This is a genomic window from Duganella sp. Dugasp78, assembly GCF_059491455.1.
In genome coordinates this window covers 2,213,860-2,271,407 of record NZ_CP168506.1, presented here as the reverse complement: position 1 = coordinate 2,271,407, position 57,548 = coordinate 2,213,860, and the positions used below count along the sequence as shown (strand labels likewise).

The window sequence follows — 57,548 nt, the reverse complement described above, 5'->3', positions numbered from 1 at the left end:
ACCTAGCATGAGGCGCTTTGATACCCACCCACAAGGCAAGAAGATGAAACTGAACCCGATGCGCCCGCTGCCCCTGATGCTGATGTCGATCGGCCTGGGCGCCGGCCTGATCGCCTGCGGCAGCTCCTCCGACAACGTGCCCGCGATCAAGGGCCAGGTGGTCGGCAGCTATTATGAAAACGCCGTAGTCTGCCTGGAAAGCACCACCGCCAAGCTGACCTGCGACAGCGGCTCGTCGACCGTGCGCACCGGCGCCGACGGCAGCTTCGCCGTCACCGGCACCAGCAGCGGCGCGCTCCTGGTCACGGTCGGCACCGACGCCATCCGCCACGACGCCGTCGGCGACGCCGGCACCAAGGTCACGCAGAAGCTGCTGCTGCGCGCGCCGAACGGCCACACCGGCGTGGTCAGCGCCATCACCACCGAACTGGTCGCGCTGATGGACGCCAACGGCGGCGACTTCGCCGCCGCCAGCAGCAAGCTGGCCGCCAAGCTGGGCGTGGCCGAGGCCAACCTGATCGCCGACATCAACAAGGTCGGCGGCGACGACCAGGCCAGGCTCAAGGCCGAGAACGCCGGCGTGACCGACGTCATCGCCGCGGCCAGCGCTCTGGCCGCGCCGGCCGACGTGGCCGCCGCGCTCAACGCCGGCCTGGCGCTCAACAACATCAAGAACATCGTCGTGATCTACGCGGAAAACCGCGGCTTCGACAACCTGTACGGCCTGTTCCCCGGCGCCAACGGCGTGCCGGACGTGAACCCGAGCTCGACCAGCGCCTACGTGCCGCAGAAGGACTACGACAACAGCACCCTGCCGACCCTGCCGCCAACCTGGGGCGGCATGACAGCCGCCGGCCAGAGCGTGGTGATCACGCAGGCGCAGACCATGGGCATGGCCAACAAGCCGTTCCAGATCGACGACGCCAACAGCCCGCTGTACCTGGCGCAATCGACCATCACGCGCGACCTGGTGCACCGCTTCTACAACGACCAGATGCAGATCAACGGCGGCGCCAACGACAAGTTCGCGGCCTATTCCGACGCCGGCGGCCTGACCATGGGCTACTACGACGGCAGCAAGATGAAGATGTGGGACATCGCCAAGCAGTACGCGCTGGCCGACAACCTGTACATCGGCGCCTTCGGCGGCTCCTTCCTGACCCACCAGTACCTGATCTGCGCCTGCGCGCCGCAGTACCCGAACGCCGACACCTCGGTGGCCAAGGGCTCGATCGCCAAGATCGACGTCGACGCCAAGGGCAACTTCGTGCGCCTGACGCCGTCGGCCACGGCGCCCACCAGCGTGTTGAATGGCGCGCCGGCCTACGCCAACGACGGCGCCATCACGCCGGCCGACGCCAGCGGCATGTTCTACGCGGTCAACACCATGCAGCCGCCGTACCAGCCGAGCAGCAACAGCTACGCGGCCGACGACAGCACCCACCTGTACGCCGACACCAGCAAGGCCAGCACGCTGCCGCCGCAGACGCAGAAGAACATCGGCGATCTGCTGACCGGCAAGAACATCGACTGGGCCTGGTACGCCGGCGCCTGGAAGGACACCACCGCCGCCACCACCGGCGCGCCGCGCGGCGCGATCACCAATCCGCCCAACTTCCAGTTCCACCACCAGCCGTTCAACTACTACGCCAACATGGACCCGGTGAAGAACCCGGCCTATCGCGCGGCCCACCTGAAGGACTACGACAGCCAGTTCGTGGCCGACGTCGCCAACGGCACCTTGCCGCCGGTGGCCTTCTACAAGCCGCAGGGTAACCTGAACCAGCACCCCGGCTACGCCAGCGTGGCCGACGGCGACGCCCACATCGCCGACGTCATCGCCAAGCTGAAAAAGAGCCCGCAGTGGAAGAACATGCTGGTGATCGTCACCTACGACGAGAACGGCGGCTTCTACGACCACGCCAGCCCGCCGAAGGGCGACCAGTGGGGTCCGGGCACGCGCGTGCCGGCCATCATCGTCTCGCCCTACGTGAAGAAGGGCGTGGACCACACGCAGTACGACTCGGCCTCGATCCTGCGCGCCATCACCCGCCGCTTCAACCTGCCGGTGCTCGATGGCCTGAACACCCGCGACAAGGCGCTGGCCGCCAACGGCGCCAAGCCGATGGGCGACTTCAGCTCCGCACTGGCGCTGACGCCGCAAGAGTAAGCACCATCCCCTGTCGCGACTACGAACGCCAGCCCTTGCGGCTGGCGTTTTTCATTTTCTGGCGTGGTGGATGGTTCCGGATCTAAGCTGGCGGTCTACATTTGCGCGCAAGCTTCCATGTCGAATCACCGGGAAATCGCAGCCAGATATTTTGCCAGGCATTGCGCGTGCCGCAGCCGTTGGCATTGGCTAGCCGCGATGGCGTGGTCGGCGCGCCGGGCTTGTGGGCGACAAAGTCGCGAATTAGCTTGCACAGCACGGCCTCGGTCTTCGGGCCGAACCAGCCTTCGCCCACATGATCCGTCAGGCTGTGGAATACGTCGTCCGGCAGATGGAGGGGGATAGGGTGGGTCATTTTTTTCTCCGGCTCTAAAAGCTCTAAATCGTTATAGATCAATCTAATTCGCTAGATTTCGCGCTAATTTTTCTAATTTCGGCTCTAAAAACTCTAAAAAAAAGCGCGGCGGGCTCTAATTCCTCTATTTTTTCTATGCCGCGCTCCTTTTTTAGAGCGATTTCTAGCGATTTAGTTCAATCTCTATCGAATTAGAGCGTTTAGAGCTTTTAGAGCCTCGCCGCAAATACCCACCCTATATAGGTGCGTGAGGATTGGCGCATTTTGAGCCAGCTTTAAAATGTTATGCTCGGTGGAAATTAAATAAATCTCAAGATTGATTTTCTCGCTGACTACCATGCGCCTCTCGACTTATGCTTTAACAGCCGGCTTTATCCTTTCCGGCGCAAATGCCTACGCCACCAATATCAGTTTGGTGGGCGTGGTCCGCGATCGCGCGCTGATGACGGTGGACGGCGGCGAACCCATAGCCTACGCAATCGGCAACACCATCGCGCCGGGCTACCAACTGCTGGCGGTACACAACGACGGCGCCACCATCAGCGAGCATGGCAAGTCGGTGACGATCGCCGTGGGCCGTTATCCGGCGCCGAACGGCGCGAACCAATCGCTGGTTTTGCGTGCGGATTCCTCCGGCCAGTTTTACACCAATGGCAGCATCAACGGCATGAGCGCGCGGATGCTGGTCGATACCGGCGCCACCGTCATCGCGATGCCCGCGGCAGACGCCATCCGCTTCGGCATCGACTACCGCAAAGGCCGGCCCGGCGCCGCATCCACGGCCAATGGCATCACCAACGTCTATCGTGTGAATGTAGACAGGATGCGCATCGGCGAGGTGGAACTCCGGAATCTTGAGGCCATCGTCCAGGAACGCGGCTTGCCCGTCATCCTGCTGGGCACCAATTTCCTGGACCGCTACACCATGCGGCGCGAGCTGCAGGAAATGATATTGACCCCAAGGTAAAAACCGCAGCCGGGTCTTATCGGCTGCGGAGTTCTCGCCAATACGCCAGCCGGTACAGCAGCGGCAGCACCAGCAGCGTCAGCGCGGTGGACGACAGGATGCCGCCGATGACCACCGTCGCCAGCGGCCGCTGGACTTCGGCGCCGGTGCCGGTGGCGATCGCCATCGGGATGAAGCCCAGCGATGCCACCAGGGCCGTCATCAGCACCGGCCGCAGACGGCCCAGCGAACCCTCGCGGATCGCCTGCTCCACCGTGCGCCCTTCTTCGCGCAGGCTGCGGATGAAGGAGATCAGCACCAGGCCATTGAGCACCGCCACGCCCGACAGCGCGATGAAGCCCACCGCCGCCGATATCGACAACGGTATGCCGCGCAAGGCCAGCGCCGCGACGCCGCCGGTCAGCGCGAACGGTATGCCGCTGAACACCAGCAGCCCGTCCTTCAGATTGCCGAACATCGCGAACAGCAGCACCATCACCAGCAGCAGCGCCACCGGCACCACGACCTGCAAGCGCCGCGACGCCGACTGCAGCTGCTCGAACTGTCCGCCCCAACTGGTCCAGTAGCCGGCAGGGACCCGCACCTGTTGCAGGCGCTCTTCAGCCTCCGCGACAAACGAACCGATATCCCGCCCGCGCACATTGGCGCTGATGACCACCCGCCGCTTGCCGTCCTCGCGGCTGATCTGGTTCGGCCCTGGCGCGATGGCGAAGTTCGCCACCTCGCCCAGCGGGATGAAGTTGGCGCCGCCCGCCTCACCGCCTGCGCGAGGCAGCGGCACCGGCAGGCGCCGCATCGCATCCAGGTCGCCGCGCAGCGCATCGGGCAGCCGCACCACGATGTCGAAGCGGCGGTCGCCCTCGAACATCGTGCCGGCTTCCCTGCCGCCGATGGCGGTGGCGACGGTCTCCTGCACGTCGCCCACATTCAGGCCGTAGCGCGCCGTCTTGCCGCGGTCGATCTCCACCGTCAGCACCGGCAGGCCGCCGGCCTGCTCGATCTTGACCTCGGTCGCGCCGTCCACCTTGCCCAGCACGGCGGCGATGCGCGCGGCGGTCTCGCCCAGCACCGCCATGTCGTCGCCGAACAGCTTGACCGCGACATCGCTGCGCACGCCCGAAATCAGCTCGTTGAAGCGCAACTGGATGGGCTGCGAGAACTCGAAGGCATTGCCCGGCAAGCGCTCCGCCGCCTGCTGTATCGCCACCCGCAACTGATCATGCGACTTCTTCGGCGCCGGCCACTGCGACTCCGGCTTGAGCATGATGTAACCGTCCGAGACGTTGGGCGGCATCGGGTCCGACGCGATTTCGGCCGTGCCGGTGCGCGCAAAGATGCGCTCGATCTCCGGGAACTGCCGCTTCAGCGCCAGCTCCACCTGCTGCTGCATCGCCACCGATTGCGTCAGGCTGGTGCCGGGGATGCGCAGCGCCTGGATCGCGATGTCGCCCTCGTTCAGGCTGGGCACGAACTCGCTGCCCATGCGCGTGGCCAGCAGCACCGACAAGGCCACCGCGATGCCGGCAAACGTCAGTACCACCGGCGTGTTGGCCAGTGCGCGCTCCAGCACCGCCGCGTACCACGCACCGATCCGCCGGTGCTCCTTCCCGGCCACGCTGTCGCCGATGAACAGCGCCACGGCGGCGGGAATGAAGGTAACCGACAACAGCATCGCACCTACCAGCGCCATCACCACCGTCAGCGCCATCGGATGGAACATGCGGCCTTCCACGCCGGTCAGCGCGAAGATCGGCAGGTAGACCACCATGATGATCAGCTGTCCGAACAGCAGCGGCCTGCGGGCCTCGCGCGCGGCGGCGAACACTGCCTCATGGCGCTCCGCGCGCGTCAGCACGCGGCCGTGGCGCGCCTGCGCGTGCGCCAGCCGCCGCACGCAGTTCTCGACGATGACCACCGCGCCATCGACGATGATGCCGAAGTCCAGCGCGCCCAGGCTGAGCAGGTTGGCGCTGACCTTGTACGTCACCATGCCGGTGAAGGTGAACAGCATCGCCAGCGGGATCACCAGCGCCGTGATCACCGCCGCGCGGATGTTACCGAGGAAGAGGAACAGCACCACGATCACCAGCACCGCGCCTTCCAGCAGGTTCTTCTTCACCGTGTCGATCGCCCTGTCCACCAGCGTGGTGCGGTCGTACACGGTGACGGCCTGCACGCCGGCCGGCAGGCTGCGGTTGATGTCGACCATCTTGCGGTCCACCGCCTGCGACACCGCGCGGCTGTTCTGGCCGATCAGCATGAAGACGGTGCCCAGCACCACCTCGCGGCCGTTCTCGGTGGCGGCGCCGGTGCGCAGTTCGCGGCCCAGGCCCACCTGCGCCACGTCGCGCACGCGCAGCGGCACGCCGTCCACGTTGGCGAGGATGATGTCGCGCAGGTCGTCGAGCGAGCGCACCTGTCCCGGCGCGCGCACCAGCAGCTGTTCGCCGCGCCGCTCGATGTAGCCGGCGCTGGCGTTGCCGTTGTTGCGGTCGAGCGCCGCCACCACGTCGCGCAGGGTCAGGCCGTGGGAGGCCAGCCGCTGCGGATCGGGCGCCACCTGGTACTCCTTGGCGTAGCCGCCGATGGCGTTAATCTCCGTCACGCCGGGCACGTTGCGCAGCTGCGGCTTGATGATCCAGTCCTCGATCTCGCGCAGGTCGGTCGGCGTGTAGGGCGAGCCGTCGGCCTTCTTCGCGCCCGGCCTGGCCTCCACCGTCCACAGGTAGATTTCGCCGAGGCCCGTCGACACAGGGCCCATGGCCGGCGCGACGCCCGCCGGCAGCTGCGCGCGCGCTTCCTGTATGCGCTCGCCCACCATCTGCCGCGCGAAGAAGATGTCGGTGCCGTCCTTGAAGATGACGGTGATCTGCGATAGCCCGTAGCGCGACAGCGAGCGTGTCTGCTCCAGCCCGGGCAGGCCGGCCATCAGCGTCTCGATCGGAAAGGTGACGCGCTGCTCGGTCTCCAGCGGCGAGTAGCCGGGCGCCTGGGTGTTGACCTGCACCTGCACATTGGTGATGTCGGGCACGGCGTCGATCGGCAGCTGCTGGTAGTTGTAGACGCCGAGTGCGGCCATGCCGGCCACCGCCAGCAGCACCAGCCAGCGCTGGGCGATGGCGTATCGGATGATGCGTTCAAACATGGTGTCCTCCGTTTCAGTGCGCATGTTCGGCGCCGTCCTTGCCCAGTTCCGCCTTGAGCACGAAGCTGCCCGCCGCCGCATACCGCGCGCCGGCCGACAGGCCCTCGAGGATCTCGGTGCGCTGGCCGTCGCTGCGGCCAAGCGCCACCGGCTGCGCGCGGAAGCCGCCCGCCACCTGGACAAACACCACCGGCTTGTCGTCAACCGTTTGAACCGCGTCAGCCATCACGGTGACGGCGGCGTCGGCGGACTGGCCGGACAGCACGTCGACGCTGACAAACAGGCCGGGGCGCCAGGCGCGCTCGGGATTGGCCAGCGCCACGCGGGCCTTGGCTGTGCGGGTCTGCTCGCCCAGCAGCGAGCCGACGTAGGTGATCTTGCCGCTGGCCTGGGCGTCGAAGGCGGAGGCCTTGACCATCACCGTCTCGCCCACGCGCACCGACGCCAGGTCGCGTGGCGGCACGGCGATTTCCGCCCACACCGCGGACAGGTCGGAGATGGTGAAGACGGCGGCATCCTCCTTCACCGCCTCGCCCAGCGCCAGATGCTTCTCCATCACCACGCCGTCGAACGGCGCCCGCAGTTCCAGGCGGTTCAGGTCCGCGCCGGCCCCCGCCCCCGCCGCTGCGCCGGCGCCGATGGCGCTGAGCTTCTGGTGCGCGTTGCGCACCGCGATCTCCGCTTCGCTCAGCGCCTGCCTGGCTTGCAGGTAGTCCTGCTCGGCGGAGATCTTGTCCTGCCACAGGCGGCGTTCGCGCTCGAAGGTGGTGCCGGCCAGCGCCAGCCGCCGCTCCGCCGACAGCAGCTCGCTGCGCTGCTCGGACAGGGCGCTGCTGGCGATCACCGCCAGCACCTGTCCCTGCCGGACGTTCTGCCCCAGCTCCGCGCGCACACTGGTGACCACGCCGGCCAGCTTGGGCACGACGTGCGCGGTGCGGTCCTCGTTGAAGCGGATCTCGCCCGGCAGCGTGATGGCGGCGCCGATCCTGGCCGGCGCCGCCACGGCCAGCGTCACGCCGGCAGCCTTGGCCTGCGCATCGTCCAGCGCGACCTGTTCCGGCTGCGCGTCCGCGTGCCCGCCATGCTCAGGCGCCGCCTGCTCCGCCGGGCCGGCGCCGCGCCTGGGCATCAGCATCAGGGCCGCCAGCAACAGTCCGATAAGCGCCATGACGGCGATGGTGATTTTCTGCGTCTTATTCATGTTCTTCTCCGAGGATGCGGTCGATGGCGGCCAGCGCGCGGTGCGCGTCCGCCAGGGCGTTCAGATATTGGCTTTGCGCCTGCAGCAAGGTGCGCTGCGCGTCCAGCACGTCGAGGAAGCCGAACTTGCCGTATTCGAAGCCGGTGCTGGCGGCGTCGTAGGCGCTCTGCGCGCCGGGCACGATGTCGTCGCGCAGAGCCAGCGCGTGCTGGCGGGCGACGTCGAACTCGGCGCGCGCCTGCGCCAGTTCCGTCTCCAGCCGCAGCGCGGTGGCGGCCAGCTCGTCGCGCGCCTGGTCGACGCGGCGCGCCGACTCCAGCACGCTCCCCTGGTTGCGGTCGAACAGCGGCAGCGGCACCGAGATGCCGAACACCGCCTGCGTGCGCCCCAGCTCCTCCGAGCGCCTGCCGCCGACGTTGAAGGTCAGGTCCGGCGTGCGCTTGCTGAGCTCCACCTGCGCCAGGGCCCGGCGCCGCGCCAGCTCCGAGCGGGCCAGCGCCAGCGCCGGCGCCGGCGCGCGCTGCAGCCGGCCGCGCATGGCCTCGGCCGGTGCCAGCTCCGGCAGCGCCTCGATGGCGCCGTCGGCCCGCTCGAAACGCGGCGCCGGATTGCCCCACATGGCCGCCAGCCGCTGGCGCGCGACGGCCAGCACGCCGCCGGCGCGGATCAGCTCCAGCTGCACCGACGACGCGGCCACGCGGGCGCGCGTCTCCTCCACCGGCGACACCTTGCCGGCCACCACGCGGCGCGCTGTGGCGCCGGCCGCGCGCTGCGCCAGCTCGGCCGCCTGCTGCGCCAGGCGCACATGCTCCTGCGCGGCCAGTACGGCGAACCAGGCGTCGATCACGCCGGCGCGGATCTCCGCTTCGCGCAGCGCCAGTCCGGCCACGGCGCTGTCGCGGCCACGCTCGGCCGCCTGCACGCGGGCGGCGCGCTTGCCGCCCAGCTCCAGCGGCTGGCTCAGTTGGAAGGTGGTTTCACGCCTGTCACGCCGCGTGTCGAGGCGCTCGACCGACAGCGTGGGATTGAGCTGCAGGCCGGCCTGCAGCACAGCGCCGTCAACCGCGCCCAGTTCATGGCGGGCGGCCGCCAGTTCCGCGTTGGCGCCGCCGGCCAGGGCCAGCGTGAGCGCGGCCTTGAGCGTCAGCGGCGCGGACGGCTCGATTTCGGCCCGCGCACAGGCAGGCCACGCCGCTACGACGAGCGGCAACAGATACTTGAACATCGAATTCTCCAGACGATAGGAACAGGAATTCGACGAGACTCAGGCGTCTACAGAAAGGGGCGAGGGCCTCGTCGCGCTAGGCGACGAGCAGCCAATTGGGCCGCGCGGGCCCGTCGGCGATATGGGACAGGTATTGGAACGGCAAAGGCGGCGCGTGGCCGTCCACGGTGGCGGCCATCGCCAGCGCGACGCCGCCCGGCACCGAGGCCTGCAGCGCGTGGTGGCACACCTCGCAGTCGCTGTGGACCTTGGCCGGCTTGCCCTGGCCGGCGCCGTCGTCGGCCTGCGCCTGGTGCTGATGGCCGTGGTGGCCGAAGTGCGACACCTTGGCCGGCTCATGCTGGCAATACACCGCCGCCATCGACCAGGAATACTGGACGGGCAGGATGGTCAGCAGCAGGATGAGCAGGATTTTTTTCACGCGGCCATTGTATCAGCGCGCGTATTTCTCCGGCGTCGGCCTTGTGTAACAACCATGTCATACGACGTCACTACACTACGGCCTCCTTCACACCATCCCAGGAATGACCATGCATTCAGTCCCCGCCCGTCCCCTGCTGCTTGCCGTCAGCATCGCCCTCGCCCTCTCCGCCTGCGGTTCCAGCTCCGAAGACCAGGTGCTGGTGATCCCGCCGGCGCCGGCCGACCAGGGCGCGGCCGAGGTGGCGCCGGTGCCGGACGCCACCGCCTTTGTCGACACCGCCGCCAGCAACCAGCGCGGCGACGCCCGCTACGCCACCCTGGCCACCAACGCCGGCGTGCGCGTGCTGGGCGGCTTCCTGCAGGTGTGGAAGCCGCTCACCGAGATCGTCGACGCCGGCGTCAGCGCCGACGCCGCGGCCGGCTTCCCGGCCGTGGTGCCCTCGACCTGGACCGGCCTGCCCAACGACGGCAGCAACGGCGGCACCATCGTCAACGCCGCCGTGCACGCAGCCAATATCGACTACGTGGTGCAGGCCACCGCCAACCGCACCCCGGCACAGGCGCTGCAGGCCTACCTGGACGACCGCCGCAACAAGGGCTACAGCGTGTCCGACGGCATGGGCCCGCTGACCGCGGCCTGGCGCGCCGCCGCCCAGCAGAGCACCACCATCACCGCCATCGCCGACGACGCCACCAGCAAGTTGTACAACGACGGCGGCAACAACACCGGCGTCGGCGGCAGCGCCAACCCCGGCTTCGGCGCGGTGGTGGACTTCGTCAACCTGGTCGGCACCAACGGCTCGACCGAGCCGGCCAAGCGCTTCTACAAATACGCCCGCCCCTACCGCTGGAGCAGCGCGGTGCAGGTGCTGCCGGCGCTGGTGCCGGCCAAGAGCGCCACCCCGACCACCGACGGCGGCTTCACCAGCGGCCACTCGGCCGAGGCGGTGCGCGACACGCTGGCGATGGCCTACGCGCTGCCGGAGCGCTACCAGGAGCTGCTCAGCCGCGGCCTCGAGCTGGGCGAGGCACGCATCTGGGCCGGCATGCATTCGCCGCTGGACGTGCTGAGCGGCCGCATCCACGCCACCGCCGTGGTGGCCGCCAACCTGGCCGACCCGGCCAACGCCGCCAAGAAGAGCGCGGCCGTGGCCCAGGCCCACGCCACGCTGATGGCCGCCACCGCGACCACGCCCGACAGCTTCGCCGCCTACGCGCAATCGGGCGCGGCCAGCGGCGACCGCTTCGCCGACTACGCCCTCAACCGCGCCAACTACCTGCGCCGCAGCACCTACGGCATGCCGGCGATCGGCGCCGTGGGCGCGCCGGCCGTGGTGCCCAAGGGCGCCGAGGTGCTGCTGGAAACCCGCCTGCCCTACCTGAGCGAGGCCCAGCGCCGCGTGGTGCTCAAGACCACCGCGCTGGCCTCCGGCTACCCGGTGATGGACGACCCCGAGGGCTGGGGCCGGCTGAACCTGTTCGCGGCAGCCGACGGCTACGGCGCCTTCAAGGGCAACGTGGTGCTGGTGATGGACGCGGCCAGGGGCGGCTTTAACGCGGCCGACCGCTGGCGCAACGACATCGCCGGCACGGGCAAGCTGGTCAAGCAGGGCAGCGGCACGCTCAGGCTGGCCGGCAACAACAGCTGGTCCGGCGGCACCGAGCTGGCCGCCGGCGCGCTCGAGGGCGACAGCGCCAGCGCCTTCGGCAGCGGCGATGTCTACGTCAGCGGCGGCACCCTGATTGCCAACGCCCCGGCCGCGCTCAAGCTGGCCGGCCAGTACACCCAGCTGGCCGGCGCCACCACGCTGGAGCTGGACCTGGGCGGCGGCGCCCGGGGCAGCCTGGCGGTGGCCGGCAACGCCACCATCGGCGGCGGCACGCTGCACGTCAAGTTCGTCGGCGGCTACCAGCCCAAGGCCGGCGAGGTGCTCACCGTGCTGACGGCCGGCCGCCTGATGGGCCGCTACGCCGCCATCGTGGTCGACGGCTACGCCAGCGTCACGCCCAACTACGGCGCCACCGCGCTGACGCTGACCATCGGCGGCTGAGCGGGCGGCCGGGTTTCACGGCGGCGGCTCCCACAAGGCCGCCGCTTGAAACTACAATAGGGCTTCCCGTTATCGAGAGGCGCAGCGCATGAATCCAGACGAGCAGCCGGCGGCATCGCAAGGCGATTTCTTCAACACGCTCAACGACAAGGTCGACGCCCACGGCGTGCTGGTCGACCGTTTTCATGCCGACCTGCAGAATTTTTCCAAGCAAATCGCCGGCTGCGACAAGCTGGTGCGCATGGCGCATATCAGCCTCAACCAGATTGACGACCGCATCGCCGAGGCGGTGCGGATCGAGGCCCAGGCCGCGGCGCAGCTGGAGGCCACCGGGCGCGAGGCCGCGCGCGCCGCCACCGAGGCGGCCGACGCCGCCGTGGCCGGCCTGATCGGCCAGATGCGGGCCGCCACCCGCGAGGCCGACCAGGTGTGCCAGGCGCTGCACCGGGCGCGCGGCCAGACCGGCCTGTGGCTGGCCGCCTACGTGGCCGGCACGCTGGCGCTGTGCCTGCTGTCGGCGTGGATCGCCTACAAGCTGCACCCGGACACGCCGCTGCCGCCCGAGGTGGCCGGTTACGCCGAGCTGGGCCGGAAGCACGCGGCGCTGCTGGACAAGGCCAGCGACAAGGAACTCAAGCTGCTCAAGGAAATCCAGGCGCGCCGGACCAAGCCGAAATAAGCCGAAATAAGCGGAACACAGGCCGGACAGGCCGGGCCGCCTCAGTTGCCGCCTCAGTTGCCGGTCATGCCGTACTTGCGCTGGATGCGCGCCAGCGTGCCGTCGGCGCGCATGGCCTCGTGCGCGGCGCGCCACTTGCGGGCCTCGTCCTCGCTGAAGTCCAGCGAGCCGCCCAGCCAGATGTCGCCGCTGCGGACGATGGCGCTGAAATCGAAGTCGGCCTCGCGGTGGCCGTCCACATTGGCGGCATAGCGGTGGATGTCCTCGCCGCCATAGGTGGCGTCGGCCACGCCCTTGCTGACCATGCGCATGCACTCGCGGACGTTGGCGCACTCGGCGACCGAGCTGAAATGCATCGCCAGCAGCGCCTGCTTGTGCGGCGAGCCGCGCAACACCACCACATGGCGCCGCGCCAGCCCCGCCAGGTCGCGCAGGTCGACGCTGCCGTGGCGCGCGACAAACACGAAGTTCTGCAGCCGCAAGCGCACCAGCCAGCGGTAGTGCGGCTCGCGCTCCGGCGTGCGGGTCAGCGGCAGCACGGCGGTGTGCGGCAGCACGGCGGTCAGCGCCAGCGCCCGCTGCCACGGGTAGAACTCCATGGTGGCCGGCGTGCCCACGCGGCGCGCCAGCTCCTGGGCGATCTCCACCAGCGAGCCGGGGCTGTCGCCGCCGGCCGCGATCGCATACGGCGGCAGGTCGGCCGCCACCAGCCGCAGCGGCGCCGGCGCCGCGGCGCGCGCCGGCAACGCCGGCCACAAGGCCAGCAGCAGGGCCAGCCGCGGCAGCGCGCGCCAGCTCGGCCGCCAGGCCGACCGCCAGTCCCGCGGCCGCCTCATGGCGCCACCTCGCGCGGCAGGCGCAGCGACACCCGCGTGCCGCGCTGCGGCGCGCTGTCGAGCGTGACCTGGCCGCGCATCAGGCTGACCACCATGCTGTGCACGCTGGCCAGGCCAAGCCCGGCGCCGGTCAGGCCCAGCTGGGTGGTATAGAACGGCTCGAACACCTGCGCCAGGTGTGCCGGCGCGATGCCGCAGCCGTCGTCGCGCCAGTCGATGACGATGGCCTCGCCGTCGGCGCGCGCCTCGACCACGATGGCGCCGCCGCGCCCGGCGAAGGCGTGCAGCAGGCAGTTGTCCAGCAGGTGCTGGAACACCTGCTGGCAGGCGCCCGGATAGCCGTGCAGCCACAGCTGGTCCGGCAGCGTCAGCGTCAGGGTGACGGCGCGCGCCTGCAGCCCGGGCGCCCAGGCGCCGGCGCACAAGCGCAGCCGCTCGGCCAGGTCGAAGCGGCTGGCCGGCTCCTGGGTCGCCTGGCCGGACAAGCCCTTGAAGCGCTCGACCAGGCGCTTGATCTGGGCCAGCGCGCGGTCCACCAGCGCGCCGCCCTCGGTGACGCTGTCGAGCAGGGCGGCCACCTCGCTGCGGCGCAGCGCGCCGGCGTCCAGGCCGCGCCGCAGATCCTCGGCCTGGGCCGTGATGGCGCTGGCCGCCACCCGCGCGTTGCCCAGCGGCGTGTTGAGCTCGTGCGCCATGCCGACCACCATGCGCGACATGCCCAGCTGCTTTTCCTGCTGCATCAGCGCGCGCATCGCCTGGCCCAGCGCGTCCGTGCGCTCGCGCACCTGCTGCTCCAGCCGGTCGTGCGCGGCCTGCAGCGCCGCCTCGGCGGCCTGGCGCACCGCCACCTCGCGCTGCAGCGTCGCCAGCGCCTCGCCCAGCTCCTGGTGGCGCTGCACCAGCGAGTTCTCCAGCACCGTGCCGTGCTGCGCCAGCAGGGCGTTCTGGTGCAGCAGTTGCGGCCGCTCCATCACCGCGCTCAGCGTCTCGCCCAGCGAGGTCGCCAGCGCGCGCTTGTGGCGCCGCTCCAGCCCCAGCTGGGCGATGGTGGCCTGCAGCGCCGCCTCCGGCCGGCCCCAGCGGCGGCCGTAGCGGCGGATCGCGCACAGCGTGATCTCGCGCAGGCGCGTGCCCGGCGCGGTCTCGTCGTCCAGGCCGGCGTCGTAGGCCAGCAGCGCCGGCCAGGCGCGCGCGCGCACGCCGTCGGCGCCGTCGGCGCAGTCCGCCAGCAGGGTGCACAGCTGCAGCCACGGGGTCCAGTAGCCGTCGCGGCCGAACTTGGCGCGCAGCTGGGCCATGTAGTCGCGGCTGGCGCCGGCCTGCTCGCAGCTGGCGCAGGCCACGGCCAGGTTGAGCAGCGCCAGGCATTCCTGCGCGTCGAGGCCGAACTCGCGGGTGCGGCGCAACACCAGCTCGCGCCGCGCCAGGCAGTCGCGCCACAGCGGCGCGGCGGCGTCCTCGTCGGGCTCCTCCAGCGCCAGGTAGTAAGCGCCCGAGGCCGCGCTGTCGAGCAGCATGACGTGGATGGCCGGCGCCAGCTCGCCGGGCTCGGCCAGCATGCCGGCGCAGAACTGCAGCAACTCCAGATGCATCTCCGCGCCCAGCATGACGCGGCAGCGGCTGGCCCGCATCTGCGTGGCCAGCCGCTGCAGGCCGCAGCGCGCGTACAGCTCGGCGGCCGTGGCCAGGCTGTCGAGCGCGGCATGGTGCAGGCGCAGGCGCGCCTGCACCCAGTGCAGCGCGCGCAGCGCGGCGGCCTGGGCCAGCGGGTGCTGTTCGGTTTGCGCCTGCAGTTGCAGATTCCTGGCCGGCAGCAGCAGCGCGTCGGCCGCGACCGCGGCGTCGGCGGCCCGCGCCAGCAGCTGGAAGGCCGCCAGCTCCAGCGCCTGCGAGCCGTTCAGGCGGCGGCCGGCCAGCTGCTGCAGGGTACGGGCGTGCTCCGGCATCTCCCGCACCATCAGGCAGGCGCGCAGGATGTGCAGCTGCTGCTCCGCCTCGGCCACTTCGTGGGCGGGCGCGGCATGGGATCGTATTTCTGATGCAGACATGGCACTGCCCTCGTTCTCAGGTGTCGGTCCAGTATTACACGAAGTGGCTTTTAGCTGAACAGCCGGCCGCGCGGTTGTTGCAAAAACGTGGCCGCGCTGGTGTCGACATATTATCAGGGACGCCCGGGCGCGGGAGCCCCCGGTGAAGCCGGCCGCCCGCCTGCTGCCGCGCCGCATGGCTTATCATGGACGGATTTGAACAGGCGGGATGCGGTGAAGCTAACCTTGGTGGTACTGGATGGGGTGCAGGCGCTGGACGTGGCGGGGCCGCTGGACGTGTTTGCCGAGGCGAACAGCTTCCTGCCCGCGGCGCAGCGCTACGAGATCACCCTGGTCGGCGGCCGTGCGGACAGCGTGGTCTGCTCCAGCGGCATCGAGTTCAAGGTCCACTGCGACTATCTGAATTTCCATGACGACAGCGACCTGCTGCTGGTGGCCGGCGGCCCGCGCTTCCCGGACTACCGGCCGGAGCCGGCCCTGGTCGACTGGCTGCGGCTGCGCGCGCGCGGCGCCCGCCGCTACGGCGCGGTGTGCAACGGCGTGTTCCTGCTGGGGCACGCCGACCTGCTCGCGGGCCGCGAAATCACCACCCACTGGGACCACGCCGAGCGGCTGTCCACCCAGTTCCCCGGCGCGAATGTGCGGCCCGACAAGATCTTCGTGCGCGACGGCAACCTGTTCACCTGCGGCGGCGTGGCCGCCGGCATCGACCTGTGCCTGGCCCTGATCGCCGAGGACTGGGGCCACGAGCTGGCCATGAAGGTGGCCAAGCGCCTGATCGTCTACATCCGCCGCGACGGCGGGCAGTCGCAGTACAGCCCGTATCTGGCGGTCGGCCCGGACGAGGACTCGCTGGTGGCCAAGGTGCTCAAGCATGTGACCGACCACATCAGCGACGCCCTGACCATCGAGGAGATCGCCGACGCGGTGGGCGTGAGCCGGCGCACCTTCTCGCGCGCCTTCGCCAGGCACGCGCATGTGACGCCGTCGGTGTTTGTCGACCAGGTGCGCATCGATTTCGCCCGCAAGCTGCTGGAGGAGACCGACGTGCCGCTCAAGACGGTGGCCTTCCGCTGCGGCTTCAGCAACGCCACCCAGATGCGCATGATCTTCTCGCGCCAGCTGGGCACCACGCCCAAGGAGTACCGCGAACGCTTCCGCGCCGGCGACCACGGGCGGGACGTTTAGCGGATTTGGGGACATCCGGCATGGCTTTTGGGTCAGGCCGCGCACGGGCGGGCGGCGCCGGGGCAGAATGGCCTCACGCAAACAACCCACTGGAGCCATGATGGAACCCGCCCGAATACACCCAGCGCCCCCGACGCCACCCGCCGCCGCCGCGCGCGCCATGCCGTCGGTGCGCTACCTGCCCGTCAGCCTGTTCGGCTCGGTGATGAGCGTGGCCGGCCTGGCGCTGGCCTGGCGCCTGGCCAGCAAGACCTACGGCGCCAGCCTCGCGGTGTCGAACGCGATCGGCATCGCCGCGCTGGCGCTGTTCGTGGTGCTGGCCCTGTCCTACCTGGGCAAGCTGCTGCGGCATCCCGAGCTGGTGAGGCATGAGTTCTCGCACCCGGTGATCGGTAGCTTCTTCGGCACCGTGGGCATCAGCGTGCTGCTGCTGTCGAGCGTGATCGGCGGCTACAGCGCGGCGGCCCAGCTGGTGGTGTGGAGCATCGGCACGGTCGCCACGCTGGCGCTGAGCGTGCTCATGATCTCCCGTCTGCTCAACGGCAACGCCGCCCCCACCAGCGTTGTGCCGGCCTGGCTGATCGCCGGCGTCGGCAGCCTCGACATCGTGGTGACGGGCGGCGCCCTGACGGCGGAGTGGACGCACGAGGTGAACCTGCTGGCGGCCGCCATCGGCGCGGTCAGCGCGCTGGTGTTCTTCGTGCTGATCTTCTCGCGGCTGGTGCACCAGGAGCCGCTGGCCGCGCCCATGCGGCCGTCCAAGATGATCCTGGTGGCGCCGTTCGCGGTCGGCTTCATCGCCTACGTGAACCTGGTGCACCAGGTGGACATGTTCGCCGCGCTGCTGTTCTACTTCGGGCTGTTCCTGTTCGCGATCATCGCGTATCGCCTGGCCGTGAAGCCGGCGCCGTTCTCGCCGGCGTGGTGGGCGATCGGCTTCCCGATGGCGGCGTTGTCCAACGCCGCGCTGATGTACTCGAACGCGGTCGGCGGCGCCGGGCTGCAATGGATCGCCGCGGGCCTGCTTTTGCTGCTGACGGCCGCGGTGCTGGTGCTGGCGGTCCGCACGCTGTGGGGCCTGGCCGCCGGCCGCCTGCTGACCGCCTAGGAGCGAGCATGGACCTGCCACTCAACCTCGGCCAGAACCTGGACGACTACGATGATTTTTACGCGATGCTCAGCGATTCGCACCAGGACCTGGACGAGCACCAGAGCAAGATGCTGAGCGATCAGCTGATCCTGCTGCTGTCCAATCACATCGGCGACCTGGCGGTGCTGCGGCAGGCGTTCGCGCTGGCGCGGGTGCATGTCGAGAGGACGCTGCCGCGCTGAGCCGCCATCCGGCGCTAGCGGAAGTGCGTGAGCATGTTGATGAGGCTGCCGTCCTTCAGCGCTTGGCCGATGGCCTGGTCGATTTCCTCCAGCGCCACGTGGCCCTTGCGCGACACCGCGCAGCGCGTGGCGAAGGACATGACGGAGAGCGGCGGATGCGCTGGTAGTAATCCAGCACGACGCGGGTGATCAGGATGTGCTGCACCCGGCCGCGCACCAGCTTCTCCATATTGGTTTCCATATTGGGCGCATTGTCGCGTACAAAATCCTGGCCCAATAGCGCGTCCATTTCGGGATGGAGATAGCCCAGGATGGTACCGACCGGCTTGCCGCGCAGCTCCGCGATCGCATGGACTGGCGGACCGCGCCTGTCCGTCACCAGCACTTCCTCCGTGGTGAAGACGGGCCGGCTCCACAGATAATCGCCGGTCAACCATTCCGGCATGTAGGCGCACAGGAGGTCGGCCTCGCCGTTTTGCAGCGCATGCTCGAGGCGCTTGCGGGGCAGCATCGCAAAGCGCACCTGGCGCCCCATGTGGCGCGCCAGGATCTCGCCGATCTCCTTGTGGACGCCGTCGACCAGGCGGCCGTTTTCAACCAGGGCCATCGGCATATTGGCTGTGCTGTCCACCATCACGACCAGTTCGGCCGCCGGTGCGGACAGGGCCGCGCCCAGCAGGCAGGCCGTCAATGGGAGGTTTCCGCGCATCGTCACGCCACTTGAATACGTTGAGAACTGGCCAATGAATAGATCAGCTCATTCTACAGACATTTCATCTGGCGCTCCGCATCGCGGCGCCGCGCGGGCCTTATTTGGCCGGCGGACGCTGGTCGCACGACGGCGTCTTTTCGCCCTGAGGGCGGCTCGGCACCAGCACCATGCGGCAGGTGCCCGCCATCTGCTCGCCACGCGGCGTCTTCATTTGCGCGGCGTCCCCCTCCTTCTTGCCCTTGCAGGCGTCGAAGGCTTCATGCGGCGGGCCGCGGTGCTCCTGCTGCGGGCCCTGCGGAGCGGGCTGCTGTTGCGCGTGGACGCTGGCGGCGGCGAACAGCAAGGCGATGGTGGCGAGGCGAAACATGATGGTCCTTTCGGTATCGGGTGGAAGACAGGCCCATTATCTGCATCAATTGTGGAGGAAATATAGAAGCCGCCAACAAAAGGGACGCCGCACACACCTCAAGGTCGAAAAACCGCCAGTACTTCGCCTGCCAGAAAAAAAGCCCGCAAAAAATGCGGGCTCTAAATTACTGCATATATTTCTGACTCACTTGACATCAGAACGGGATGTCGTCATCCATATCCGAGAAGTTCGGCGCTGGGCGTGGCGCCGGGCGCGGGGCTGGGGCCGGTGGCGCCATCTGCGGGCGTGGTGCCGGGGCCTGGCGCTGCGGTGGGGCTTCGTAGCCGCCGCCGTCGTCCATGCCGGCGTCGCCGCCCATGCCTTGACGGCCACCCAGCATTTGCATCTGCTCGGCGATGATGTCGGTCGCGTATTTCTCTACGCCGTCCTTATCGGTGTACTTGCGGGTCTGCAGGCGGCCTTCGACGTAGACCGACGAACCTTTTTTCAGATACTGACCAACGATTTCAGCCAGACGGCCGAAGAACGAGATACGGTGCCATTCGGTGAGCTCTTTCTGCTCGCCGGTGTTGCGGTCCTTCGATTTGTACGATGTCGCCACAGCAATGTTGGCGATCGCGTCACCGCTAGGCATGTAGCGAATTTCCGGATCGCGACCCAGATTGCCGACGATGATGACTTTGTTGACTGATGCCATGTATGAAACTCCTGAGTAACGGCGGCCGCCTCAAGCGGGCTGTTTATGTGATGCGCAAACAGCGATTATAGTCGAACGGGCCACCCACCCGCCAAAATTTGCGTTGCAACCCCTCAAGAAAATACTGGTATTATATACAGTGCCGCGACGCCCAAGTTCGATCTGGCGCAAGGTCGGCGCACATATTCAAACCCAGCTATAGTAGCGGGTTGACCCGAAAGGCAAAAAATCCATGGAACAGATCCGCATCCGCGGCGCACGCACGCACAACCTCAAGAACATCAACCTCGACCTGCCACGCAACAAGCTCATCGTGATTACCGGCTTGTCCGGCTCCGGTAAGTCCTCGCTGGCGTTCGATACGCTGTACGCCGAGGGCCAGCGCCGCTATGTGGAATCGCTGTCGGCCTACGCCCGCCAGTTCCTGCAACTGATGGAAAAGCCCGACGTCGACCTGATCGAGGGCCTGTCGCCGGCCATCTCGATCGAGCAAAAAGCCACCTCGCACAACCCGCGTTCGACGGTCGGCACCGTGACCGAGATCCACGACTACCTGCGCCTGCTGTACGCGCGCGTCGGCACGCCGTACTGCATCAACCACCCGGACCACGCGCTGGCCGCGCAGACCGTGTCGCAGATGGTCGACGCCGTGCTGGCCATGCCGGAAGCGACCAAGCTGATGATCCTGGCACCGGTGGTGGCCAACCGCAAGGGCGAGCACACCGACCTGTTCGAGCAGATGCAGGCCCAGGGCTTCGTGCGCTTCCGCGTGCAGAGCGGCACCCACGAGGCCAAGATCTACGAAGTGGACGACCTGCCCAAGCTGAAGAAAACCGAGAAGCACACCATCGACGTGGTGATCGACCGCGTCAAGGTCAGCGCCGACATCAAGCAGCGCCTGGCCGAAAGCTTCGAGACCGCGCTGCGCCTGGCCGACGGCCGCGCGGTGGCGCTCGAGATGGATGGAGGCGCTGAGCACGTCTTCTCCAGCAAGTTCGCCTGCAACGAGTGCGGCTATTCGCTGCAGGAGCTGGAACCGCGCCTGTTCTCGTTCAACAACCCGATGGGCGCCTGCCCGGAATGCGACGGCCTCGGTCACATCGAGTTCTTCGATCCCAAGCGCATCGTCGCCTTCCCGAACTTGTCGCTGGCCTCCGGCGCGGTCAAGGGCTGGGACCGCCGCAACCAGTTCTACTTCCAGATGCTGTCCAACCTGGCGGCCTACTACGAGTTCGACCTCGACCTGCCGTACGAGCAGCTGCCGAAGACCGCGCAGGAAGTGATCCTGCACGGCTCGGGCAAGACCAACATCCCGTTCACCTACGTCAATGAGCGCGGCCGCACCGTGGTCAAGGAGCACGCCTTCGAAGGCGTGGTCACCAACCTGGCGCGCCGCTACCGCGAGACCGATTCGATGGCGGTGAAGGAGGAGCTGGCCAAGTTCATCAACGAGAAGAAGTGCCCGTCGTGCGAGGGCGCGCGCCTGCGCGTGGAAGCGCGCTACGTCAAGGTCGGCACCGGCAAGCAGGAGAAGGCCATCTACGAGATCGCCGAGAAGCCTTTGCGCGACACGCTGTCCTTCTTCGAGCAGCTGAAACTGAAGGGCGCGAAAAAAGAGATCGCCGACCGCGTGGTCAAGGAGATCATCTCGCGCCTGCAGTTCCTCAACAACGTCGGCCTCGACTACCTGTCGCTGGACCGCAGCGCCGACACCTTGTCCGGCGGCGAGGCGCAGCGCATCCGCCTGGCCTCGCAGATCGGCTCCGGCCTGACCGGCGTGATGTACGTGCTCGACGAGCCGTCGATCGGCCTGCACCAGCGCGACAACGACCGCCTGATCGAAACCCTCAAGCACCTGCGCGACATCGGCAACAGCGTGCTGGTGGTGGAGCACGACGAGGACGCGATCCGCACCGCCGACTACATCGTCGACATGGGCAAGGGCGCCGGCGTGCACGGCGGCGACATCATCGCCCAGGGCACGCTGACCGACATCCTGAAGAACAAGAATTCGCTGACGGCCCAGTACCTGAAAGGCACGCTGAAGATCGCCGTGCCGAAGAAGCGCCACGTGGCCGACCCGGACAAGCAGCTGGTGATCACCGGCGCCACCGGCAACAACCTGAAGAAGGTCAACCTGCACCTGCCGGTCGGCCTGATGACCTGCGTGACCGGCGTCTCCGGTTCCGGCAAGTCCTCGTTGATCAACGACACGCTGTACCCGGCCCTGTCGCGCCATCTGTACGGTTCGCAGACCGAGCCATCGCCGCACGATTCCATCAGCGGCCTGGAGCACTTCGACAAGGTGATCGCCGTCGACCAGGCGCCGATCGGCCGCACGCCGCGCTCCAACCCCGCCACCTACACCGGCCTGTTCACGCCGATCCGCGACTTGTTCGCGACCGTGCCGACCGCCAAGGAACGCGGCTACAGCGCCGGGCGCTTCTCGTTCAACGTCAAGGGCGGCCGCTGCGAAGCCTGCCAGGGCGACGGCGTGATCAAGGTCGAGATGCACTTCCTGCCGGACGTGTACGTGCCGTGCGATGTCTGCCACGGCAAGCGCTACAACCGCGAAACGCTGGAAGTGCACTACAAGGGCAAGAACATCACCGAGATCCTCGACATGACGGTGGAAGACGCGCACGAGTTCTTCAAGCCGGTGCCGCTGATTGCGCGCAAGCTGCATACGCTGCTGGACGTGGGCCTCGGTTACATCAAGCTGGGGCAGAGCGCCACCACGCTGTCGGGCGGCGAGGCGCAGCGCGTCAAGCTGTCGCTGGAGCTGTCCAAGCGCGACACCGGCCGCACCTTGTACATCCTGGACGAGCCGACCACCGGCCTGCACTTCCACGATATCGACCTGCTGCTGAAGGTGATCCACCGCCTGCGCGACCAGGGCAACACGCTGGTCATCATCGAGCACAATCTGGATGTGATCAAGACGGCCGACTGGATCGTCGACCTGGGGCCGGAAGGCGGCGCGGGCGGCGGCAAGATCATCGCCGCCGGCACGCCGGAAGAGGTGGCCGCCAACCCGGCCAGTGTGACCGGCAAGTACCTGGTGCCGCTGCTGAAGTAAGGTAGACGCAACCCCGCAACCCGGACACCGGGGTCGTACCCCGTACGGGGTACGACCCCTGCCTGCCGCAGTGCGGGTTGTACGCCTGCGGTTCGCGGACGCTTATTGCGCAGCGGTGACGCGGGTCTGCTTCAGCTTCTCGGCGCCGACCCAGTCCTTGATGTGCGATTCCAGCACATCCATCGGCAGCGCGCCCGCGCCCAGCACCTGGTCGTGGAAGCTGCGGATGTCGAAGCCGCTACCCAGCTCCTTACGAGCGTAGTCGCGCAGCTCAAGGATCTTCAGCTGGCCGATCTTGTAGCCCAGCGCCTGGCCCGGCCACACGATGTAGCGGTCGGTCTCGCTCTGCACTTCCACTTCCTCGATGCCCGAATGGTCGTGGAAGAAGTCCACCACCTGTTGGCGGTTCCACTTCTTGTAATGCAGGCCGGTGTCCACCACCAGGCGGATCGCGCGCAGCATCTCATCCTGCAGGTGGCCGTAGTAGCTGTACGGGTCCTTGTAGAAGCCCAGCTCCTCGCCCAGCCGTTCCGAGTACAGCGCCCAGCCCTCGGCGTAGGCGGTGTAGTTGCCCTGCTGGCGGAAAGTCGGCAAGCCCTCGATCTCCTGCGCGATGGTCAGCTGCATGTGATGGCCCGGCACGCCTTCGTGCAGCGCCGTGGTTTCGATGTCGATGGTCGAGCGGTGCGCGAAGTCGCCGGTGTTGACCATCACGCGGCCGGCGCGCTTGCCGTCCGGCGAACCTGGCATGTAGGCGGCGGCGGACGCGCCCTTCTCGCGGAATTCCTCGACCGGCTTGATTTCCACTTTACCCTTCGGCAACACGCCGAACTGCTGCGACAGCTGGGTGTACATCTGGTCCGTATATTTCTGGTACAGGTCGACGATTTCCTGGCGCGATTTCGGATGCAGCTCTGGCTTGGCGGAGACCGCCTTGTTGAAGCTCTTCAGGTCCTTGTAGCCCAGCTTTTGCGCGGTCGCCAGCATCTGCCCTTCGATGCGCTTGACCTCAGACAAGCCTAGTTGATGGATCGCTTCCGGCGACATGTCGGTGGTGGTCGAGGACTTGGCCTTGTACGAGTAGCGCGCCGCGCCATCCGGCAGCGACCACATGCCAACGTCCATGCGGCCATACGGCGCGTACTTGGTCTTGGTATAGACCGCCAGCTTCCTGTAGGCCGGGATCACATCCTTCTGCACCGCCGCCAGCACTTCCTTGCTCAGGCGCGCCTTGTCGGCGTCCGAGAACTCCTTCGGGAATTTTTTCAGCGGCTCGGCGAACGGCGAATCGGCCGGCTTCATGGCCGCCACGTCCTCGCACTGCTTGACGATTTTCGGGATCAGGAATTTCGGCGGCATCAGCTTGTCATGCACGCCCTTGTCCATCTGCACGCGGGTCTCGTCAAACAGTTTCGGCAGACTGTGCAGGCGGACGATGTAGTCCTCGTAGTCCTTGACGGTCTCGAACGGCAGCGCCGAGACCAGCTGCGGCGCATCGATGTGGATGCCGGAGTTCTGCGCCAGCGGCATCTCCCATTCCTTGAAGCGGCCGCCTTCGACGCTCTGGCGCAGCTGGCGCACCATCAGTTCGCGATTCAGCTGCTCCTGCAGCGGGAAGCCGGAGGTGTCGATCGCTTCGAAGCGCTTGAGGAAGTCGGCGGTCGCCTTGAGGTCGGCCTCGATGCCGGCCTGCGAGAAGTCGGACCACTTGTCGTTGTAGCGCTTGTCGCCCAGCAGCGATGCCCATTCCGGGCTGAAGCGCATCGTGTATTCCCACTGTTCCTTGATCAGGGAGTTCAGCGCCTCGCGGCGGGCTGCCAGGTCGGGTGCCGGGGTATCGGCATGGGCCACGCCCAGGATCAGGGAAAACAACAGGGCGCTGGCGACGCCGATACGGGTAGTTGCAGTTGTCATGTCTAGAGGCCTATCAGGAAAAATGTTGAGCATGCACTGTAGGCCGGCGCCCGCCGCAGCGCGCATGAATTGCGCTGGAATGTTAAAACAAGGGCATGAAACGCATTTTGCCGCGACGGGCGAAATCAGGGCTGCAGCAGGTCGCCGGCGGCGCGGAACACCCGGCTGGGGTTCTCCGCCATCAGCGTCTCGACGGTGTTGAAGCCCCAGGCCACGGCGCCGAAGTCGATGCCGGCTTCGGCCGAGACCTTGGCGTCGCGGATCTCGTCGCCGACCAGCATGGTGTGCTCGCGCGCGACGCCGGTGGCGGCCAGCACCTTGCGGATCTTCGGCAGCTTGCCGAACAGCGAGGCGCCGCATTCGAAGTGGCTGAACAGGCAGGCCAGCTCCGGGCCCAGCACGTCGACCACGTTGCTGCGCGAGTTGGAGCTGACCACGGCCAGGATCACGCCGCGCGCCTTCAGCGCGCGCAGCGCGTCGGCCATGCCGTCGAACAGGCGGATGTCGGCCACGCTGCGCCCCATGGTCGAGCGCATGAAGGTGGCGATGGCCGGCACCTTCCACAGCGGGATCTCGTGCAGCGCCATCATCTGGCGCGCGTCGAGCTGGCGCAGCGCCTGATGGCGGCTGCGGTCCATGCGCTTGAAGCCGTATTTGTCGGCGGCCTGGTCGAACACGTCGACGAACACCGGCATGGTGTCGGCCAGGGTGCCGTCGAAATCGAAGATGATCAGTTTGCGGTTCAAGCGTTCCTCAGAATAAAACGAAATCCTCGTTGCAGCTCGGTAGCGAGCGCAGCACGCACCACAGCGGGCTGCGGTAGGCAAAGTATAGTCCGATGGGGATCAACATCAACAGTGCGGCCATCACATGCTCCTTTTTCGCACACGTGTGCGAAATTAGTTTCAAGAAAACCGCAGACAGGCTGCGGCCGGGTTTATTCCAGGTCGTTGAAGCTTTTGTAGGTCGAGATCAAGCGGCTGAAGGCGCGCTGCATGTGGCGCCTGGCCTGCTCGTCGCGCAGGAAACGGGTGTCGTGCATCAGCCCCACGATCAGGCTGTAGATTTCGTAGACCAGCTGGCCGGCGTCGGTGTCGGGCCGCAGGTGGCCCAGCTCCATCGCCTGCAGGATGGTCTTGCGCAGCGAGGCGCGCCAGGCCGTCACGCCTTGTTGCAGGCGGTCGCGCAGCGGGCCGTGCTGGTCGTCGAACTCGAAGGCGCCGGCGCTGTACAGGCAGGCGTTGTTCAGGCCCTCGTCGCAGGCGCGGCGCGACCAGTTGCCGACCAGGGCGATCAGGCGCGGCAAGCCCTTGGGCTGTTGCAGCGCCGGCAGGAACACTTCCTGCGAAAAGCGGCGGTCGTATTCGTCGAGCACGGCGGCCTGCAAGGTCTCCAGCGAGCCGACGCGGGAGAACACCCCGCTCTTGCTGATGCCGGTGCGCTTGGCCAGCTCGCCCAGCGACAGCTTGCCGATGCCCTCGGCCGCCGCCATGTCCAGCGCGGCGTCGATGATGGTGGCGAAGGTCGCCTCGCTTTTTGCGGTCAGGGTGTCCATGGGTCGAACTTTAGCACACCTGTGCGAAATATCCAGCTTTATTTTTCCTTCTTGCCGTCCAGGGTGGCAATGGTGGCCGTGCTGGGCGGACGCTGCGCCTGCAGCCGCCGGGCCACGCGCTCGGCCTGCTCGAAGGTGCGCAGCATGTTTTCACCGGCCAGTTTTTTCAGGTCGGCGTCGCTCCAGCCGCGACGGATCAACTCGGCGAACAGGTCGGGATATTTGGACACGTCTTCCAGGCCCACCGGCGTGGCGCCGCCATAGAAATCGCTGGCGATGCCCACATGGTCATGGCCAGCGACCCTGGCGACGTAATCGATATGGTCGGCCACATCCTTCAGCGTGGCCTTGGGCGACGCGCCGTGCTCCTTGGTATAGGCGTCTTCTATCTGCTTGAGCTCGGCGTCGCCGGCGATCCCCTTGCTCAGTTTCTCAAGTCCGTCGCCCCAGGCCATGGCGTCGCGGTTCACAAACGGCGGCACGAACGTGACCATCACCACACCGCCGTTGGCGGTCACGCGCTGCAGAATCGCATCCGGCACGTTGCGCGGATGGGCGACCAGCGCGAACGCCGAGCTGTGCGAGAAAATCACCGGAGCGGCGCTGGTGTCGAGCACGTCGCGCATGACCTCGGGCGAGACGTGGCTGATATCGACCAGCATGCCGAGGCGATTCATTTCCCGCACCACTTCCTTGCCGAACGGGGTGAGGCCGTGGTGGCGCGGCGCGTCCAGCGCGGCATCGGCCCAGTCCAGCGTCACGTTGTGGGTCAGCGTCATGTAGCGCGCGCCCAGGCTGTAGTAGGCGCGCAATGCGCCCAGCGAGTTTTCCAGCACGTGGCCGCCCTCCATGCCCAGCAGCGAGGCGAGCCTGCCCCGCGCGGCGATGCGGCGCACATCCGCCGCCGACAGCGCCAGCTCCATCGCCTCCGGGTATCTGGCGATCATGCGCCTGGCGAGGTCCAACTGCTCCAGCTGCACTTTGGCGTAACCTTCCCTGGTCTCGCCCGGCACGAAGACCGACCAGAACTGCGCACGCAGCTGGCCTTGCTTAAGGCGGGCCAGGTCGGTGTCACCGCTGGTGGTCTTGCGCAAGTCGTAGGCATCGATATCCATCGGCGCCTTCGGGTCTTCGCGGATGGTCCAGGGCAGGTCGTTATGGCCGTCCAGCAGGATGCTTGATTTCAGCAGCGCCCGCGCGTGGGTCAGCGCCGCATCGTCGGGCGCAGCGGCGGCAAAAGGCAGGGCAAAGGCAAAGGTAAGCAATAGGACTGAGAGACGCGACATGAAGTATCCAATCATGGAAAGGGAAAACGGCAGCGGCCGATACTAGCACGCCGGCGATGCGTAAAAAAAATCCCCGTGTGGCATTGCGACGATCTTGAGCGTCGCAAGCACACACGGGGGTTTTTTCGGTCTCCTCCAGGCCGGCTTATCGTGCCAGGCGCTTCTCCAACTCAGCCTTGACGGCGGTCAGTTCGGTCGGCAGATGGTAGGCCAGTTTGGCGAACAGTTCATCGTGCAGTTTCAGTTCTTCGCGCCAGGCGTCCTTGTCGATCGACGTGATGGTCTCGAATTCTTCCGGCGAGAACGGGATGCCGTCCCACTTCAGGTCGCCGAAGCGCGGGGTGGTGCCGAAGATGTTTTCGACGCCGCCGGCCGTGCCGTCGATACGTTCCAGCATCCACTTCAGCACGCGCATATTGTCGCCGAAGCCAGGCCAGACGAAGTGGCCCTGGTCGTCGGTGCGGAACCAGTTGACGCAATAGATCTTCGGCAGCGCGGCGGCGTTGACCTTGCCCAGCTGCTCGCCCATGTTCAGCCAGTGCTGGAAGTAGTCGCTCATGTTGTAGCCCATGAACGGCAGCATCGCGAACGGGTCGCGGCGCACCACGCCCATCTGGCCGGCGGCGGCGGCGGTGGTTTCCGAGCCCATGGTCGCGGCCATGTAGACGCCCTCAACCCAGTTGCGCGCCTCGGTCACCAGCGGCACGGTGGTCGAGCGGCGGCCGCCGAAGATGAAGGCCGAGATCGGCACACCGGCAGGATCGTCCCAGGCCGGATCGATCACCGGGTTCTGGGTGGCGGCCACGGTGAAGCGGGCGTTCGGGTGGGCGGCCTTGGTGCCGGAGGCCGGCGTCCAGTCCTTGCCCTGCCAGTCGATCAGGTGCGACGGCGCTTCCTTGGTCAGGCCTTCCCACCAGATGTCGCCGTCGTCGGTCAGGGCGACGTTGGTGAAGATGGTGTCCGAACCCAGCGATGCCATGCAGTTCGAGTTGGTGCGGGTGTTGGTGCCCGGCGCCACGCCGAAGTAGCCGGCTTCCGGGTTGATCGCGTACAGGCGGCCGTCGGCGCCCGGCTTGATCCAGGCGATGTCGTCGCCGATGGTGGTGACTTTCCAGCCGTCGAAGCTGGCCGGCGGGATCAGCATGGCGAAGTTGGTCTTGCCGCAGGCCGAAGGGAAGGCCGCCGCGACATAGTGCTTCTTGCCTTCCGGCGATTCGACGCCGAGGATCAGCATGTGTTCCGCCAGCCAGCCCTTGCCGTCAACGGCGGCGGCCTGGTGGCCCATGTTGGAGGCGATGCGCAGCGCGAAGCACTTCTTGCCCAGCAGCGCGTTGCCGCCGTAGCCCGAACCGTAGGACCAGATTTCGCGGGTCTCAGGGAAGTGCACGATGTATTTGGTGGCGTTGCACGGCCAGGCCACATCCTTCTGGCCGGCGGTCAGCGGCGCGCCGACGGTGTGCACGCACGGCACGAACTCGCCGTCGGTGCCCAGCACGTCGTACACGGCCTTGCCCATGCGGGTCATGATGCGCATATTGACCGCCACGTATGGCGAGTCCGACAGTTCCACGCCGATGTGGGCGATCGGCGAGCCCAGCGGGCCCATCGAGAACGGCACCACATACATCGTGCGGCCGGCCATGCAGCCGTCAAACAGCGGGTTCAGGGTGGCGCGCATTTCCGACGGCGCCATCCAGTTGTTGGTCGGGCCGGCTTCTTCCTTGGTGTTGGAGCAGATGAAGGTGCGGTCTTCGACGCGCGCGACGTCGGTCGGGTCGGAGCAGGCCAGGTAGGAGTTCGGACGTTTTTCCTGGTTCAGCTTTGTCATGGTGCCGGCGGCTACCATCTCGGCGCACAGGCGGTCGTACTCTTCCTGTGTACCGTCGCACCAGTAAATGCGTGCCGGCTTGGTCAGGGCGGCGATTTCAGCCACCCAGTTGATCAACTTTTGCTGCTTGATGTAAGCTGGGACGTTGAGCAGTGCTGCAACGCCACCCATGACGGGTTGATTCATACTACCTCCAATGCTAATTAAAATTCTGCGTGCGGCAGGATCGTCGTCAGCTTTTGGCTTGCGCTCAGAGGCCCATTCGAAATGGGTCGGCGGGGTCACGGCGGTCTTGCGCGGCCCGGATTCATGATCGACAGGCCTTATTTTTGAGGCGATTGTACACCCGTCAATAGCTGTTCCAGTCAAAAATGTAGGAGAATTGGTTGACTAAAGTAGTAAGCTATTCAGGTTCTTTTGCAAGCCGTTATTTCCCTACGAAATTCCTTATAAGATCGGTTATCTCCCATGAAAATTGCGATTCTCGACGATTACCAGAATGCCACGGCCACCCTGGCCTGCTTCGATTTATTGCGCGGACACGAGGTTAAAGTGTTCAACAATACGACCCGCGGACTGGGCCAGCTGGCGATCCGGCTGGCCCCTTTCGATGCCCTGGTACTGATCCGCGAACGCACCGCGCTCAACCGCGCCTTGCTGGCCAAGCTGCCCAACCTCAAGCTGATTTCGCAGACCGGCAAGCTGGCCGGCCATGTCGACGTGGAAGCCGCCACCGAGCTGGGCATCGCGATTGCCGAGGGCGTCGGTTCGCCGACCGCGCCGGCCGAGCTGACCTGGGCGCTGATCATGGCGGCGGCGCGCAAGATCGTGCCGTACGCGTCCAACCTGAAGGATGGGCTGTGGCAGACCGCGTCCATCAATCCGCAGCTGAACGGGCTGGGCGTGGTGCTCAAGGGCCGCACGCTGGGCATCTGGGGTTACGGCAAGATCGGCCAGATGATCGCCGGCTACGGCCGCGCCTTCGGCATGCAGGTGCTGGTGTGGGGCAGCCAGGCCAGCCGCGACAAGGCGGTCGCCGACGGCCACGCGGCGGCGGCCACGCGCGAGGCGCTGTTCGAGCAGGCGGACGTGCTGAGCCTGCACCTGCGGCTGCACCCGGACACGCGCGGCATCGTCACCGCCGGCGACCTGGCGCGCATGAAGCCGACCGCGCTGTTCGTCAACACCAGCCGCGCCGAGCTGGTGCAGCCGGAAGCGCTGGAGCAGGCGCTGCCCAAGGGGCGCCCGGGCCACGCCGCGCTGGACGTGTTCGAATCCGAGCCGCTGGGCGCCGACAGCCCGCTGCTGCGCATGCCGACCGTGCTGGCCACGCCGCACCTGGGCTATGTGGAGCAGGATAGCTACGAGCTGTATTTCCGCCACGCGTTCCAGAACATCGTCGATTTCGCCGCCGGCAGCTGCGACAAGATCAACAACCCGGACTACGCCCGGCATCGTCATTCCCGCGCAGGCGGGAATCCATAGAACGCTAGCCGGCCGGCTCAGCATCGATTCCCGCCTGCGCGGAAATGACGCGGTGGGGGTCAATCCGTCTGCTCGGGGATTTCCGGCAGGCCGGTCAGGTTGATGCGCGGCGCGGGCATGGCGTGCACCTTGCTCCACAGGCCGGCCCAGCCGGGCGGCCAGGGGATGTCCGGCCCGGCATACGGCGGCAGCGTGGCGCGCACCGGCACCACCGGCACCGGCGGCATGTCGATCAGCGGGCCGCCGTCGGGACGCTGCATGTCCAGGCTGTACATATAGCCCGGCAGCAGCGCATCGCACACGCCGGCGAACCAGGCCGCGTGGTCCTCGTCGCGGCCCAGCGCCTGCGCCAGCCCCTGCGGGTCGAAGCGCGCCAGCGCGTGGATCAGCTCCTCGGTGGTGGCGCCCGGCGTGTCGCCCCAGCCCATCACCGGATTGACGTTGTAGTCGGCGCCCGAGCCATACCAGCCCTCGCGCCACGAGCGCTGCATCCAGTCGCGCTGGCCGGTGAACAGGTGCCAGCGCCAGTGCAGGCCGGACGGCTTGGGCCAGGAATACAGGTAGAGCCGCTGATAGCCGGCCTGGTGCAGCGCGCGCACCAGCGCCATCAGGCGCGCGTGCGGCATGCGGTCGGGCGGCGCGCGGCGGAACAGGATGGCTTCGCCGTCGGCGAACTGCACCTCGTCGGTGGACAGGTTCAAGTCCAGCGTCCTCGCCTCGCTGCCGAAACGGGCCGAGATCCAGCCGGTCAGCAAATTGACCGACGTGATGACGCCGTAGCCGCGATGGCGATGAAAAATGACAGTTCCGGGAGCAAGCGCTTTCATGGTATCGAAACGAACAAAGAAACCAGTGTAGACATAGTATGCCCAAGTTTCCAGCCCGCCGACGGACTCTTTTTTGCGTTCTTGGGCGGTAGCGGTTTGGGTTATGATGCAGATCATTTTAATCTGCCTGAGCTTTCATCATGACCCTGCGCATCCTCGCCACCGGCGGCACCTTCGACAAACACTACAACGAGCTGAACGGCACCCTGGGCTTCGCCGACAGCCACGTGCCGGCCTTGCTGGCGCGCTGCCGCCTGACGGTGGACGTGGCGCTGGAACAGTTGCCGCTGATGGATTCGCTGGACATGGTGGACGCCGACCGCGAGCGCATCCTGGCCGCGTGCCGCGCCGCCAGCGAGAAGGCGATCGTCATCATCCACGGCACCGACACCATGCCGCAGACCGCCGCCGTGCTGGGGCCGGCCAATCTGGGCCAGACCATCGTGCTGACCGGCGCCATGATTCCCTACGAGATCGCCAATTCCGACGCGATGTTCAACCTGGGCTTCGCCGCCGGCGTGGCGCAGACCCTGCCGCCGGGCGTGTACGTGGCCATGAACGGCAAGATCTTCGCTTGGGACAACGTGCAGAAGAACAAGGCTGCCGGCGTGTTCCAGCCGCTGTAACCCGCTGTCATTCCCGCGCAGGCGGGAATCCATACTGAGCCAACCCTGGTGGCGTTCTATGGATTCCCGCCTGCGCGGGAATGACGGGCTTACTTGCGCGGCGGCGCCAGCAAGTCCTTCGTCTCCGGCAACAGGGTAGCCCATCGCAAGCCATCCGGCGCGGCCAGCATGCCGGCCGCCTCCTTCAGTCCGCCCGGCATCGTCAGCGACATCCGCTCCGCCACCACCGGCTGGCCAGCCTCGCCGAAGGCCGCCAGCGCCTCCACCATGCCGCCCACCTTGCTCCGCAGCGACTGGCCGCCCTGCGCCGCCAGAGACGGCAGCCTGACCGCCGCCAGCGCCGCCATCTGCGCCGTGCTCAGGCCGGCCATCTGCGCGCTCGTCAACACCAGCGCCTGCGCCCTCGTCAGCGCGCCGATCTGCGTGGTCGACAGCACCGCCAGCTGCGTGGCGCTCAAGCCCCGCAGGTCGCGCGTCTCGATTGCCGCCAGGTCGTCCGCCCCCAGGGCCGCCAGCAGCGGCTTGCTCAACGCCGCCACCTGGCCCGACGTCAGCGCCACCATCTGGGCCGTGGTCAGCACATCGGCGCCGTCCGCATGGGCGGCCGGTAGCGCCGCGATCTGGCGCTGCGACAGGGCGGCGATCTGCCGGGTGCCGAGGGCCTGCAACTGCTCCGGCAGCAGCTGGGCGATGGTGGCCGTGCTCAGGCCGCCGATGGCCGCCGTGCTCAGCGCGGCCAGGCCGTCGCCGCCCAGGCCGCGCAACTGCGACGCCGCCAGCGCCGCCGCCTGGCGCCCGGTCAGCGCACCGATCTGGCGGCTGCCCAGCGCCGCCAGCGTGGCCGACGCCAGGCTCGCGATCACCGCGGTGCTCAGCGCCGCCAGGTCGCTCAGCTTCATGTTCGCCACCACGTCGGCCGACAGCGCGGCGAACTGGGCGCTGCTCAGCATGGACGCCTGGCCGGAGGACAGCGCGTTGACCTGGTCGCTGCTCATGGCTTGCAACTGGTCGGTGCGCAGGCCCGCGATGGCGCCGACCCGCAGCGCGGCGATGTCGGCCGTCCGCATCTGCGCCACCATGTCGCTGCCCAGCGCGTTGAGCTGGCGGCTCGACAGCATGGCCACCTGCGCCGTGCTCAGCGCGGCCCATTGCTCACCGTTCAGCGCGGCGATCTGGCGCGTCGTCAGGCCGGCGATGGCGCTGGCTTTCAAGGCCGCCAGCTCGCGGCCGTCCAGCACGCTGATGACCTGCGTCGACAAGCCGCCCAGCTGGGATGCGCTCAGCGCGGCGGCCTGGGCGCTGGTCAGCTGCGACGCTTGCCGCGCCGTCAGGCCGGACAGGGCGGCGCTGCCCAGGGCCGCCACCTGCGCGATCGAGAACTGGCTGAAATCGCCGTCGCCGCCGGCGTCCAGCGCGGCCAGCTGGGCCGGGCTCAAGGCCGCCATCACGGCCGCCCGCAGCGCGCCCAGGCCGGCCCGGTCCAGCGCCATGATGGCGTCGGTCGAGAGCGCGGCGAACTGGCGCGCGGTCAGCGAGCCCAGCTGGGCGCTGCCCAGCGCGTGCAGCTGGTCCGTCTGCAAGGCATGGATCTGCGCCGTGCCCAGCCCGCCGATGAAGGCCGTGCTCAGCGCAGGGATGCGCTCGGCATCGAGCGCCTGGATCTGGCCGCTGCCCAGCGCGGCCGCCTGGCGGCCCTGCAGCGCGTGCAGCTGGTCCGTGCTCAGCGCCATCAGCTGCGCCACGCTCAGCACGCCGATCTGGCGCGTGGCCAGCGCCGCGACATCGGCCGTCGCCAACGCCGCCAGCTCGGTGGCGCTGAGCTGCTTCAACAGCGCCGTGCCCAGCGCCCCGATCTGCAGGGCGGAAAAGGCCGCGATCTGCGCGGCGCTGAACATGTCCTCGCCCTCGCGGCGCAGCGGCGGCAGCGCCGCCACCTGGCTGGCCTTGAGCGCGGCGATCTGGCCCGTGCCCAGCGCATGCACCTGCTCCGGTTGCAGCCGCCCGATCAGCGCCACCGCCAGCGCGCTGACCTGCCTGGTGCCCATGGCCGCCAGCGCCTCGGGCGACAGGCCACGGAAGCCCTTCGCACTGAGCAATCCAGCCTGCGCCACCGTCAGCGCCGCCAATTGCTCCGGCGTCAGCGCCGCCATGAAGGCGCTCGATTGCGACACCTGGTTCAGCGCGTAGGTGCGCAAGGCCGCGAAGTCCTCCGGCAGCAGGGCGCCGACGCTGGCCGTCGGCAGCGCCGCCAGCTGCGGCGCGCTCAGGCTGCTGGCCTGCGCCGTGGTCATCGCCGCCAGGTACTCCACGCCCAGGTGGGCCATGTCGGCGGTGCCGAGGCGGCTGATCAGACCGGTGCCGCCGGCGGCAAACTGCTGCGGGGTCAGGCTGCTGTCGAAGCTCATGGCATTTCCTTTTGATGAAGCGGCGGCGTGCACTAAAAAAAACCGTCAGCGCGGACGCGCTCTGGGGCACGTTCGGGCTGACGGTTTTTTGACGAGCGCTCCGGCCGGCTACTTGGGCATCGCCAGCAGGCCATGGCCTGCGGCGGTCTGCAAGGCTTTCAGACGCAAGGTATCGCTGTCCGCCTGTGCGCCCCCGGCGTTGCGGCCGAGGTCGTGGAACTGTTGCAGCACATCGGCCAGGTGCGCCGTATTGGCCGCCAGGGCCCCGGCCGGCTGGCCGCCGTCGAAGTCCAGCGCGCCGCGCGGCGCCTGCTGCGCGCCGGCGTCGAACGCGGACAAGGCTTGCGCCATGCCGCTGACCTGGGCGCTCAAGCCCTGCCTGAACCAGACGTCGGCGGCCGCGTGCTGCTGGCCGTCGTCGCTGGTGTAGCTCGACGTCAGGCCGATGATGTTGCCGTGATCGACGGCGCCGCCGCGCTGCACATCCAGGTTCAGGCTGGTGATGTACAGTTCGGCCAGTGTCTTCAGCTCGCCGGCCTGGCTGACGCCGTCGGCGTTGGCGTCGACCCACACGCGCAAGTCCTGGTAGCCGGCGTCGGCCGCGCTGACCATGCCGTCGTGGTTGCTGTCCAGTTCGGCCAGCGCCTGGTAGCCGTTGGCGGCCGTGCCGCCGGCGGCCAGCCGGGTGGCCGAACCGAACAGTTCGCTGCCGTCGTCGATGCTGCCGTTGTGGTTGCGGTCCAGCGCCAGCAGGCCGTCGCCCGAGCCGACCCAGCCGGTGGCGCGCTGCGCGCCGCTGGCCGCCAGGTCGAACTTGACGCCCGCCTCCAGCCCCAGCGTGCGGATGCCGTTGCCGTCCAGGTCCAGCACCAGCGGCGTGGTGAACGGCATGGCGGCCAGCTGGGCCGCGCTGAAGACGGCGAACGGATCGACGCTCAGGGCGTTGTACTGGGCCAGCGAGAGCGCGTGGGTCTGGGTCGTGCTCAGCGCCGACAGCTGGCCCGCCAGCATCGCCTGCATCTGCGTCGTCGACAACACCACGATCTGGCGCGTGCCCAGGCCGGCGATGTCGCGCGTTTCGATGGCGCTCAGATTGGCCGGCGTCAAATCGGCGATCAGCGCGGTGCTCATCGCCCCCAGCTGGGCCGAGGACAGCGCCACCATCTGCGCCGCGGTGAACTGGCTGGAGCTGGAAGCGCTCGGCAGCAGCGCGGCCACTTGCGCCAGGCTGAGCGCGGCGATCTGGTCGGTGCCCAGCGCCAGCAGCTGGTCGTCATGCAGCGCGCGGATCGCGGCCGTGCCCAGCGCCGCGAGTTGGGCCGTTGCGATGGCCGCCAGCGCCAGCGCCGGGATCTGCACCACCGCCGCCGAACTCAGCGCGGCGAACTGCGCCGTGGTCAGGGCGTGCAGCTGGGCCGTGCCCATCGCCGACAGCAGGTTGCCGTCGCGCGCGGCGGCGTTCAGCAGCAGCGGATTGATCGCGGCCACGTCTTCCGTGCCCAGCGCCGGCACCTGGCCGGCGCTCAGGGCGACCAGCTGGTTGCTGCTGAGCGCGGCCACCTGGGCGCTGCCCAGCGCCGCCAGCTCGGTGTTGGTCAGGGCTTGCACCTGCTGCGTCCGCAGGCCGGCGATGGCCGAGGTCTTCAGTGCCGCCACGTCCGCCGTTTCCATCGCCGCCAGCACCGTCAGCTGCAGGGCGGCCAGCTGGGCGCTGCCCAGCGTCGCGGCCTGGGCCGTGGTCAGGGCCGCCACCTGGGCCGTGGTCAGGCCCACCAGGGCGCCGGTGCGCAGGGCGGCGATCTGCTCCGTGCCCAGCGCGGAGATCAGCTGCGCCGCGCTGCCCAGCGGATCGGCGCCAAGCACCGCCATTTGCGCCGACGTCAGCCCGGCCAGCGCCGACGTGCTCAGGGCGGCCAGGCTGGCGGTGCTGATGGCGGCCACGTCGGCCAGCGACAGGCGCGCCAGCTGTTGCGAGCTCAGCGCATGGACCTGCATCGAGCTCAAGCCGTAAATCTGTTGCGTGCCCAGCGCGTCGAGCTGGGCGCTGCGCAGCGACACCACCTGGGCCGACGTCAGGCCGGCCAGTTGCGACGAGCTCAGGCCGCCGAACGTGGCGCCCGACAGGCCGCCCAGCGCAGCGGTGCTCAAGGCGCCGAGGTCGGCGCTTCCCAGGCCCGACAACGCGACCGTGCTCAGGGCCGCCACCTGGGCGCTGTTCAGCACGGCCGCCTGGGCGGTGGTCAGGGCCGCCAGCTGCAAGCTCGTCAGCGCGGCCGCCTGGGCCGTGCGGATGCCGGCGATGGCGCTGGTGCGCAGCGCCGCGATTTCCTGTATCGACATGACCGACAGCACCGCCGGCGTCAGCGCCGCCAGCTGCGCGCTGCTCAGCACCGCGACCTGCCTGGTGCTCAGGGCCAGCGCCTGCACCGCGGTCCAGCCCTGCAGGGCGGCGGTACTGAAGGCCGCCACCTGGGCCGTGGTCAGCGCGTCGACGTACGAGGGCGAGCCGTTCGGCGCCACCCCCAGCACCGCCATCTGCTCCGAGCGCAGGCCGGCGATTGCCGCCGTGCCGAGGGCGGACAAATGCGCGGTGTCGAGCGCGACCATATCCGAGGTCGACAGGCCGGCCATCTGCAGCGTGCCCAGCGCGCCGGTCTGCGCCAGCGTCAAGCCGGCCAGCTGGTCGCTGCCGAGGGCGGCGATCTGCTGGCTGCGCAGCGCCGTCATCTGGCGCGTGCTCAGGCTGTTGAGCTGGGTTTGCGACAGGTTGGCCAGCAGCGACAGGTTCAGACCGGCCACCGCTTGCTGGCTCAGGGCGACCAGGTTGGCGGTGGACAGGCCGACCACCATCTGGCTGCTCAGGGCGCCGATCTGCGTGCTGCTCAGCACGCCGAACTGCGCGCTGGTCAACGCGCCCAGCTGGGCGCTGCCCAGCGCCGCCAGCTGGGTGCTGCTCAGGCCGGCGATGGCGGTCAGCCTGAGCGCGGCCAGGTCGGCCGTCTCGAGCGTGGCGATCTGCTGGCTCGACAACGCGGCCACCTGCTGGCTCAGCAAGGCCGCCGCCTGCGCCGTGTTCAGCGCGACAATCTGGCGCGTGTCCAGGCCGGCCAGCGCGGCGCTGCGCAAGGAAACGATCTGGGCCGTGGTCAGCACATCGATATGGCTGACGCCGGCGGTGTCGGTGCCCAGCACGGCCAGCTGCGCGGAACTGAGCGCGGCGATGGCCGCGGTCTTCAGCGCGGCCAGGTCGGCGCCCTGCAGCGCGGCCACCTGCGCCGTGCTGAAGGCGGCGATCTGCGCGCTGCCGAACGCGGCCGCCTCGGCGGTGCTCATGGCGATCAGCTGCGCGCTGCCCAGTCCCGGCAAGGCGGCGGTGCTGAGCGCCGCGATCTGCGCGCTGCGCAGCGAGGCGAACTGGGCGCTGGCGAGGCCGCCGCCAAGGGCGGCCAGTTGCGCCGAGCTGAGCGCGGCGATGGCGGCCGTGCTCAGGCCCGGCAGCGTGCGGCTGTCAAGCGCGGCCAGGTCGATGATGCTCAGGCCGGCGATCTGGCGCGAGCCGAACGCGCCCAGCTGCGCCGAGCTGAAGGCCAGGATTTGCTGGGCGTCGAGCGCGGCGACCTGGTCGCTGCCCAGCGCCATCAGCTGCTGCGATTTCAAGGCCGCCAGCTGCGAGGACGCCAGTTGCGAGATCACCCGCGTGGTCAGGGCGCTGATGGCGGCGGTGGTCAGCGCCGCCAGGTTGGCGGTCGACAAGCCCGCCAGCGTGGCGCTGGACAGGGCGCCCAGTTGCGCGCTGCTCAGGGCAGCCATCTGCTGGGTGGTCAGCGCGGCCAGCTGGGCGGCGGTCAGCGCCCGCATCTGGTCGGTCGACAGGCCGCTCAGCGCGGCCGCGCGCAGGGCCGCCACATCCACCGCCACCAGGGCGGCGATGTCGCCGGTGCCAAGCGCGGCCAGCTGGGCGCTGCTCAGCGCGGCCGCTTGGGCCGTGCTCAGGGCGGCGACCTGGCGCGTGCTCAGGCCGCCGATGGCGGTGCTGCGCAGGGCGGCGATCTGCAGCGTGGACAGCAGGTCGATATGGCTGGCGCCGGCGGCGTCGTTGCCCAGCTGGACCAGCTGGTCCGAGCTCAGCGCGGCCAGCGCGGCCACTTTCAGGCCGGCCATGGCGGCCGGGTCGAGCGCATCGATGGCGCTCGGCGACAGCGCGCCGATCTGGATCGAGCCGAAGGCGCCCAGCTGCGCCGACGTCAGCGCGGCCAGTTGCGACGTGCTCAGGCCGGTCAGCTGGTCGGTGCCGAGCGCGGCGATCTGGCGCGTGCCCAGCGCCGCGACCTGGGCGCTGCTCAGCCTCAGCAGCACGCTGACCGGCAAGGCGGCGATCACCGCCGTGGCCAGCGCGCCGACATCGTTGGTCTGCAAGCCGGCCAGGGCCGAGGTCGACAGCGCCACCACCTGGGCGCTGTTGAGCGCGGCGACCTGGGCGCTGGTCAGCGCCGTCACCTGGTCGCTGTTGAGCGCAGCCACTTGCTGGGTGCCCAGGCCGGTCAGGGCGTTGGTCCTGAGCGCGGCCAGGTCCGCCGTTTCCAGCGCGGCGATGTCATTGATGGAGAACGCGGCCAGCTGGCTGCTGCTGAGCACGGCGGCTTGCGCGGTGCTCAGCGCCACCACCTGACTGGTGCTCAGGCCGGCCAGGCCGAGGGTGCGCAGCGCGGCGACCTGCGCCGTGCCCAGGGTGCCGAACAGGCTGCCGGACGGATCGTTGGCCAGCGCGGCCAGCTGGTCGGCGCTCAGCGCGGCCAGGGCCGAGGTGCTCAGGCTGCGGGTGGCAACGGCGTTCAGGGCGGCCACGTCGGCGCTCGACAGGCCGGCGATGTTGCGCGAGCTCAGGCCCAGGATCTGCGGCACGCCCAGGCTGGCGACCTGCGCCGTGTGCAGCGCCGCCAGCTGGGTGCTGGACAGCACGGCAAACTGCTGCGAGGACAGGCTGGACAATTGCAGCAGGCTCAGGTTGCCGACCGCGGACGCGCTCAGTGCCGCGATATTGGCGGTGCTGAAGGCGGCCATGTTGGCGCTGGCGAAGCCGGCGATGGTGTCGGACGACAGCGCCGACAGCTGCGACGCGTTCAGGGTCAGGAATTGCGCCATGGTCAGCGCGGCCAGCTGGCTGCTCGACAGCGCGGCCACCTGGGCCGAGCTCAGGCCGGGGATGGCGGCGGTGCGCAGCGCGGCCAGGTCCAGCGGGTCCATGGCGGCGATCGCCTGCGTGCTCAGCGCGCGCAACTGGCCGCTGCCCAGCGCGGCCGCCTGGGTGGCCGTCAGCGCCGCGGTCTCGGCAGTGGTCAGGCCGGCCAGCGCGGCACTGCGCAGCGCGACGATCTGGGCGGTGGTCAACAGCTGCACCTGGCCCAACGCGGCCAGCTGGTCGGCATTGAGCGCGGCGATCGCGGCCGTGCGCAGCGACGCCACGGTGGCCGAGCCGAGCGCCGCGATGTCGGCGGTCGACAAGCTGCCCGCTTGCTGCGAGCTCAGCGCGCCTACCTGCGCCGAGGTCAGGCCGTGCACCTGGGCGGTGCTCAGCGCGGCCAGCTGAGCGCTGCTCAACGCCGCCACCTGGCGCGTGCCGAGGCCGGCCAGCTGGGTCGTGCTCAGGGCGCCGACGCTGGCCGAGGCCAGGCCGGCGATGGCGTTGGTGGCCAGCGCGGCGAAGTCCTCGCCTTCCAGTCCGGCCAGGCCGTCGCTGCTCAGCGCGTTGAGCTGCCGGCTGCCCAGGACACCGATCTGGGCGGTGCTCAGGGCCGTCACTTGCGCGCTGCTCAGCGCCCCGGACTGGGCGGTGGTCAGCGCGGCGATCACATTGGTGCGCAGCGCGGCGAGGTCCGCCGTTTCCAGCGCCGCCAGTTGCGCCAGCGACAGCGCGGCGACCTGGGCACTGCTGAGGATGGCGGCCTGCGCCGTGCTCAGCGCCACCACCTGTGCCGTGCTCAGGCCGGCCAGCGCGGCGGTGCGCAGCGCAGCGATCTGGGCGCTGGTGAGCTGACCGAACAGGTTGCCGCCGGCGGCGTCGCCCAGTTCCGCCAGTTGCGCCGAACTCAGCGCGGCCAGCGCGGCGGTGCTCAGCGCCTTCAGCGCGGCGCTGCCGAGCGCGGCCAGGTCGGCCGGCGACAGGCCCAGCATCTGGCGCGAACCCAGCGCGCCGATCTGCAGGGTCGACAGCGATTGCAGTTGCGTGCTGCTCAACGCGGCGATCTGGGCGCTGCCCATCACCGCGTAGTGGCGCGAGCCAAGCGCGCCCAGCTGTGCGCTGTTCAGCGAAGCCAGCAGCGACGGTGTCAGCAAGGCCAGCGCGTCGGGATTGAGCGCGGCCAAGTCGACGCCCGGCAAGCCGGCGATCGAAGCGCTGGACAGCGCCGCCAGCTGCCTGCTGTTCAGCGCGGCGAATTCCGCGGTGGTGAACGCGCCCAGCTGGGTGCTGCTCAGCGCCGCCATCTGCTGCGTGCTCAGGCCGGTAATCGAGGCAGTCTTCAGCGCCGCCAGGTCGGCCGTTTCCAGCGCGGCCAGCTGCGTCAGCGACAGCGCGTTCAGCTGCGCGCTGCTCAGGATGGCGGCCTGGGAGGTCGACAGCGCCGCCACCTGGGCCGTGCCCAGGCCGGCCAGCACGGCCGGCAGCACGGCGGCCAGCTGGGCCGTGCCCAGCAAACCGATCAGGTTGCCGCTAGCGCCCAGCTGCGCCAGCTGGGCCGAATTGAACGCCCCGACCGCCGCCACGCTCAAGGCCTTGAGGCCGGCGCTGCCGATGGCAGCCACGTCGTCGGTCGACAAACCAGCCACCTGGCGCGAACCCAGCGCCCCGATCTGCGCCGAGCCGAGGGCCTGGATCTGGGTGCTGCTCAGCGCCGCGACCTGCGCACTGCTCAGCATGGCGATCTGGCGGCTGCCGAGGGCATTGATTTGCGCCGTGCCCAGCGCGGCCAACAAGGCGGCGCCCAGCTGCGGCACGACGGCCGGATTCAGGGCCGCCAGGTCGGCGCCCGGCAAACCAGCCAGGGCGCCGGTGGACAGTGCGCCGATCTGGGCGCTGTTGAGCGCGGCGAATGCGGCGGTGGTCATGGCGCCCAGCTGGCTGCTGGTCAACAGCGCCAGCTGGCTGGTGGCCATGGCGGCGACGGCGGCCGCTTTCAGCGCGGCGACGTCGGCCGTTTCCAGCGCGGCGACCGCGTCGCTGGACAGGGAGTTCAGCTGTGCGCCGCTGAGCACGGCGGCTTGCGCGGTGCTCAGCGCCGCGGCCTGCTGCGTGCTCAGGGCGCGCACTTGCGCCGTGCTCAGCGCGGCGATGGCCTGCGTGCCCAACGCGGCGATGCCGCGCGTGCCGACGGCCAGGATTTCGTCGGCGGTAAAGGTCGCCAGCTGGCGCGTGCTCAGCGCGCTCAATTGCGCACTGCTCATCAGGGCCACCTGATCGGACGACAGGCTGGCGATATTGGCCGTGCTCAAGGCCATCAGGTCGGCCGTTTCAAACGCGGCGATGGCCTCGGTGCTCAGGTTGGTGAAGGCCCGGGTGCCCAGCGCCGCCACCTGGGCAGTGGTCAAGGCCACGATCTGCGCGCTGCCCAGCGCCCCCATGAAGCCGGACGGCAGCGCGCCGACGGCGTTCAGCGTGGCGGCCTTGATGGCGGCCAGGTCCTGCGTGGTCAGCACGCCGACATTGGCGCTGGCCAGGAAGGACAGCTGGTAGCTGCTCATGACGGACACGTGATCGGTGCGCAGGGCCGGCACCTGGAGCGTGCTCAACGCCGCAATATCCTCACTTGTAAACGCCAACACATCCTGGGTGGTCAGGACGTTGGCGATCTGGGAAGTGCTAAGGATAGGGACGAGGGTGCTCATCACGAGTTCCTAATTTGATAACATCTTTCACTATAGCAGAAATCGCGCTAATTTCCACAGTGCAACGAAATTATTTTCCCGGTTTTTTATCAAGAATTACATGAAAAATGCCGCAAAATCAAAGACTTTGCGGCATTTTTAACCAACAGACAAGAGCTTTGTTGCTGCGCGATCAAGCCTTGGCTTCGCCGCCCAGGGCCTCGACCACGTCGGCCATCAGCTTGGCCAGCTCGCCGGTCATGAGCATGAAATCGCCGTCGAAGCGTTCGTCGTCGTTCTTGGTACTGGATTCCTTTTCGGCGATGACGTCCAGCGGCTTGATGCCCTTGATCGCCAGCGATTCGGTCAGCACGAAGGAGATCTTGCTGTCCCAGGTCATGGCCAGGCGGGTGCACTGCTTGCCGGCCGCGATGTGGCGGCGTACCTCGTCGGCCTCCAGCGTGTGGCGCACGTAGCGCACGGCGGCCTTGCTCTCGCCGGTGGCGCGCAGCTCGGTGTCCATGTCGACCGTGAAGCCGGCCGGCGCGTCGTCCGCCTGCAGCCATTCGGTCATCACGCCTACCGGCGAGCGCTGCACGCGCAGGCTTTCCAGCGGCAGCTTGTCGACCGCCTTGAGCAGCAGCTTGATCACTTCATCGGCCTTGGCCGGGCTGGCCGCGTCGACCACCAGCCAGCCGTTGACCGGATCGATCCAGGTCCAGACGTTGCTGCGGATCGAGAAGGCGCGCGGCAGCAGCTCGTCGGCCACGCGCTCCTTGAGTTCCTTCATCGCCTTCTTGCCCGGAGCGAAGCCCTGGGCCTCTTCCATTTCAGCGGCGCGCGCCTTGGCGACCTGGTTGATGACGGTGTTCGGCAGCAGCTTCTTCTCGGTGCCCAGCAGGATCAGCATCTGCTTGTTGACGACGTGCACCAGGCCGCCGTTCGGGCGGGGCGTGTCCCAACCCTGGCGCAGCAGCTCATTGCTGCTTGCCGGAACGAAGGAGTGGGAGGCCAGTGCCGCTTCGAGTTGTTCGGGGGTGTAGGCCCAAGGGGCCGGCAGACGATAAATCTGTAGATTCTTGAACCACATGTGTTGAGCCTTGTTTCAGTAATGCCAGGGGAGCGCCATTTTACACGGTGATGGCGGCGCCGGACCGAATCTGTTGCCGAGTGTTGCAGCGCTAGGCGAACAATTCGCCTTGCCGGGGCAACACGGGTTGCGGGCCCGAGCCGGGCGGCTCCAGCGTGCTGGCGCGCACGCCCAGCAGGCGCAAGCGGCGTTGCAGCGGCACCCGCTTCAGGCACTCGCGCGCGGCGTGCAGGATGCCGGTGGTGTCGGCCACCGGCTGCGGCAGGGTGACGTTGCGGCTGACGATCTGGAAATCGTCGAAGCGCAGTTTGATGCTGATGGTGCGGCTGACGTAGCCCTTGCGCTTGAGGTCGTCCGCCAGCCGCGCGCACAGCTGGGTCAGGATGCCGGACAAGGTGTCGCGGTCCTGGCGCGCGTGCAGGTCGCGCTCGAAGGTGGTTTCGCGGCTGATCGACTTGCTCTCGGAACTGGTGGAGATTTCGCGGCGGTCGATGCCGTGCGAAGCCTCGGCCAGCCAGGCCGCGTAATGCGCGCCGAAATGGTCTTGCAGCAGGCCGGCGTCGGCCGCCGCCAGCTGGCCGATGGTCTCGATGCCCAGCGCCGCCAGCTTCTCGGTGGCCTTGGGGCCGATGCCGTTGATCTTGCGCACGCCCAGCGGCCAGATGCGCGCCGGGATGTCGTCGTAGCCGAGGATGGTCAGGCCGTCGGGCTTTTCCAGGTCCGAGCAGATCTTCGACAGCAGCTTGTTGGGCGTGATGCCGATCGAGCACGACAGCCCGGTGGCGTCGCGCACGGCCTGCTTGATGCGCTGCGCCAGCGCGCGCGTTTCGCCTTCGACATGGGTCAGGTCGATATAGATTTCATCGATGCCGCGGTCTTCGAAATCCGGCGCGATGGCGGCCACGGCGTTCTTGAACAGCCGCGAGCAATGGCGGTAGGCGTCGAAGTTGACCGGCAACAGGATGGCGTCCGGCGCCAGCTTGGCCGCCTTCATCATGCCCATCGCCGAGCCGACCCCGAGCGCGCGCGCCTCGTAGGTGGCGGTGGTGATGACGCCGCGTCCCACATAGTCGCGCAGGCGGGCGAAGGTGTGCGTGCCGTCCGCCTGCGGCACCGGCTGGGCGTCGCGGCCGCCGCCGATGACCACCGGCAGGCCGCGCAGTTCGGGATAGCGCAACAGCTCGACGGACGCGTAAAACGCGTCCATGTCGAGGTGGGCAATGCGGCGCTGGTCGTCAACCATGATGCGGAAAGATTACTGTGAATATATACAGTATTCACGGAAACGCCGCAGTCCGCAAGACCCCGCCCCATTTGCCGCCGCCGGGGTTACACTGGAGGCCACGCCCGCTTCCTCCGGCCACCATGACCAAGCGCCTGACCCTCGCATTGCTGAGCATGTTGCTGTCCGCCGCCCCGGCCGCAAGGGCGGCGCAGGACGCCTGCCCGCCGGCCAGCGTCGGCCTCAGCGACCTCGGCTACGCGTCCTACCGCGACGGCTCCGCCATCCGCGGCATCACGGTCGACCTGCTGGACGAAATACATCGGCGCAGCGGCTGCGCCTTCCAGCTGGCATGGTATCCGCACGGCCGGGTGTACGCGCAATTCTTCAGCGGCAAGCTGGACGTGACCGGCGCCGCGCTGCGCAACGCCGAGCGCGACCTCCACGGCGTATGGCTGCCCTACACTTATTCCCAGTTCGAACTGGTGCTGCTCAACCAGAGCGCCGGCGAGTTCCGCAGCCTGGCCGATTTCGTCGAACGCAGCACGGCGCGCCTGAACGTGGCGCGCAGCATCGCGTATTCGCCCGCGACGCAAGCGCAGATGGACCGGCTGCAAAAGCTGGGCCGGCTGGAATATGTCAACGACTACGGCGTGGTGTTCCGCAAGATCCTGGCCGGCCGCGCCGACGGCACGCTGGCGCCGCCGGCCATCCACGTGCTGAACCAGCGCCAGTTCCACCTGCTGGGCAAGATGCGCGCCACCACCTTCGCCGAATCGCCGCGCGCGATGGTGGGCATCTACGTGTCGAAGCAGGTGCCGGCGGCGCAGCGGCGGCGCTACACCGAGGCGCTGCGCACCATCGTCGGCGACGGCACGGTGCAGCAGATCTACCTGCGTTACCTGGACGCCGACATCACCAGCCAGATCTTCGCCGGCGGCGTGCGCGACATCCTGGACGCCATGCCGGCCGACTAGCAGTGGCGCGCGCGGAACCACGCCGCGCTGGCCTCGTCGGCCGGGAAGAACGATTCGATCCTCAGCTCGTGCACGGTGACGTCGTGCGGCGTGCCCAGCGTGGCGATGGTGGTGAACAGGTTCAGTTCGACGCCGTCCTTGCGCAGCGTCACCGGCAGGAAGGGCAGGGCGCGACGGTCCAGGTTGGGCGACGCCTGGCCCGCCGCGGACATGCCGGGCAGCGCCAGCAATTCGCCCAGCAACGAAGTCGCTTCGCTGCCGGGGCCGTCGCTCATGGCTTCGCGCTGTATCCAGTGCAGCAGGTCGGCGCTGACCTCCTGCCAGTTGTGCAGGTACTGGCGCACACCGTTCGGGTCCAGCATCAGCTTGAGCACGTTGACCGAGCCGTCGGTGGGAATGGCCGCGTCGTCCGGCATGCCCAGCAGCCAGCGCATCATGCCGGCCGCCGGGCCGTTGGCCAGCGCCAGGTTCCACAGCCGGTCCACCACCAGCGCCGGATATGGCGCCTGCTGCGCCAGCATGAAGTCCAGCGCCCGCCGCACCGCGCCCAGCTCGGGATCGGACAGCTTGCGCTCCTGGTAGGCGGGCGCGAAGCCGGCCGACAGCAGCATGACGTTGCGCTGCCGCAGCGGGATTTCCAGCACCATGCCCAGCTTCAGTATCAAGTCCTTGCTGGGCTGCGAGCGGCCGCTTTCCAGGAAGCTGATGTGGCGCTGCGAGATCTCGCTCTCGGTCGACAGGCGCAGCTGGCTGTAGCCGCGCTTGCCGCGCCAGTACTTCAGCGCGGTGGCGAAGTCGCTGAAATAATCGCTTGCGCCGTTCATGCCGGCGCCACGTCGAGGAAGTCCAGCAGGTCGGCGTTGACGCGCTCCAGATGCGTGACGAACATGCCGTGCGGTGCGCCTTCGTAGCGGTGCAGGCGCACGTCCGGTATCAGCGCGGCGCTTGGTGCGGCGGTCAGCTCGAACGGCGCGCTGACGTCGGCATCGCCGGCGATCAGCAGCACCGGGCGGTCGATGCGCGGCAGCTCCGGGCGGAAGTCGGCGCCGTCCAGCGCGCGGTTGCATTCCGTCAGCGCCTGCAGCGAGGCGCCCAGCGCCAGCTGCCGCAGCCAGTTGGCGATCGCCGGCGAGGTGTCGGGCGTGAGGAACGGCGGCAGGTTGTCGTCCACCCACTGCGGGAAGTCGCGCGCCAGCTGCTGGTTGCGGAAGTAGTCCAGCAGGGCCGGGTCGATGCCGTGCGGGTTGCTGTCGTCCTGGGTGATCATCGGCGTCATCGTGCCCAGCAGCGCGACCCGGGCCACGCGGGCGCTGCCGTGCCGGCTCAGGTAGCGGACGATTTCGTTGCAGCCCATCGAGTGGCCAACCAGGGTCACGCGGCGCAGGTCCAGCGCGTCGATGACGGCGGCCAGGTCGTCGGCCAGCGTGTCGAAATCGTAGCCGCGCCCCGGATCGCTGGAGCGGCCGTGGCCGCGCCGGTCGAAGGCGATGCAGCGCAGGCCGCGCTGCGACAGCGCCAGCATCTGGTACTGCCACATGTCCGACGGCAGCGACCAGCCGGCCACGAACAGCACCGGCGCGCCGTCGCCCCAGTCACGGTAGAACAGGTCGACGCCATTGTCGGTGCGGATGAAGCCGGGTGCGCTCAGTGCAGGCATGATGATCTCCTTGAAAGGTAATGATAGCCCGACTGCAATCAGGCGGCGTTCAGGAAACCGGTGACGCGGGTCAGGCGGCCGTCGTCGTCGAGCTCGGCGACATCGGTGCCGTGCGCCACCGGCGCGCTGCCGGGCACGGCCAGCGTCCACGAGAAGCGCACCACGTCGTTGTGGCCGTCCGGCGTGCCGTCCAGTTCGAAGCGGAAGCCGGGAAACTGGCTTTGCGCGCCGGCGATCATGGCATCGATGCCGTCGTGGCCGGCGCCGCGCATCATCGGGTCGAGGTAGCGGGCGTCCAGCGCGAAGGCGCGTGCCACCAGGGCGCGGCGGGCGGCGGCGTCGCGTTCGTTCCAGACGGCCAGGTATTGGGTGGCGATGTGCGATGGGGTATTCATGCTGATCTCCTTGAATGGGTTATGTCGTAGCGACAGAAACCATTCTCCGGAAATCGCTGTGCGGCGGCGATTACGTCCCAGGTAATCGTCGCTGCACCACCACCAGCACGGCGCCGGCCACCAGGCTGGCCGCCAGCAGATAGATGCCGTTGGCGGTGCTGCCGCTCGCATCCTTGATGGCGCCGACCAGGTAGGGACTGACGAAGCCGGCCAGGTTGCCGACCGAATTGATCAGGGCGATGCCGGCCGCCGCCGCCGCGCCGCCCAGCATGGCGGTCGGCAAGCTCCAGAAGATCGGGAAGGTGCTCAGGATGCCGGCCGTGGCCACGCTCAGCGCGGCCATGGCGATGACGGTGTTGTCGCTGTAGACGGTGGCGACCACCAGGCCTAGCGCACCGGCCATGGCGGCGGCGGCCGCGTGCCAGCGCCGCTCGCCGCTGCGGTCGGAATGGCGCGCGGCCAGCACCATCGCCACCGCCGCCACCGAATACGGGATCGCTGTCAGCAGGCCGATATCGAACACGTCCTTGACGCCGCTGTTCTTGATCAGCTGCGGCAGCCAGAAGCTGACGCCGTACAAGCCCATCACGAACAAAAAGTACACCAGCGCCAGCAGCCATACCGTGCCGCTGCCGAACACCCGCGCCAGCGGCAGGCGTTGCTGATGCTGGCCGTCCGCGGCGATGGCGCGTTCCAGCTGCTGCTTGTCGTCCTCGCTGAGCCAGTTGGCGGCGCGAATGCCGTCGTCCAGATAGAACAGCGTCCAGATGCCGATCAGCACCGACGGCAAGCCTTCCAGCAGGAACAGCCATTGCCAGCCGCTGAGGCCATATTGTCCGGCGAAGGTCTTCATGATCCAGCCCGACAGCGGCCCGCCGATCACGCCGGCCACCGCCACACCGCTCATGAACAGCGCCACCATCCGTGCGCGGCGATGGGCCGGATACCAGTACGTCAGATACAGGATGATGCCGGGGAAGAAGCCGGCCTCCGCCGCGCCGAGCAGGAAGCGCAGCAGATAAAACGTCGCCACGCTGTTGGCCAGCATCAGCGCCGACGAGATCAGACCCCAGCTGATCATGATGCGGGCGATCCAGATGCGGGCGCCGGTGCGCGTCATCAGCAGGTTGGACGGCACCTCGAACAGGAAGTAGCCGATAAAGAAAATGCCGGCGCCGGCGCCGTACACAGTGTCGCTGAAGCGCAGGTCGGCCAGCATCTGCAACTTGGCGAAGCCGACGTTGACGCGGTCCAGGTAGGCGGCCACGTAGCACAGGAACAGGAAAGGCATCAGCCGCCAGCTGACGCGGCGGTACAGGGCGTCGAGCCCGGCATCGGAAATAGTTGTTTTCATTTGCTTATTTTGCAATACAATTTACGGCCAAAGAATAACCTCGGAACCCACAGACTTCATGATACGCATCCTGCCCATCCTGCTCGTCTTGCCCGCCATGCTGGCGTTGGCCGATCCCGCCGCGCCGCCGGTGGCCGCCAGGAAGCCGTGGAGCCAACGCTACCACGAACAGGCGCTGGCCGACGAATATCACTGGCTGCAAAACCGCAACGACCCGGCCGTGCTGGCTTACCTGAAGGCCGAGAACGCCCACACCGACGCCGCCGCAGCGGCCTTCGCGCCGCTGGCAAAACGGCTGGCGGCCGAGATGACGGCCCGCACCTCGGCCATCGACCTGACGGTGCCGTCGCGCGATGGCGAGTTCTACTACTACAGCCGCACCGTCGCCGGCCAGCAATACCCGCTCAACTGCCGCCGCCGGGCGGCAGCCGACGGCAGCTACGACAGCGCCGCGCCGGAGCAGATCCTGCTGGACCAGAACCGCCTGGCGCGCGGCAAGAAATTCTTCGCGCTGGAAGGGCTGATGCCCAGTCCCGACGGCAAGCTGCTGGCCTACCGCGCCGACACCAGCGGCCAGCACCTGTTCCAGCTGCACATCAAGGACCTGCGCAGCGGCCGCGAGCTGCCCCTCGGCGTGGCGCGCGTGACGTCGATGGAATGGGCCGCCGACAACCGCACCATTTTGCTGACGCAGGCCGATCCGTCCACGCTGCGCCCCGACCGCCTGCTGCGCGTGTCGACGACGGGCGGCAAGCCGGTGGAAGTCTACCGTGAGCGCGACGGCAACTTCCTGCTCGGCATAGGCCGCACGCACGACGGCCGCTATCTCGAACTGATGGCCGCCAGCTCCGACACCAGCGACACCTGGCTGCTGCCGCGCGACCAGCCCGACGCCGCGCTGCGCCAGCTGATGCCGCGCACTCCGGGCCACCGCTACAACGCCGAGACGCATGGCGACCAGCTCTACCTGCTGACCAACCGCGACGCGCCCAACTTCCGCGTGGTCAGCGCGCCGCTGGCCGCGCCGCAGGACTGGACCGAGGTGGCGCGGCCCGCAGCGGGCACGCTGATCGAATCGATGGACGTGTACCGCGATTTCCTCGTGCTCAACGAGCGGTCGAGCGCGCTGAGCCGCCCGCGCATCTACAGCTTCGCCACCGGCGCGTGGCGCAGCGTGCAGTTCGACGACGAAGTCTACCTGGCGCAGGCCAACACCGAGCAGACTGGCGCGGCCGGCTACGACGCCACCAGCTACCGGCTGCAATACCAGTCGCCGATCGCGCCGCCGGCGGTGATCGAGATCGACATGGCCAGCGGCGCGCGCAAGACCATCAAGCGCCAGCCGCTCGACGGCGTCGACCTGGGCCGCTTCATGACCCGCCGCATCTGGGTCACCGCGCGCGACGGTGTCAAGGTGCCGGTGTGGCTGGCCTACCGCAAGGACGTCAAGCTCGACGGCAGCGCGCCGCTGCTGCTGTACGGCTACGGCGGCTGGGGCTTCCCGAGCGAGGCGAACTTCAGCCTGGGCCGCCTGAGCCTGATGGAGCGCGGCGTCATCTACGCCGAAGCGCAGATCCGCGGCGGCAATGACCTCGGCGAGCAATGGCACGACGACGGCAAGCTGATGAAGCGAAAAAATGTGTTCAACGATTTCATCGACAGCGCCGAGCATCTGGTGCGCGAAGGCTACACGCGGCCGGAGCGGCTCATCGCCGAGGGCGGCAGTTTCGGCGGTATGGTGATGGGCGTGGTCGCCAACGAGCGGCCAGAGCTGTTCCATGCGGTATTGGCGGCCGTGCCCCAGGCCGACCTGGTCCACGAGATCACCGACCCGACGCTGCCGATGGTCACCTATGAATACCTGGAGTCCGGCGACCCGAAGCAGAAGGCGGCTTTCGACTACATGAAGAGCTACTCGCCGTACGACAACATCAAGCGCCAGGCCTATCCGGCGATGCTGGTGACGGCCGGCTTCAACGACGGCCAGGCGCAGTACTGGCCGGCCGCCAAATACGTGGCGCGGCTGCGCGCGTACAAAACCGACAGCCGGCCGCTGCTGCTCAAGACCGACTTCGCGTCCGGCCACCACGGCGCCTCCGGGCGGTACGACGCCATCGACGGCAAGGCGTTCGAGCTGGCCTGGATGCTGTGGCAATGGGGCATGGTCGAACAATTTTCTAAATAATTTACAAAAACCCTTGCGGAACGGATAAACCAGCTTGTAGAATACGGCCTCGTTCAGCAGTTGCAACAAAGTAGTGAAGCAAAGCTGATATGTTTTCTGGGTGCTTAGCTCAGTTGGTAGAGCGGCGCCCTTACAAGGCGTAGGTCGGGAGTTCGACCCTCTCAGCACCCACCAAGAAAACAGAAAAAACGAAATTTGGAGCGGTAGTTCAGTTGGTTAGAATACCGGCCTGTCACGCCGGGGGTCGCGGGTTCGAGTCCCGTCCGCTCCGCCAAATTCCTTTAAGGGCCCGATTCGTCGGGCCCTTAATCATTTCTGCGCCGATTAAAGTTGTGATTAACCTCCGATTAAGCTCAGGCTTGTGCATCGGGTGTTATCCTCCCGGCATGATTCTCTCCACGACGTCTTTATCGCCCTATCTGCGTTTCCGCATCCGCATGGCACGCCAGGCAATGGTGCAGTTCGTGGCCAGCTTCACCACTTCGCTGGAATACATCCTGCTCGGTTTCGGCCAGGTGCTGATAGGACTGATCGCCTGCCTGGCCTTGCCGGGATTGTTTGCCGCGACGCGGCCATGGCCGCAGGCGCTGGGCCTGTGCGCCGCCCAGGCGCTGATCGCCAGCGCACCGGTCTGGCTGTTGCGCAAGCGGCTGCTGCCGGCGCAGGTGCTGCTGTGGAGCCGGCCGCTGCCGATTCCAGCGCGCTCGCAATGGGGCGCCAACATCGCCGTGGCCGGCATGATCATCGTCCCGTTGAGCATGGCTTACGCAATTTCCACTACGATCTGGCTGTATCAATGGCCGGACTGGCTGCGACCGGTCGCGCCGCAGGCGCTGCTGCTGACCGCAGGCTCGCTGCTGCTGGGCTGGATCATCTCGACGCTGGTGCTGGCCCAGCGCTGCCGCATGCCGGCCGCCGCCCGGCTCGATCCCGACCGCCCCGCGCCCGGCCCCTACGCACCGCGCCTGCCGGCCAGCGCCGGCGCCGCGCCAGCGGTGCAGCGCGCGCGGACCGCGCTGTACCACTGGCGTCAGCTGTTCTGGCTGCCGTTCTGGCGCGCCGAGAATGTGGTCGGCATCCAGCAGACCGTGCTGTTGCTGGGCGCCGCGCTGAGCATCGCCGTGTGGCTGTGGCATCCGCCCATGGTGCCGCCAGCGCTGTGGGGCTTCAACGCCGCGCTGCTGCTGATGCTGCTGACCGACCGCGGCGACAAGGCCGTCACCGAACAGATCGACCTGCTGCGCCCGGTCGCGGCGGCCTGGCCGGTGCGCATCGAGCGCCTGTTCCGCTTTGCGCGCGGGTCGACGCTGCTGCCCGGCCTGGCCGTGATGGCCTGGTTCGCGCTGCTGACGCTGGGCCACCTGGGCCGCGCCAGCAGCGCCGGCTACAGCACCACCGTCGCCACCGCCTGGCTGTGCTTTGCCGGCATTGCCCAGGTCGCCGTCGTCACGCTGCGCCGCCTGAGCCTGCGCGGCCGCGTGGGGCTGGTCATCAGCGCCATCATCATCCTGACTGCCATTGGAAGCGAACTATGGAATTGAATCCCGTGCTGCGCATCGACAAGCTGACCTTTGAATTCGCCAGCCATCCGCTGTTCCGCCTGTTCGACCTGCAACTGGGCGCCGGCATCACCTGGCTGCGCGGCGAGAACGGCGCCGGCAAGACCACGCTGCTGAAGCTGGCCGGCGGCGCGCTGACGCCGCACGCCGGCGCCATCACGCTCGACGGGCTGGACATCCAGGCGCAGCCGCTGGCCTACCGCCTGCAGTGCTACTACTGCGGCGGCGACACGCCGCAACTGCCGTGGCTGACGGTGCGCGAAATCCTCGACCTGCACCTGTCGCTGTATCCCAACACCGACGCCGCGCTGCTCAACGCCGAGCTGCAAGCCTTCCACCTGCTGCACACGCTGGACCAGCCGGTGACCACGCTGTCGCTGGGCCAGCACAAGAAGATGCAACTGTCGCTGGCGCTGGCGCTGCCGGTGCGGCTGCTGCTGATCGACGAGCCGTTCAACGGCCTCGACGCGGACGCCATGGCCTATCTGCGCCAGCAATTGTCGGCGCCCGAGCGGCTGGCGCGCCAGTGCATCCTGCTGACCAGCCACCTCGACCCGGCCCTGCCGCTGTTAGGTACGGTGCAACTTTAAGTTATCATTGGAACCATGAGCCGAGCCGGCCCGGCCCGCCTACCTTGCCCTGCACGGAGTTCCCTTGATCTTTGGTTTCCTCAAATCGCCCGTTTTATCGCCGCGTTTGCTGCGCCTGAAGGAATCGGCGCTGTTCGCCACGCTGACCCCGCTCGAACTGAACATCGTCGACGGCCTGATGCACGAGCGCCGCTACCTGGCCGACGAAATCATCTTCGACGAGGGCGAGGAAGGCCAGGCGCTGTACCTGGTGATGTCGGGCCGCGTGATCATCAGCCGCCAGCTGGGCGCCACGCGCGAAGTGGTGGCCGAGCTGTCGGCCGGCTCCTTCTTCGGCGACCTGGCCCTGCTGGACAACACGCCGCGCAACGCGCAGACGCGCGCGCTGGACAACTGCGAGCTGGCGGTGTTCTTCCGCGCCGACTTCATGGGCCTGATGGAAACCGACGCCGTGATCGGCTACAAGATCTCGCTGGCCCTGGCGCGCCACATCGGCAGCCGCCTGCGCGACTGGATGACCGGCAAGCCGCAAGTCGAGGCCTTATGAATTTCCTGCCATCCCAACAACGTGCCGGGCCGGTGGTGTGGAGCGGCATCATCGCCGCCACCTGCGTGCTGTTGTTCCTGCTGCAGCAGATGCTGTTCCTGGCCATCCCCTTCCTGCTCGGGATCGTGCTGTACTACATCCTGCAACCGCCGATGCAGCGCCTGATCCGCATGGGCCTGAGCCACAACGCCGCCACGCTGATCGTCGGCAGCGTGTTCCTGTTGTTGCTGGTGGTGGCCGGGATGGTGTTCATCTACTGGGATTCCGGCCCGTCCGACTCGTGGCAGGACATGCTGGGCAAGTACCTGACCGGCGGCCTGGAATTCGTGCGCCACACGATGCTGTCGCTGGAGCGGGAGTTCCCCATCCTCAAGCAGATCAAGCTGGCGCGCACGGTCAACAGCCGCGTCAGCGCCTTCACCAGTACCTTCGTGCAGAAGCATTTGACCGACATCCTGGTGTCGGTGGCGGCATGGCTGCCGTCGCTGCTGCTGGCGCCGTTCCTGACCTTCTTCTTCCTGCGCGACGGTCTGCGCTTCAAGAAGTTTCTGGCGCGCGCGGTGCCGAACGCCTTCTTTGAAAAGACCCTGTGCCTGCTGCACGAGGTGGACCAGACCGCGCACCGCTACTTCCAGGGACTGATCAAGCTCACCATCCTCGACACGGCGGTGCTGGCCGTCGGGCTGTGGGCGATCGGCGTGTCGTCGCCGCTGGTGCTGGGGCTGATCGCGGCGATGCTGGCGTGGGTGCCGTACGTGGGCTCCATCGTCGGCTGCATGCTGGTGGTGATGGTGGCCTCGACCGACGCGCCGGCCGATCCGGCGGTGGCCTACATGGCGATCGGCGTATTCATCACGGTGCGGCTGCTGGACGACTTCGTCTTCATGCCGCTGACCCTGGGGCGCAGCCTGCACATCCATCCATTGATCACGGTGCTGATGATCTTCATCGGCGGCTCGGTGGCCGGCGTGGCGGGGCTGATGCTGGTACTGCCGCTGCTGGGCGTGGTGATGGTGGTCGGCGAAACGCTGGGCCGGCTGATCACCGACCCGCGCCTGCGCGCGCGCCACCGCAACGCCATGGAGCTGCGCACCAAACAGGCCAGCGCCGACCTGATTTAGTCGGGGGTCAAGTCTGACATTCGGACACGAGCTCTGCCGTAAGCGGCCGCTTACGGCAGAGCTCGTGTCCGAATGTCAGACTTCGTATATTGAGCATACCGCATCTCCATCGGATAATAAGGAGGTAGGTGCGGCCAGGCGGAGTGACGCTGATCAGACTTAGTGCCGTGGAGCACGTGGGTCAGATAGGTGCCTCTGCCTGTTTCATTTGATAAGTCCGAACGGTATCTGGGGCCATCGCGCCAGCGCGTAAGCCCGCATACGAGGAAGGTCAAAAATGGATACGATATGCGCAGCGGTAGGTATTGATGTCAGCAAGAAGAAGTTAGATATTGCACTGCTGGTCAACGGAAAAACCAAGACCAAAGTGCTGGAAAATTCCGCCGAAGGCCATCGGGCAATGGTCGACTGGCTCACCAAATCCAAAGTTCCCCTGTCGGCAATGCATGCTTGCATGGAGGCGACCGGGGTCTATTCCGAGCCGTTGGCATTGGCGCTCCACCAGGCCGGGCTGGTGGTGAGCGTGGTCAATCCAGTCTGCATCAAGGGCTTCGGCCACAGCGAAAATATTCGCAACAAGAACGATACGATCGACGCCGGGCTGATTGCACGCTACTGCGTCGCGATGAAGCCCGCGCCCTGGAGTCCGCCGCCGCTGGAGCAGCGCCAGTTGCGGGCTTGGTCGCTGCGCGTCCAAGCCTTGAAGGACATTCGCCAGCAGGAAGAAAATCGGTTGGAGGCATTGATCATCAGCGGGATGGAGGACGTCGCGCAGCATGTGCGACAGCATGTCGCTTGGCTCAGCGTAGAAATAGAGAAGCTCGAAGGCGACATCGACGATCACATAGATCGCCATCCTGGCCTCAAGCACGATGCCGATCTGCTCGCCACCATACCTGGCGTCGGAACGACGACCGTGGCAAAAATACTGGGGCATTTGGGGGATATTCGCCGCTTTGACAGCGCGAAAACCTTCGCTGCCTTTCTTGGGGTAACGCCCAAACAACGCAGCTCTGGAAGCTCGCTGAGGGCACGAACGACGATCAGTCGAACCGGCAGCACCTCAATGCGCGCTGCCCTGTACATGCCGAGCTTGGTGGCGCGCCGACATAACCCCATCCTGCGGCAATTCGCCGAACGGCTTGCCGCGACCGGAATGGCAAAGAAAGCCGTGATCGGGGCAGTCATGCACAAGCTGGCTCACTTGATTTATGGGGTGATACGCAATGACAAGCCTTTCGATCCTAATTACTTATCGAAAGGGCTTGCCATTCAAGACGGTATCTGACCCCCGATGTTGCGATCGCTTACGCGGTCATCGCCTGCTTCTCGGCCGACTCGGCCACCACTTCCTCGTCGTCCGAGCGGATCAGGTGATCGAAGGCCGACAGTGCCGCCTTCGCGCCTTCGCCGGTGGCGATGATGATCTGCTTGTACGGTACCGTGGTGACGTCGCCGGCAGCGAACACGCCGGGGATCGAGGTCTGGCCGCGCGCATCAACTTCGATCTCGCCATGACGCGACAGCGCCACCGTGCCCTTGAGCCACTCGGTGTTCGGCACCAGGCCGATCTGCACGAACACGCCTTCCAGCTCGACCCTCTTCGCCTCGCCCGACACGCGATCGTTGTAGCTCAGGCCGTTGACGATCTTGCCGTCGCCGTGGATCTCGGTGGTCTGCGCCGAGACGATCACGGTGACGTTGGCCAGGCTGCGCAGCTTGCGTTGCAGCACCGCGTCGGCGCGCAGCTCGGCGCCGAACTCGATCAGCGTCACATGCTTGACCAGGCCGGCCAGGTCGATCGCCGCTTCCACGCCGGAGTTGCCGCCGCCGATCACCGCCACGCGCTTGCCCTTGAACAGCGGGCCGTCGCAGTGCGGGCAGTAGGCCACGCCGTGGTTGCGGTATTCCTTCTCGCCCGGCACGTTAATCTCGCGCCAGCGGGCGCCGGTGGCCAGGATCACGGACTTGGCCTTGAGCGTCGCACCGGTCGCGGTCTGCACCTCGATCAGCTTGCCCGGCACCAGCTTGGCGGCGCGCTGGGTGTTCATGATGTCGACTTCGTATTCCTTGACGTGCTGCTCCAGCGCCACGGCAAACTTCGGACCGTCGGTGGCCGTGACCGAGATGAAGTTCTCGATCGCCAGGGTGTCGAGCACCTGGCCGCCGAAACGCTCGGCCAGCACGCCGGTCTTGATGCCTTTGCGGGCGGCGTAGATGGCCGCTGCCGCGCCGGCGGGACCGCCGCCGACAATCAGCACGTCGAACACGTCCTTCTTGCTCAGCTCAGCGGCCTGGCGGGCACCGGCGTTCTTGTCCAGCTTGGACAGGATCTCTTCGACGTTGGTGCGGCCCTGGCCGAAGTGCTCGCCGTTCAGGAACATCATCGGCACGGCCATGATCTGGCGCGCCTCGACTTCTTTCGGGAACACGCCGCCGTCGATGGTGGTCACTTTGATGCGTGGGTTGATCACCGCCATCGCGTTAAGCGCTTGCACCACTTCCGGGCAATTGTGGCAGCTCAGCGAGATGAAGGTTTCGAATTCGTAATCGCCATCCAGGTTGCGGATCTGCTCGATCACGGCAT

The 57,548-nt window shown here is 67.8% G+C and carries 42 protein-coding genes and 2 tRNA genes (1 of these 44 running past the window's edge); 19 read left to right on the top strand and 25 right to left on the bottom strand.

All coding sequences use genetic code 11. The features are described from left to right. Nucleotides 1-43: 43 nt before the first annotated feature. Nucleotides 44-2,170, top strand: a complete 2,127-nt coding sequence (gene acpA, locus ACEN9O_RS10120) for an acid phosphatase (protein ID WP_495617425.1) — start codon at nucleotides 44-46, stop codon at nucleotides 2,168-2,170. Nucleotides 2,171-2,252: 82 nt separating this feature from the next. Here the strand turns inward: acpA and ACEN9O_RS10115 are convergent, their stop codons facing one another. Beyond that, a complete protein-coding gene (locus ACEN9O_RS10115) occupies nucleotides 2,253-2,525 on the bottom strand; it encodes a hypothetical protein (protein ID WP_495617424.1) in 273 nt (90 codons plus the stop codon). Nucleotides 2,526-2,862: 337 nt separating this feature from the next. On the opposite strand from ACEN9O_RS10115, the gene ACEN9O_RS10110 reads away from it, so the two are divergent. Continuing rightward, nucleotides 2,863-3,492, top strand: a complete 630-nt coding sequence (locus ACEN9O_RS10110; RefSeq protein WP_495617423.1) for a retropepsin-like aspartic protease family protein — start codon at nucleotides 2,863-2,865, stop codon at nucleotides 3,490-3,492. A gap of 16 nt (nucleotides 3,493-3,508) precedes the next feature. Here the strand turns inward: ACEN9O_RS10110 and ACEN9O_RS10105 are convergent, their stop codons facing one another. The 4 genes from ACEN9O_RS10105 to ACEN9O_RS10090 all read right to left on the bottom strand — a co-directional run bounded on the left by ACEN9O_RS10105 (nucleotide 3,509) and on the right by ACEN9O_RS10090 (nucleotide 9,484). Beyond that, the gene (locus ACEN9O_RS10105; RefSeq protein WP_495618453.1) at nucleotides 3,509-6,637 is read right to left on the bottom strand and encodes a CusA/CzcA family heavy metal efflux RND transporter; all 3,129 of its coding nucleotides are present in this window, start codon (nucleotides 6,635-6,637) and stop codon (nucleotides 3,509-3,511) included. Nucleotides 6,638-6,650: 13 nt separating this feature from the next. Then, entirely contained in the window at nucleotides 6,651-7,838 is a 1,188-nt protein-coding gene (locus tag ACEN9O_RS10100; RefSeq protein WP_495617422.1) for an efflux RND transporter periplasmic adaptor subunit, read from the bottom strand. Further along, nucleotides 7,831-9,063: a TolC family protein gene (locus tag ACEN9O_RS10095; RefSeq protein ID WP_495617421.1), complete on the bottom strand. Its 1,233-nt coding sequence runs from the start codon at nucleotides 9,061-9,063 to the stop codon at nucleotides 7,831-7,833. Before ACEN9O_RS10095 ends, ACEN9O_RS10100 begins: the two co-directional genes overlap by 8 nt. A 76-nt stretch (nucleotides 9,064-9,139) precedes the next feature. Next, entirely contained in the window at nucleotides 9,140-9,484 is a 345-nt protein-coding gene (locus ACEN9O_RS10090) for a hypothetical protein (protein WP_495617420.1), read from the bottom strand. Nucleotides 9,485-9,587: 103 nt separating this feature from the next. On the opposite strand from ACEN9O_RS10090, the gene ACEN9O_RS10085 reads away from it, so the two are divergent. Further along, entirely contained in the window at nucleotides 9,588-11,537 is a 1,950-nt protein-coding gene (locus tag ACEN9O_RS10085) for a phosphatase PAP2 family protein (RefSeq protein ID WP_495617419.1), read from the top strand. An 88-nt stretch (nucleotides 11,538-11,625) separates the two neighbouring features. Continuing rightward, entirely contained in the window at nucleotides 11,626-12,216 is a 591-nt protein-coding gene (locus ACEN9O_RS10080; RefSeq protein WP_495617418.1) for a hypothetical protein, read from the top strand. A 53-nt stretch (nucleotides 12,217-12,269) separates the two neighbouring features. Here ACEN9O_RS10080 and ACEN9O_RS10075 read toward each other — a convergent pair whose 3' ends face one another. After that, nucleotides 12,270-13,052, bottom strand: coding sequence for a substrate-binding periplasmic protein (locus ACEN9O_RS10075; protein ID WP_495617417.1), 783 nt, complete (start codon nucleotides 13,050-13,052; stop codon nucleotides 12,270-12,272). Continuing rightward, nucleotides 13,049-15,100, bottom strand: a complete 2,052-nt coding sequence (locus ACEN9O_RS10070; protein ID WP_495617416.1) for an ATP-binding protein — start codon at nucleotides 15,098-15,100, stop codon at nucleotides 13,049-13,051. Before ACEN9O_RS10070 ends, ACEN9O_RS10075 begins: the two co-directional genes overlap by 4 nt. A gap of 213 nt (nucleotides 15,101-15,313) precedes the next feature. Between ACEN9O_RS10070 and ACEN9O_RS10065 the strand changes: the two genes are divergently transcribed. The 3 genes from ACEN9O_RS10065 to ACEN9O_RS10055 all read left to right on the top strand — a co-directional run bounded on the left by ACEN9O_RS10065 (nucleotide 15,314) and on the right by ACEN9O_RS10055 (nucleotide 17,620). Continuing rightward, the gene (locus tag ACEN9O_RS10065) at nucleotides 15,314-16,288 is read left to right on the top strand and encodes a GlxA family transcriptional regulator (protein WP_495617415.1); all 975 of its coding nucleotides are present in this window, start codon (nucleotides 15,314-15,316) and stop codon (nucleotides 16,286-16,288) included. Nucleotides 16,289-16,388: 100 nt separating this feature from the next. Then, nucleotides 16,389-17,396, top strand: a complete 1,008-nt coding sequence (locus ACEN9O_RS10060; RefSeq protein ID WP_495617414.1) for an SLAC1 anion channel family protein — start codon at nucleotides 16,389-16,391, stop codon at nucleotides 17,394-17,396. 8 nt (nucleotides 17,397-17,404) lie between these two features. Next, entirely contained in the window at nucleotides 17,405-17,620 is a 216-nt protein-coding gene (locus ACEN9O_RS10055; RefSeq protein ID WP_495617413.1) for a DUF2783 domain-containing protein, read from the top strand. A 55-nt stretch (nucleotides 17,621-17,675) separates the two neighbouring features. Here the strand turns inward: ACEN9O_RS10055 and ACEN9O_RS10050 are convergent, their stop codons facing one another. The 3 genes from ACEN9O_RS10050 to ssb all read right to left on the bottom strand — a co-directional run bounded on the left by ACEN9O_RS10050 (nucleotide 17,676) and on the right by ssb (nucleotide 19,399). Continuing rightward, nucleotides 17,676-18,329, bottom strand: coding sequence for a substrate-binding periplasmic protein (locus tag ACEN9O_RS10050; RefSeq protein WP_495617412.1), 654 nt, complete (start codon nucleotides 18,327-18,329; stop codon nucleotides 17,676-17,678). A 100-nt stretch (nucleotides 18,330-18,429) separates the two neighbouring features. Beyond that, the gene (locus ACEN9O_RS10045; RefSeq protein WP_495617411.1) at nucleotides 18,430-18,699 is read right to left on the bottom strand and encodes a hypothetical protein; all 270 of its coding nucleotides are present in this window, start codon (nucleotides 18,697-18,699) and stop codon (nucleotides 18,430-18,432) included. Nucleotides 18,700-18,895: 196 nt separating this feature from the next. Further along, on the bottom strand, nucleotides 18,896-19,399 hold the full coding sequence (ssb, locus tag ACEN9O_RS10040) for a single-stranded DNA-binding protein (RefSeq protein ID WP_020703740.1): 504 nt from the start codon (nucleotides 19,397-19,399) through the stop codon (nucleotides 18,896-18,898). 232 nt (nucleotides 19,400-19,631) lie between these two features. On the opposite strand from ssb, the gene uvrA reads away from it, so the two are divergent. Then, nucleotides 19,632-22,478: an excinuclease ABC subunit UvrA gene (gene uvrA, locus ACEN9O_RS10035; protein ID WP_495617410.1), complete on the top strand. Its 2,847-nt coding sequence runs from the start codon at nucleotides 19,632-19,634 to the stop codon at nucleotides 22,476-22,478. Nucleotides 22,479-22,580: 102 nt separating this feature from the next. Here uvrA and ACEN9O_RS10030 read toward each other — a convergent pair whose 3' ends face one another. From ACEN9O_RS10030 to ACEN9O_RS10010, 5 genes are all read right to left on the bottom strand, one after another. Continuing rightward, nucleotides 22,581-24,392 carry a DUF885 domain-containing protein gene (locus ACEN9O_RS10030; RefSeq protein WP_495617409.1) on the bottom strand — a complete coding sequence of 604 codons (1,812 nt, stop codon included), beginning with the start codon at nucleotides 24,390-24,392 and terminating at the stop codon, nucleotides 22,581-22,583. Between the two features lie 125 nt (nucleotides 24,393-24,517). After that, nucleotides 24,518-25,138, bottom strand: a complete 621-nt coding sequence (locus tag ACEN9O_RS10025) for an HAD hydrolase-like protein (protein ID WP_495617408.1) — start codon at nucleotides 25,136-25,138, stop codon at nucleotides 24,518-24,520. Between the two features lie 191 nt (nucleotides 25,139-25,329). Beyond that, nucleotides 25,330-25,947, bottom strand: a complete 618-nt coding sequence (locus ACEN9O_RS10020; protein ID WP_495617407.1) for a TetR/AcrR family transcriptional regulator — start codon at nucleotides 25,945-25,947, stop codon at nucleotides 25,330-25,332. Between the two features lie 38 nt (nucleotides 25,948-25,985). Beyond that, nucleotides 25,986-27,233, bottom strand: coding sequence for a dipeptidase (locus tag ACEN9O_RS10015; protein ID WP_495617406.1), 1,248 nt, complete (start codon nucleotides 27,231-27,233; stop codon nucleotides 25,986-25,988). Between the two features lie 145 nt (nucleotides 27,234-27,378). Continuing rightward, nucleotides 27,379-29,247, bottom strand: coding sequence for a phosphoenolpyruvate carboxykinase (GTP) (locus ACEN9O_RS10010; protein WP_495617405.1), 1,869 nt, complete (start codon nucleotides 29,245-29,247; stop codon nucleotides 27,379-27,381). Between the two features lie 282 nt (nucleotides 29,248-29,529). Between ACEN9O_RS10010 and ACEN9O_RS10005 the strand changes: the two genes are divergently transcribed. Beyond that, nucleotides 29,530-30,546, top strand: coding sequence for a D-2-hydroxyacid dehydrogenase family protein (locus tag ACEN9O_RS10005; protein ID WP_495617404.1), 1,017 nt, complete (start codon nucleotides 29,530-29,532; stop codon nucleotides 30,544-30,546). Nucleotides 30,547-30,605: 59 nt separating this feature from the next. On the opposite strand, the gene ACEN9O_RS10000 is transcribed toward ACEN9O_RS10005, so the two are convergent. Continuing rightward, nucleotides 30,606-31,373, bottom strand: a complete 768-nt coding sequence (locus ACEN9O_RS10000) for an L-asparaginase (RefSeq protein WP_495617403.1) — start codon at nucleotides 31,371-31,373, stop codon at nucleotides 30,606-30,608. A gap of 140 nt (nucleotides 31,374-31,513) precedes the next feature. Between ACEN9O_RS10000 and ACEN9O_RS09995 the strand changes: the two genes are divergently transcribed. Next, on the top strand, nucleotides 31,514-31,999 hold the full coding sequence (locus ACEN9O_RS09995) for an asparaginase domain-containing protein (protein ID WP_495617402.1): 486 nt from the start codon (nucleotides 31,514-31,516) through the stop codon (nucleotides 31,997-31,999). An 89-nt stretch (nucleotides 32,000-32,088) separates the two neighbouring features. Here the strand turns inward: ACEN9O_RS09995 and ACEN9O_RS09990 are convergent, their stop codons facing one another. The 4 genes from ACEN9O_RS09990 to dinB form a co-directional block, all read right to left on the bottom strand. Next, complete coding sequence (locus tag ACEN9O_RS09990) at nucleotides 32,089-34,404, bottom strand: hypothetical protein (protein WP_495617401.1); 2,316 nt, start codon at nucleotides 34,402-34,404, stop codon at nucleotides 32,089-32,091. Nucleotides 34,405-34,512: 108 nt separating this feature from the next. After that, entirely contained in the window at nucleotides 34,513-42,285 is a 7,773-nt protein-coding gene (locus ACEN9O_RS09985) for an SPM autocatalytic domain-containing protein (protein WP_495617400.1), read from the bottom strand. Nucleotides 42,286-42,457: 172 nt separating this feature from the next. Beyond that, the gene (locus tag ACEN9O_RS09980; protein WP_495617399.1) at nucleotides 42,458-43,354 is read right to left on the bottom strand and encodes a recombination-associated protein RdgC; all 897 of its coding nucleotides are present in this window, start codon (nucleotides 43,352-43,354) and stop codon (nucleotides 42,458-42,460) included. 91 nt (nucleotides 43,355-43,445) lie between these two features. Then, nucleotides 43,446-44,597 carry a DNA polymerase IV gene (gene dinB / locus ACEN9O_RS09975; protein WP_495617398.1) on the bottom strand — a complete coding sequence of 384 codons (1,152 nt, stop codon included), beginning with the start codon at nucleotides 44,595-44,597 and terminating at the stop codon, nucleotides 43,446-43,448. A 122-nt stretch (nucleotides 44,598-44,719) separates the two neighbouring features. On the opposite strand from dinB, the gene ACEN9O_RS09970 reads away from it, so the two are divergent. Next, on the top strand, nucleotides 44,720-45,553 hold the full coding sequence (locus ACEN9O_RS09970) for a substrate-binding periplasmic protein (protein ID WP_495617397.1): 834 nt from the start codon (nucleotides 44,720-44,722) through the stop codon (nucleotides 45,551-45,553). Here the strand turns inward: ACEN9O_RS09970 and ACEN9O_RS09965 are convergent. The 4 genes from ACEN9O_RS09965 to ACEN9O_RS09950 form a co-directional block, all read right to left on the bottom strand. After that, the gene (locus ACEN9O_RS09965; protein ID WP_495617396.1) at nucleotides 45,550-46,377 is read right to left on the bottom strand and encodes a helix-turn-helix domain-containing protein; all 828 of its coding nucleotides are present in this window, start codon (nucleotides 46,375-46,377) and stop codon (nucleotides 45,550-45,552) included. The two genes, ACEN9O_RS09970 and ACEN9O_RS09965, sit on opposite strands and share 4 nt — an antisense overlap. Further along, on the bottom strand, nucleotides 46,374-47,210 hold the full coding sequence (locus tag ACEN9O_RS09960; protein ID WP_495617395.1) for an alpha/beta fold hydrolase: 837 nt from the start codon (nucleotides 47,208-47,210) through the stop codon (nucleotides 46,374-46,376). The genes ACEN9O_RS09965 and ACEN9O_RS09960 overlap by 4 nt, the downstream gene beginning before the upstream one ends. A gap of 38 nt (nucleotides 47,211-47,248) precedes the next feature. Continuing rightward, nucleotides 47,249-47,605 (bottom strand): nuclear transport factor 2 family protein, encoded by a 357-nt coding sequence (locus tag ACEN9O_RS09955; protein ID WP_495617394.1) that lies wholly within the window; start codon nucleotides 47,603-47,605, stop codon nucleotides 47,249-47,251. Between the two features lie 70 nt (nucleotides 47,606-47,675). Then, a complete protein-coding gene (locus ACEN9O_RS09950; protein WP_495617393.1) occupies nucleotides 47,676-48,959 on the bottom strand; it encodes an MFS transporter in 1,284 nt (427 codons plus the stop codon). A gap of 58 nt (nucleotides 48,960-49,017) precedes the next feature. Here ACEN9O_RS09950 and ACEN9O_RS09945 point away from each other — a divergent pair, with 58 nt between their 5' ends. The 8 genes from ACEN9O_RS09945 to ACEN9O_RS09910 all read left to right on the top strand — a co-directional run bounded on the left by ACEN9O_RS09945 (nucleotide 49,018) and on the right by ACEN9O_RS09910 (nucleotide 56,249). Beyond that, on the top strand, nucleotides 49,018-51,144 hold the full coding sequence (locus ACEN9O_RS09945; RefSeq protein ID WP_495617392.1) for a S9 family peptidase: 2,127 nt from the start codon (nucleotides 49,018-49,020) through the stop codon (nucleotides 51,142-51,144). A gap of 98 nt (nucleotides 51,145-51,242) precedes the next feature. Further along, nucleotides 51,243-51,318: transfer RNA gene (locus ACEN9O_RS09940), tRNA-Val, on the top strand. Between the two features lie 23 nt (nucleotides 51,319-51,341). Further along, a tRNA-Asp gene (locus ACEN9O_RS09935) sits at nucleotides 51,342-51,418 on the top strand. Between the two features lie 163 nt (nucleotides 51,419-51,581). Next, nucleotides 51,582-52,685 carry a hypothetical protein gene (locus tag ACEN9O_RS09930; RefSeq protein ID WP_495617391.1) on the top strand — a complete coding sequence of 368 codons (1,104 nt, stop codon included), beginning with the start codon at nucleotides 51,582-51,584 and terminating at the stop codon, nucleotides 52,683-52,685. Then, nucleotides 52,676-53,293, top strand: a complete 618-nt coding sequence (locus tag ACEN9O_RS09925) for an ABC transporter ATP-binding protein (RefSeq protein ID WP_495617390.1) — start codon at nucleotides 52,676-52,678, stop codon at nucleotides 53,291-53,293. The genes ACEN9O_RS09930 and ACEN9O_RS09925 overlap by 10 nt, the downstream gene beginning before the upstream one ends. A 64-nt stretch (nucleotides 53,294-53,357) precedes the next feature. Then, the gene (locus ACEN9O_RS09920) at nucleotides 53,358-53,840 is read left to right on the top strand and encodes a cyclic nucleotide-binding domain-containing protein (protein ID WP_116993826.1); all 483 of its coding nucleotides are present in this window, start codon (nucleotides 53,358-53,360) and stop codon (nucleotides 53,838-53,840) included. Further along, a complete protein-coding gene (locus ACEN9O_RS09915) occupies nucleotides 53,837-54,961 on the top strand; it encodes an AI-2E family transporter (RefSeq protein ID WP_495617389.1) in 1,125 nt (374 codons plus the stop codon). Before ACEN9O_RS09920 ends, ACEN9O_RS09915 begins: the two co-directional genes overlap by 4 nt. Before the next feature lie 277 nt (nucleotides 54,962-55,238). Next, on the top strand, nucleotides 55,239-56,249 hold the full coding sequence (locus tag ACEN9O_RS09910) for an IS110 family RNA-guided transposase (protein ID WP_495612799.1): 1,011 nt from the start codon (nucleotides 55,239-55,241) through the stop codon (nucleotides 56,247-56,249). Between the two features lie 19 nt (nucleotides 56,250-56,268). Here ACEN9O_RS09910 and ahpF read toward each other — a convergent pair whose 3' ends face one another. Continuing rightward, on the bottom strand, nucleotides 56,269-57,548 hold the 3' portion of the coding sequence (gene ahpF, locus ACEN9O_RS09905) for an alkyl hydroperoxide reductase subunit F (protein ID WP_495617388.1). Its footprint extends 316 nt past the window's final position; 1,280 of the gene's 1,596 nt are visible here — the last part of the coding sequence; the start codon falls outside the window, past its right edge — the gene reads right to left on this strand; it ends in the stop codon at nucleotides 56,269-56,271.

What these genes read in the sequence shown, in the direction of transcription:
- acpA (WP_495617425.1), top strand. Translation starts at nt 44, where the DNA reads ATGAAACTGAACCCGATGCGCCCGCTGCCCCTGATGCTGATGTCGATC.
- ACEN9O_RS10115 (WP_495617424.1), bottom strand. Translation starts at nt 2,525, where the DNA reads ATGACCCACCCTATCCCCCTCCATCTGCCGGACGACGTATTCCACAGC.
- ACEN9O_RS10110 (WP_495617423.1), top strand. Translation starts at nt 2,863, where the DNA reads ATGCGCCTCTCGACTTATGCTTTAACAGCCGGCTTTATCCTTTCCGGC.
- ACEN9O_RS10105 (WP_495618453.1), bottom strand. Translation starts at nt 6,637, where the DNA reads ATGTTTGAACGCATCATCCGATACGCCATCGCCCAGCGCTGGCTGGTG.
- ACEN9O_RS10100 (WP_495617422.1), bottom strand. Translation starts at nt 7,838, where the DNA reads ATGAATAAGACGCAGAAAATCACCATCGCCGTCATGGCGCTTATCGGA.
- ACEN9O_RS10095 (WP_495617421.1), bottom strand. Translation starts at nt 9,063, where the DNA reads ATGTTCAAGTATCTGTTGCCGCTCGTCGTAGCGGCGTGGCCTGCCTGT.
- ACEN9O_RS10085 (WP_495617419.1), top strand. Translation starts at nt 9,588, where the DNA reads ATGACCATGCATTCAGTCCCCGCCCGTCCCCTGCTGCTTGCCGTCAGC.
- ACEN9O_RS10080 (WP_495617418.1), top strand. Translation starts at nt 11,626, where the DNA reads ATGAATCCAGACGAGCAGCCGGCGGCATCGCAAGGCGATTTCTTCAAC.
- ACEN9O_RS10075 (WP_495617417.1), bottom strand. Translation starts at nt 13,052, where the DNA reads ATGAGGCGGCCGCGGGACTGGCGGTCGGCCTGGCGGCCGAGCTGGCGC.
- ACEN9O_RS10070 (WP_495617416.1), bottom strand. Translation starts at nt 15,100, where the DNA reads ATGTCTGCATCAGAAATACGATCCCATGCCGCGCCCGCCCACGAAGTG.
- ACEN9O_RS10060 (WP_495617414.1), top strand. Translation starts at nt 16,389, where the DNA reads ATGGAACCCGCCCGAATACACCCAGCGCCCCCGACGCCACCCGCCGCC.
- ACEN9O_RS10055 (WP_495617413.1), top strand. Translation starts at nt 17,405, where the DNA reads ATGGACCTGCCACTCAACCTCGGCCAGAACCTGGACGACTACGATGAT.
- ACEN9O_RS10050 (WP_495617412.1), bottom strand. Translation starts at nt 18,329, where the DNA reads ATGCGCGGAAACCTCCCATTGACGGCCTGCCTGCTGGGCGCGGCCCTG.
- ACEN9O_RS10045 (WP_495617411.1), bottom strand. Translation starts at nt 18,699, where the DNA reads ATGTTTCGCCTCGCCACCATCGCCTTGCTGTTCGCCGCCGCCAGCGTC.
- ssb (WP_020703740.1), bottom strand. Translation starts at nt 19,399, where the DNA reads ATGGCATCAGTCAACAAAGTCATCATCGTCGGCAATCTGGGTCGCGAT.
- uvrA (WP_495617410.1), top strand. Translation starts at nt 19,632, where the DNA reads ATGGAACAGATCCGCATCCGCGGCGCACGCACGCACAACCTCAAGAAC.
- ACEN9O_RS10030 (WP_495617409.1), bottom strand. Translation starts at nt 24,392, where the DNA reads ATGACAACTGCAACTACCCGTATCGGCGTCGCCAGCGCCCTGTTGTTT.
- ACEN9O_RS10020 (WP_495617407.1), bottom strand. Translation starts at nt 25,947, where the DNA reads ATGGACACCCTGACCGCAAAAAGCGAGGCGACCTTCGCCACCATCATC.
- ACEN9O_RS10015 (WP_495617406.1), bottom strand. Translation starts at nt 27,233, where the DNA reads ATGTCGCGTCTCTCAGTCCTATTGCTTACCTTTGCCTTTGCCCTGCCT.
- ACEN9O_RS10010 (WP_495617405.1), bottom strand. Translation starts at nt 29,247, where the DNA reads ATGAATCAACCCGTCATGGGTGGCGTTGCAGCACTGCTCAACGTCCCA.
- ACEN9O_RS10005 (WP_495617404.1), top strand. Translation starts at nt 29,530, where the DNA reads ATGAAAATTGCGATTCTCGACGATTACCAGAATGCCACGGCCACCCTG.
- ACEN9O_RS10000 (WP_495617403.1), bottom strand. Translation starts at nt 31,373, where the DNA reads ATGAAAGCGCTTGCTCCCGGAACTGTCATTTTTCATCGCCATCGCGGC.
- ACEN9O_RS09995 (WP_495617402.1), top strand. Translation starts at nt 31,514, where the DNA reads ATGACCCTGCGCATCCTCGCCACCGGCGGCACCTTCGACAAACACTAC.
- ACEN9O_RS09990 (WP_495617401.1), bottom strand. Translation starts at nt 34,404, where the DNA reads ATGAGCTTCGACAGCAGCCTGACCCCGCAGCAGTTTGCCGCCGGCGGC.
- ACEN9O_RS09985 (WP_495617400.1), bottom strand. Translation starts at nt 42,285, where the DNA reads ATGAGCACCCTCGTCCCTATCCTTAGCACTTCCCAGATCGCCAACGTC.
- ACEN9O_RS09980 (WP_495617399.1), bottom strand. Translation starts at nt 43,354, where the DNA reads ATGTGGTTCAAGAATCTACAGATTTATCGTCTGCCGGCCCCTTGGGCC.
- dinB (WP_495617398.1), bottom strand. Translation starts at nt 44,597, where the DNA reads ATGGTTGACGACCAGCGCCGCATTGCCCACCTCGACATGGACGCGTTT.
- ACEN9O_RS09970 (WP_495617397.1), top strand. Translation starts at nt 44,720, where the DNA reads ATGACCAAGCGCCTGACCCTCGCATTGCTGAGCATGTTGCTGTCCGCC.
- ACEN9O_RS09965 (WP_495617396.1), bottom strand. Translation starts at nt 46,377, where the DNA reads ATGAACGGCGCAAGCGATTATTTCAGCGACTTCGCCACCGCGCTGAAG.
- ACEN9O_RS09960 (WP_495617395.1), bottom strand. Translation starts at nt 47,210, where the DNA reads ATGCCTGCACTGAGCGCACCCGGCTTCATCCGCACCGACAATGGCGTC.
- ACEN9O_RS09955 (WP_495617394.1), bottom strand. Translation starts at nt 47,605, where the DNA reads ATGAATACCCCATCGCACATCGCCACCCAATACCTGGCCGTCTGGAAC.
- ACEN9O_RS09950 (WP_495617393.1), bottom strand. Translation starts at nt 48,959, where the DNA reads ATGAAAACAACTATTTCCGATGCCGGGCTCGACGCCCTGTACCGCCGC.
- ACEN9O_RS09945 (WP_495617392.1), top strand. Translation starts at nt 49,018, where the DNA reads ATGATACGCATCCTGCCCATCCTGCTCGTCTTGCCCGCCATGCTGGCG.
- ACEN9O_RS09930 (WP_495617391.1), top strand. Translation starts at nt 51,582, where the DNA reads ATGGCACGCCAGGCAATGGTGCAGTTCGTGGCCAGCTTCACCACTTCG.
- ACEN9O_RS09925 (WP_495617390.1), top strand. Translation starts at nt 52,676, where the DNA reads ATGGAATTGAATCCCGTGCTGCGCATCGACAAGCTGACCTTTGAATTC.
- ACEN9O_RS09915 (WP_495617389.1), top strand. Translation starts at nt 53,837, where the DNA reads ATGAATTTCCTGCCATCCCAACAACGTGCCGGGCCGGTGGTGTGGAGC.
- ACEN9O_RS09910 (WP_495612799.1), top strand. Translation starts at nt 55,239, where the DNA reads ATGGATACGATATGCGCAGCGGTAGGTATTGATGTCAGCAAGAAGAAG.